The 43,743-nt window shown below is 68.3% G+C and carries 42 protein-coding genes, 1 tRNA gene and 1 pseudogene; 22 read left to right on the top strand and 22 right to left on the bottom strand.

Annotated elements, in window-relative coordinates:
* The first annotated feature begins 107 nt into the window (after positions 1 to 107).
* Positions 108 to 1,595: a sensor histidine kinase gene (locus HUU99_RS13050; RefSeq protein ID WP_174287011.1), complete on the top strand. Its 1,488-nt coding sequence runs from the start codon at positions 108 to 110 to the stop codon at positions 1,593 to 1,595.
* A 25-nt stretch (positions 1,596 to 1,620) separates the two neighbouring features.
* On the opposite strand, the gene HUU99_RS13045 is transcribed toward HUU99_RS13050, so the two are convergent.
* From HUU99_RS13045 to metX, 3 genes are read right to left on the bottom strand one after another with little or no spacing between them, the layout of a single operon-like run.
* A complete protein-coding gene (locus tag HUU99_RS13045; protein ID WP_174287010.1) occupies positions 1,621 to 2,016 on the bottom strand; it encodes a response regulator in 396 nt (131 codons plus the stop codon).
* A gap of 42 nt (positions 2,017 to 2,058) precedes the next feature.
* Positions 2,059 to 2,646, bottom strand: a complete 588-nt coding sequence (metW, locus tag HUU99_RS13040) for a methionine biosynthesis protein MetW (protein ID WP_174287009.1) — start codon at positions 2,644 to 2,646, stop codon at positions 2,059 to 2,061.
* Positions 2,643 to 3,761: a homoserine O-acetyltransferase MetX gene (gene metX / locus HUU99_RS13035; RefSeq protein ID WP_174287008.1), complete on the bottom strand. Its 1,119-nt coding sequence runs from the start codon at positions 3,759 to 3,761 to the stop codon at positions 2,643 to 2,645. Before metX ends, metW begins: the two co-directional genes overlap by 4 nt.
* 188 nt (positions 3,762 to 3,949) lie before the next feature.
* Here metX and hisC point away from each other — a divergent pair, with 188 nt between their 5' ends.
* Together hisC and HUU99_RS13025 are read left to right on the top strand one after the other, a co-directional pair.
* Positions 3,950 to 5,047: a histidinol-phosphate transaminase gene (gene hisC, locus HUU99_RS13030; RefSeq protein WP_174287007.1), complete on the top strand. Its 1,098-nt coding sequence runs from the start codon at positions 3,950 to 3,952 to the stop codon at positions 5,045 to 5,047.
* Positions 5,047 to 5,955, top strand: coding sequence for a prephenate/arogenate dehydrogenase family protein (locus HUU99_RS13025; protein ID WP_174287006.1), 909 nt, complete (start codon positions 5,047 to 5,049; stop codon positions 5,953 to 5,955). The genes hisC and HUU99_RS13025 overlap by 1 nt, the downstream gene beginning before the upstream one ends.
* Positions 5,956 to 6,111: 156 nt before the next feature.
* On the opposite strand, the gene HUU99_RS13020 is transcribed toward HUU99_RS13025, so the two are convergent.
* From HUU99_RS13020 to ftsE, 4 genes are read right to left on the bottom strand one after another with little or no spacing between them, the layout of a single operon-like run.
* Positions 6,112 to 6,792 (bottom strand): lysophospholipid acyltransferase family protein, encoded by a 681-nt coding sequence (locus HUU99_RS13020; RefSeq protein WP_174287018.1) that lies wholly within the window; start codon positions 6,790 to 6,792, stop codon positions 6,112 to 6,114.
* The gene (locus HUU99_RS13015) at positions 6,792 to 7,328 is read right to left on the bottom strand and encodes a YdcF family protein (protein WP_174287005.1); all 537 of its coding nucleotides are present in this window, start codon (positions 7,326 to 7,328) and stop codon (positions 6,792 to 6,794) included. The genes HUU99_RS13020 and HUU99_RS13015 overlap by 1 nt, the downstream gene beginning before the upstream one ends.
* Positions 7,325 to 8,212, bottom strand: coding sequence for a cell division protein FtsX (locus HUU99_RS13010; protein ID WP_174287004.1), 888 nt, complete (start codon positions 8,210 to 8,212; stop codon positions 7,325 to 7,327). The genes HUU99_RS13015 and HUU99_RS13010 overlap by 4 nt, the downstream gene beginning before the upstream one ends.
* 5 nt (positions 8,213 to 8,217) lie before the next feature.
* Positions 8,218 to 8,925 carry a cell division ATP-binding protein FtsE gene (gene ftsE / locus HUU99_RS13005; RefSeq protein ID WP_174287003.1) on the bottom strand — a complete coding sequence of 236 codons (708 nt, stop codon included), beginning with the start codon at positions 8,923 to 8,925 and terminating at the stop codon, positions 8,218 to 8,220.
* A gap of 169 nt (positions 8,926 to 9,094) precedes the next feature.
* On the opposite strand from ftsE, the gene HUU99_RS13000 reads away from it, so the two are divergent.
* Positions 9,095 to 9,817, top strand: coding sequence for an MJ0042-type zinc finger domain-containing protein (locus HUU99_RS13000; protein WP_174287002.1), 723 nt, complete (start codon positions 9,095 to 9,097; stop codon positions 9,815 to 9,817).
* Here HUU99_RS13000 and HUU99_RS12995 read toward each other — a convergent pair.
* A complete protein-coding gene (locus HUU99_RS12995) occupies positions 9,741 to 11,150 on the bottom strand; it encodes an MATE family efflux transporter (RefSeq protein ID WP_174287001.1) in 1,410 nt (469 codons plus the stop codon). The genes HUU99_RS13000 and HUU99_RS12995 overlap by 77 nt on opposite strands.
* 141 nt (positions 11,151 to 11,291) lie before the next feature.
* Between HUU99_RS12995 and HUU99_RS12990 the strand changes: the two genes are divergently transcribed.
* The 3 genes and pseudogenes from HUU99_RS12990 to HUU99_RS12980 all read left to right on the top strand — a co-directional run bounded on the left by HUU99_RS12990 (position 11,292) and on the right by HUU99_RS12980 (position 14,174).
* Positions 11,292 to 11,378 (top strand) — tRNA-Leu (locus HUU99_RS12990).
* Between the two features lie 281 nt (positions 11,379 to 11,659).
* Positions 11,660 to 12,561, top strand: a pseudogene (locus HUU99_RS12985) (SDR family oxidoreductase).
* 176 nt (positions 12,562 to 12,737) lie between these two features.
* Positions 12,738 to 14,174: an ArnT family glycosyltransferase gene (locus HUU99_RS12980; RefSeq protein WP_174287000.1), complete on the top strand. Its 1,437-nt coding sequence runs from the start codon at positions 12,738 to 12,740 to the stop codon at positions 14,172 to 14,174.
* Here HUU99_RS12980 and HUU99_RS12975 read toward each other — a convergent pair.
* The gene (locus tag HUU99_RS12975; protein WP_174286999.1) at positions 14,062 to 15,225 is read right to left on the bottom strand and encodes a glycosyltransferase; all 1,164 of its coding nucleotides are present in this window, start codon (positions 15,223 to 15,225) and stop codon (positions 14,062 to 14,064) included. The two genes, HUU99_RS12980 and HUU99_RS12975, sit on opposite strands and share 113 nt — an antisense overlap.
* A gap of 148 nt (positions 15,226 to 15,373) precedes the next feature.
* Here HUU99_RS12975 and HUU99_RS12970 point away from each other — a divergent pair, with 148 nt between their 5' ends.
* The gene (locus HUU99_RS12970; protein ID WP_217430827.1) at positions 15,374 to 16,495 is read left to right on the top strand and encodes an NADP-dependent oxidoreductase; all 1,122 of its coding nucleotides are present in this window, start codon (positions 15,374 to 15,376) and stop codon (positions 16,493 to 16,495) included.
* Positions 16,496 to 16,603: 108 nt separating this feature from the next.
* Here HUU99_RS12970 and HUU99_RS12965 read toward each other — a convergent pair whose 3' ends face one another.
* Positions 16,604 to 17,596, bottom strand: coding sequence for an SDR family NAD(P)-dependent oxidoreductase (locus tag HUU99_RS12965; protein WP_174286998.1), 993 nt, complete (start codon positions 17,594 to 17,596; stop codon positions 16,604 to 16,606).
* Between the two features lie 171 nt (positions 17,597 to 17,767).
* Here HUU99_RS12965 and HUU99_RS12960 point away from each other — a divergent pair, with 171 nt between their 5' ends.
* Positions 17,768 to 18,277 (top strand): DUF3833 family protein, encoded by a 510-nt coding sequence (locus tag HUU99_RS12960; protein ID WP_174286997.1) that lies wholly within the window; start codon positions 17,768 to 17,770, stop codon positions 18,275 to 18,277.
* Between the two features lie 18 nt (positions 18,278 to 18,295).
* Here HUU99_RS12960 and HUU99_RS12955 read toward each other — a convergent pair whose 3' ends face one another.
* Together HUU99_RS12955 and HUU99_RS12950 are read right to left on the bottom strand one after the other, a co-directional pair.
* A complete protein-coding gene (locus HUU99_RS12955) occupies positions 18,296 to 20,785 on the bottom strand; it encodes an ABC transporter permease (RefSeq protein WP_174286996.1) in 2,490 nt (829 codons plus the stop codon).
* Positions 20,782 to 21,501: an ABC transporter ATP-binding protein gene (locus HUU99_RS12950; RefSeq protein WP_174286995.1), complete on the bottom strand. Its 720-nt coding sequence runs from the start codon at positions 21,499 to 21,501 to the stop codon at positions 20,782 to 20,784. Before HUU99_RS12950 ends, HUU99_RS12955 begins: the two co-directional genes overlap by 4 nt.
* Here HUU99_RS12950 and HUU99_RS12945 point away from each other — a divergent pair.
* Positions 21,495 to 22,163 (top strand): arylesterase, encoded by a 669-nt coding sequence (locus tag HUU99_RS12945; protein WP_174287016.1) that lies wholly within the window; start codon positions 21,495 to 21,497, stop codon positions 22,161 to 22,163. The genes HUU99_RS12950 and HUU99_RS12945 overlap by 7 nt on opposite strands.
* Positions 22,160 to 23,353, top strand: a complete 1,194-nt coding sequence (gene kynU, locus HUU99_RS12940) for a kynureninase (protein WP_174286994.1) — start codon at positions 22,160 to 22,162, stop codon at positions 23,351 to 23,353. The genes HUU99_RS12945 and kynU overlap by 4 nt, the downstream gene beginning before the upstream one ends.
* A gap of 208 nt (positions 23,354 to 23,561) precedes the next feature.
* On the opposite strand, the gene HUU99_RS12935 is transcribed toward kynU, so the two are convergent.
* Complete coding sequence (locus tag HUU99_RS12935; protein ID WP_174286993.1) at positions 23,562 to 24,887, bottom strand: cystathionine gamma-synthase family protein; 1,326 nt, start codon at positions 24,885 to 24,887, stop codon at positions 23,562 to 23,564.
* Between the two features lie 84 nt (positions 24,888 to 24,971).
* On the opposite strand from HUU99_RS12935, the gene HUU99_RS12930 reads away from it, so the two are divergent.
* Positions 24,972 to 25,352: a VOC family protein gene (locus HUU99_RS12930; RefSeq protein ID WP_174286992.1), complete on the top strand. Its 381-nt coding sequence runs from the start codon at positions 24,972 to 24,974 to the stop codon at positions 25,350 to 25,352.
* A gap of 202 nt (positions 25,353 to 25,554) precedes the next feature.
* Here HUU99_RS12930 and pgeF read toward each other — a convergent pair whose 3' ends face one another.
* From pgeF to lgt, 4 genes are all read right to left on the bottom strand, one after another.
* Entirely contained in the window at positions 25,555 to 26,313 is a 759-nt protein-coding gene (gene pgeF / locus HUU99_RS12925; RefSeq protein WP_174286991.1) for a peptidoglycan editing factor PgeF, read from the bottom strand.
* Positions 26,310 to 26,816: a GNAT family N-acetyltransferase gene (locus HUU99_RS12920; RefSeq protein ID WP_174286990.1), complete on the bottom strand. Its 507-nt coding sequence runs from the start codon at positions 26,814 to 26,816 to the stop codon at positions 26,310 to 26,312. Before HUU99_RS12920 ends, pgeF begins: the two co-directional genes overlap by 4 nt.
* Positions 26,813 to 27,856: a class I SAM-dependent methyltransferase gene (locus HUU99_RS12915; protein ID WP_254603190.1), complete on the bottom strand. Its 1,044-nt coding sequence runs from the start codon at positions 27,854 to 27,856 to the stop codon at positions 26,813 to 26,815. The genes HUU99_RS12920 and HUU99_RS12915 overlap by 4 nt, the downstream gene beginning before the upstream one ends.
* A gap of 76 nt (positions 27,857 to 27,932) precedes the next feature.
* Positions 27,933 to 28,886, bottom strand: coding sequence for a prolipoprotein diacylglyceryl transferase (gene lgt / locus HUU99_RS12910; RefSeq protein ID WP_254603188.1), 954 nt, complete (start codon positions 28,884 to 28,886; stop codon positions 27,933 to 27,935).
* Positions 28,887 to 28,951: 65 nt separating this feature from the next.
* On the opposite strand from lgt, the gene HUU99_RS12905 reads away from it, so the two are divergent.
* From HUU99_RS12905 to phbB, 4 genes are all read left to right on the top strand, one after another.
* Entirely contained in the window at positions 28,952 to 30,658 is a 1,707-nt protein-coding gene (locus HUU99_RS12905) for a class I adenylate-forming enzyme family protein (RefSeq protein WP_174286989.1), read from the top strand.
* 212 nt (positions 30,659 to 30,870) lie between these two features.
* Positions 30,871 to 33,096, top strand: coding sequence for a xanthine dehydrogenase family protein molybdopterin-binding subunit (locus HUU99_RS12900; RefSeq protein WP_174286988.1), 2,226 nt, complete (start codon positions 30,871 to 30,873; stop codon positions 33,094 to 33,096).
* Positions 33,097 to 33,326: 230 nt separating this feature from the next.
* Complete coding sequence (gene hemH / locus HUU99_RS12895; protein WP_174286987.1) at positions 33,327 to 34,334, top strand: ferrochelatase; 1,008 nt, start codon at positions 33,327 to 33,329, stop codon at positions 34,332 to 34,334.
* A gap of 25 nt (positions 34,335 to 34,359) precedes the next feature.
* Entirely contained in the window at positions 34,360 to 35,082 is a 723-nt protein-coding gene (phbB, locus tag HUU99_RS12890; protein WP_174286986.1) for an acetoacetyl-CoA reductase, read from the top strand.
* Between the two features lie 169 nt (positions 35,083 to 35,251).
* Here the strand turns inward: phbB and HUU99_RS15645 are convergent, their stop codons facing one another.
* Together HUU99_RS15645 and rpmB are read right to left on the bottom strand one after the other, a co-directional pair.
* Positions 35,252 to 35,398 (bottom strand): glycine zipper 2TM domain-containing protein, encoded by a 147-nt coding sequence (locus HUU99_RS15645; protein WP_438827181.1) that lies wholly within the window; start codon positions 35,396 to 35,398, stop codon positions 35,252 to 35,254.
* A 422-nt stretch (positions 35,399 to 35,820) separates the two neighbouring features.
* Positions 35,821 to 36,120 carry a 50S ribosomal protein L28 gene (gene rpmB, locus HUU99_RS12880; RefSeq protein ID WP_174286985.1) on the bottom strand — a complete coding sequence of 100 codons (300 nt, stop codon included), beginning with the start codon at positions 36,118 to 36,120 and terminating at the stop codon, positions 35,821 to 35,823.
* Positions 36,121 to 36,315: 195 nt separating this feature from the next.
* Between rpmB and HUU99_RS12875 the strand changes: the two genes are divergently transcribed.
* The 4 genes from HUU99_RS12875 to HUU99_RS12860 all read left to right on the top strand — a co-directional run bounded on the left by HUU99_RS12875 (position 36,316) and on the right by HUU99_RS12860 (position 39,232).
* Entirely contained in the window at positions 36,316 to 36,537 is a 222-nt protein-coding gene (locus tag HUU99_RS12875) for a hypothetical protein (RefSeq protein ID WP_174286984.1), read from the top strand.
* An 87-nt stretch (positions 36,538 to 36,624) separates the two neighbouring features.
* The gene (locus HUU99_RS12870; RefSeq protein ID WP_174287012.1) at positions 36,625 to 37,053 is read left to right on the top strand and encodes a nucleoside deaminase; all 429 of its coding nucleotides are present in this window, start codon (positions 36,625 to 36,627) and stop codon (positions 37,051 to 37,053) included.
* Positions 37,054 to 37,124: 71 nt separating this feature from the next.
* Positions 37,125 to 37,808: an O-methyltransferase gene (locus HUU99_RS12865; RefSeq protein ID WP_174286983.1), complete on the top strand. Its 684-nt coding sequence runs from the start codon at positions 37,125 to 37,127 to the stop codon at positions 37,806 to 37,808.
* A 122-nt stretch (positions 37,809 to 37,930) separates the two neighbouring features.
* Positions 37,931 to 39,232, top strand: a complete 1,302-nt coding sequence (locus HUU99_RS12860) for a hemolysin family protein (protein WP_174286982.1) — start codon at positions 37,931 to 37,933, stop codon at positions 39,230 to 39,232.
* A 44-nt stretch (positions 39,233 to 39,276) separates the two neighbouring features.
* On the opposite strand, the gene HUU99_RS12855 is transcribed toward HUU99_RS12860, so the two are convergent.
* The gene (locus HUU99_RS12855; protein ID WP_174286981.1) at positions 39,277 to 39,648 is read right to left on the bottom strand and encodes a hypothetical protein; all 372 of its coding nucleotides are present in this window, start codon (positions 39,646 to 39,648) and stop codon (positions 39,277 to 39,279) included.
* 167 nt (positions 39,649 to 39,815) lie between these two features.
* On the opposite strand from HUU99_RS12855, the gene HUU99_RS12850 reads away from it, so the two are divergent.
* A complete protein-coding gene (locus tag HUU99_RS12850) occupies positions 39,816 to 40,529 on the top strand; it encodes a hypothetical protein (RefSeq protein ID WP_174286980.1) in 714 nt (237 codons plus the stop codon).
* Between the two features lie 107 nt (positions 40,530 to 40,636).
* On the opposite strand, the gene HUU99_RS12845 is transcribed toward HUU99_RS12850, so the two are convergent.
* Together HUU99_RS12845 and purD are read right to left on the bottom strand one after the other, a co-directional pair.
* Entirely contained in the window at positions 40,637 to 41,314 is a 678-nt protein-coding gene (locus tag HUU99_RS12845) for a hypothetical protein (protein ID WP_174286979.1), read from the bottom strand.
* Positions 41,315 to 41,360: 46 nt separating this feature from the next.
* Positions 41,361 to 42,650 carry a phosphoribosylamine--glycine ligase gene (gene purD / locus HUU99_RS12840; RefSeq protein WP_174286978.1) on the bottom strand — a complete coding sequence of 430 codons (1,290 nt, stop codon included), beginning with the start codon at positions 42,648 to 42,650 and terminating at the stop codon, positions 41,361 to 41,363.
* Here purD and xseA point away from each other — a divergent pair.
* The coding region (gene xseA, locus HUU99_RS12835) for an exodeoxyribonuclease VII large subunit (RefSeq protein WP_174286977.1) at positions 42,649 to 43,743 on the top strand (1,095 nt) is incomplete at its 3' end. The genes purD and xseA overlap by 2 nt on opposite strands.

Below are 43,743 nucleotides of genomic sequence, written 5' to 3'. Positions count from 1 at the left end.
GCGGGTTCGGTCAAGGTGGTGGTTTCGCGGACGATCTCGACGACGACGTTCCTTTCTGACGATCGCGCTGCGCCCGGGTGCCGGCGAACGTTCCGCAGACTGACGATATGACGGTCGACGCGCTGCTACGCGATCCCGACGAGCGGTCGCAGGTGGTGGGGTCCTATGACGCGTTGTCGCTTCGCGACGCCGGGGCATTCGACGATCTCGCCGCGTTCGCGGCGGAATTGTGCGATACGCCCGTCGCGCTGGTCAGTCTGGTGGAGGACGAGCGCCAGTCCTTCCTCGGCCGGGTCGGGACCGAGCTGCTGGAAACGCCGCGATCCTTGTCCTTTTGCGCGCATGCGATGACGGCGGGCGCAATCATGGAAGTGGCGGACGCGACGCGCGACGCGCGCTTCGCCGACAATGCGCTCGTCACCGGCGAACCGCATCTGCGGTTCTACGCCGGCGCGCCGCTCGTCGACCGCGGCGGCGTGCCGCTGGGGGCGGTCTGCGTCCTCGATGTCCGGCCCCGGACCGGCCTCACCGCATTTCAGCGACGCGGTCTGGAGGTGCTGGCCGCTGCGACGATGGCGCGGCTGGAGCAGCACCGCACTGCCCGCGCGGCGGAAGAAAGCGAGCTGCGCTTCCGCACGTTGGCGGACACGATGCCGCAGATGGTATGGTCGACGCTGCCCGACGGCTTCCACGATTACTACAATGCGCGCTGGTACGAATTCACCGGCGTCCCCGCAGGCTCCACCGATGGCGAAGGCTGGAACGGCATGTTCCACGCCGAAGATCAGGACCGCGCGTGGGCGGTATGGCGTCATTCGCTGGCGACCGGCGACCCCTATCAGATCGAATACCGGTTGCGGCATTTCGACGGCACCTATCGCTGGGTGCTGGGCCGGGCCCTGCCCGTCCGCGACGAACGCGGTGCGATCACGCGGTGGTTCGGGACGTGCACCGATATCCATGCGCAGAAACTGGCGCTGGAGGAGCGCGAGATCATCAGCCAGGAATTGTCGCACCGGATCAAGAATATCTTCGCCGTCATCGCCGGGCTGATCGGCTTCGCCGCGCGCGCCCGGCCGGAATTCGCGCCGGCTGCGGTCGATCTGCGCCAGCGGATCACCGCGCTCGGCCGGGCGCACGATTTCGTCCGGCCGCACAGCGCGCAGTCGCGGCCCGATGTGCCGCAGGACAGCCTGAAGGCGCTGCTGGGCGAATTGTTCGAACCGTATCAGCAGGGTTCGATACCGCGGATCGCGGTCGAGGGGCAGGACGTGGCGGTGGACGATCGTTCCGCCACACCGCTCGCGCTGCTGTTCCACGAACTGGCGACCAATGCGACCAAATATGGCGCGCTGTCCGACCAGAATGGCCGGGTGCTGGTCGCGATCGAGACGATCGACGACCGCGTAGCCATCCGCTGGCAGGAGACGGGTGGTCCGATGATCGATCGCATCCCGGACAAGGCGGGGTTCGGCAGCCGGTTGATCGAGATGAGCGCGGTGCGCCAAATGGGCGGGCAGGTGACGCGCGCGTGGAAAGCCCAGGGCCTGTGTCTGACGATCGAGACGCCGATTTCCTCGTTCCGACGCGCATAACCGGCCGATCGGAACCGGCGTATCGTCAGCCCCTAGCGGGCAGCGGCAGGACGACGTCGCGGTGCGGAGTCGGTACACCGTCGGCCGCCAATTGCGCGGCCGCCAGGATCGCGGCATCGCTGAAGGGTTTGCGGATATATCCGAGCGCTTCGGGCGCGTCGCCGATCTGCGCCGGATTTGCGGTCACGAACACGACCTTGATGCCGTAATCCCGCGCGATCCTTTGCGCGATGGCGGGGCCGGTCGGACCATCGCGCAGGTTAACGTCGACGAACGCGAATTCGCAGCCCGGCGCGACCTTTATCGCGCTGTCGTGATCTGCCGCGATTCCGGCGACGCTATAGCCGGCATCGGTCAGGATCCGTTCCAGATCCATGGCGACGAAAATCTCGTCCTCGACGATGAGCGCAGTTCTGGTCATAGTGTTTCCGATATTAACCCATAGCAACCTTTCGTCCGGGATTTAGTTCCGAAGCAGGAATACCGCATGTTCCGCCAGGACATTGGCGGCGGCCGATGTGGTTTGCTTGCCACGCGACAGGAACCAGGCGCGCTCCACGCCGATGCCGCGTTCGGCGACGAAGGCGCGGAAATCGTCGATCGTGACGTGATGGATATTGGGCGTATCGTACCAGCGTTCGGGCAGCAGCGGCGTGACCGGCATGCGCCCGCCCCACAACAGCGACAGCCGTACCCGCCAATGCGCGAAATTGGGAAAGGACACAAACGCGCGGGTGCCGATGCGGAGCAGTTCGTCGAGCACCTTGTCCGGCCCGCGCGCGGTCTGCAGCGTCTGGCTGAGGATCGCATAGTCGAAGCTGCGATTGGGATAGCCCGCCAGATCGATATCGGCATCGCCCTGCACGACCGACAATCCGCGCGCGACCGCGGCGGCGACGTTGCCCGCATCGATCTCCAGCCCGCGCGCATCGACCCCCGCCCGATCCCGAAGCGCGGCCATCAGCGCGCCGTCGCCGCATCCGACATCCAGCACGCGCGTGCCGGGTATCACGTGGTCTGCGATGACGGCGAGGTCGGGGCGAAGATTCATGCCGCCGCCCGCAGGAAACCGCCCACCACCCGGTCGAGTTCGGGGGAATCGAGCAGGAAGGCGTCGTGCCCGAACGGGCTCGACAGTTCGACGAAGCTCGCGCGCGCGCCCGCCGCGTTCAGCGCCTGGACGATGATCCGCGATTCGGTCGTGGGGTAGAGCCAGTCGGTGTCGAAGCTGACGAGGCAGAATCGCGTGGCCGTTCCCCGGAACGCGTTGGCCAGCATGCCGCCATGCTCTTCGGCGAGATCGAAATAGTCCATGGCTCGCGTAATGTAGAGATAGCTGTTGGCGTCGAACCGATCGACGAACGCGATCCCCTGGTGGCGCAGATAGCTTTCGACCTGGAAATCGGCGTCGAACCCGAAGGATTTCTGATCGCGCGCCTGCAGCCGGCGACCGAATTTCTCGGTCAGCCCGGCTTCGGACAGATAGGTGATGTGCGCCGCCATCCGCGCGACCGACAGCCCGGCGGCGGGTGCGTCGCCGGTTTCATGATATGCGCCGCCTGCCCATCTGGGGTCCGCCATGATGGCCTGGCGGCCGACCTCGTGGAACGCGATGTTCTGCGCGGTGTGGCGCGCGGTGGCGGCGATCACGACGGCGGCGCGGACCCGGTCCGGATAGGTCGCGGCCCAAACCAGCACCTGCATCCCGCCCATCGATCCGCCGACGACCGCCGCCAGACGATCGATGCCGAGATGATCCATCAGCATCGCCTGCGTGCGGACCATGTCGCGGATCGTGATGACGGGGAAGGCCATGGCGTAAGCCCGGCCTGTCGCCGGATCGATCGAGGCGGGGCCCGACGAGCCCATGCAGCTGCCGAGCACGTTCGCGCACACCACCAGATGGCGGTCGGTATCGATCGGCTTGCCCGGCCCGACCATCCGTGCCCACCAGCCGGACTTGCCGGTGCGCGGATGGACGCTCGCCAGATGCTGGTCGCCGGTCAGCGCGTGACAGACCAGGATGGCGTTCGACGCATCGGCGTCGAGCGCGCCATAGGTCTCGTACGCGATCGCGACCGGTGCCAGCAGGCCGCCGCCGTCGAGCGCCAGCGGCCCGGGCAGCGTCACCTGGCGCGACAGGCCGAAACGGGGGTCGTCTTGCATGGCGTTCGTCTAGTGCGAGAAGTCCCCCGTTGGAACTGCTTCCTGCTGCCCTCACCCTTCGCCGCTTCGGCGTCTCTCCCCTCCCGTTGGGAGCGGGAAGGGGCCCGCGGCCGTAGGCCGTGGGAAGGGTGAGGACAGCCCAAGACCTCCGCTTGTCAACGCAAGCGCCGACCGCGTACAGCCCGCGCATGAACGCCCCCGCCCCGAAACCCTGGATCATGGGCATCGCGCCCTATGTTCCCGGTCGATCGACCACCGACGACGGCCGCACGATCGTCAAATTGTCGTCGAACGAGAACCCGCTCGGCACAGCCCCCACAGCACGCGAGGCCTACCGGTCGGCGGCGGACGATCTGGAGCGCTATCCCGATGCCGGTGCGGTCGACCTGCGCGCGAAGCTCGCCGCGCATTACGGGATCGAGGCGGACCGGATCGTCTACGGCACCGGATCGGACGAGGTGCTCCACCTCGCCGCGGGCGCGTTCGCGGGGGCGGGGGACGAGATCATCCATGTCCGCTACGGTTTTTCGGTCTACGAGATCGCGACGCGGCGGGTCGGCGCGACGCCGGTCATCGCGTCCGACCGCGACTATGCGACCGACGTCGATGCGATCCTGGCCGCGGTGACCGAGCGGACGCGCGTGGTGTTCGTGGCGAACCCCAACAACCCGACCGGCACCTATACCGCCAAGGCGGACATCGCGCGGCTTCATGCCGGCTTGCCCCAATCCGTGCTGCTGGTACTGGACCAGGCCTATACCGAATATCTTGGCCCCGGCGACGACGATGGCGGCCTAGACCTTGCGCGCACCGAGGCCAATGTCCTGGTGACGCGAACGTTCTCGAAGATCTTCGGGCTGGCGTCGGAACGCGTCGGCTGGGGCTACGGCGCGCCCGCGATCATCGACGCGATGCACCGGATCCGCGCGCCCTTCGCGTTCTCGATCGGGGCGCAGCGCGCGGCGATCGCGGCGCTCGACGCGGACGATTTCGTCGCCGACAGCCGCCGTCACAACGACGAATGGCGGGCGTGGTTCGGCGACCAGGTCGCCGGCCTCGGCAATGCCGGGCTGCGCGTGGTGCCGAGCAAGGCCAATTTCCTGCTCGTCCTGTTCGAGGGATCGCTGACCGCGGAGACCGCCTACCGGGCTTTGATGGCGGCGGGCTATGCGACTCGCTGGCTGCCCGGGCAGGGGTTGCCCCACGCCTTGCGGATCACGATCGGCCGCGCGGACGAGATGCGCGCCGTCGTCGACGTCCTGCGCGCGGAAGCGGCGAAGGCCTGATGCTGCCGTTCGCCCGGGTCACGATCCTCGGGCTGGGGCTGATCGGATCGTCGATCGCGCGCGGGGTGCGGGCGACCATGCCGACGGTGCGGCTGACGGGGTACGACGCCGACACCGACGTGCGTGCCACCGTCGCCCGGATGGCGCTGGTCGACGATGTCGCCGACAGTGCGGGGACGGCGGTGATCGACGCCGATCTGGTGATCCTGTGCGTGCCGGTGGGCGCGATGGGGGCGGTCGCGGGCGAATTCGCGGCCGACTTGCCGGCGGACGCGATCGTCAGCGATGTCGGCAGCTGCAAGGCGGAGGTCGCGCGCGCGCTCGCCGCCGCGCTGCCGGGCGCGACGATCGTCCCGGCGCACCCGGTCGCCGGGACCGAGCGCAGCGGACCCGAGGCGGGGTTCGCCACGCTGTTCAAGGGGCGCTGGTGCATCCTGACCCCGGCCACGCAGACGCCCGAGGCGGCGACCGAGCGGGTCCGTGCATTCTGGACGCGGCTGGGGGCCGAGGTCGAAATCATGGCGGCCGAGCATCACGACCGGGTGCTCGCGATCACCAGCCATTTGCCGCACCTCATCGCCTATACGATCGTCGGCACCGCGAGCGATCTGGAGGAGGTGACGCAGGGCGAGGTCATCAAATATTCCGCGGGCGGCTTTCGCGACTTCACCCGCATCGCCGCATCCGACCCGACGATGTGGCGCGACGTGTTCCTGACCAATCGCGAGGCGGTGCTGGAGATGCTGCAGCGCTTCAGCGAGGACCTGTCGCAGCTGCAGCGCGCGATCCGCTGGGGCAAGGGCGACGAACTGTTCGACCTGTTCACCCGCACCCGCGCGGTACGGCGGTCGATCGTCGAACAGGGTCAGGACGATGCCGCGCCCGATTTCGGGCGGACGCACGACTGAACGGGGCCGCGTTCGATCGGAAGACGAAGAAGATTGGTTCGCACGAAGACGCAAAGACACGAAGAGGTGGCGTGATCTTCAACCGATGCCTGGTGGGGCAATGAGGACTGCTTCCTTCCTTTGCGCCTTCGCGTCTTCGTGCGAGCCCATACTGCCTCAATCCAGAATATTGATCGCCGCATGCACCCGCGCCTCGATTTCCGCGCGCGGCAACCCCGGCGGGATGACGTCGCCGAAGCGGAACGTCACCACCCCCGCCCGCTTCGCGCCGTGCCGCGGCCAGACCCGGGCGCTGTCGCAGGCGATCGGCACCGTCGGCATGCCGAGCATCCGGTACAATCCCGCGAATCCGGCCTTTAGCGGCGGTCGATCGCCCGGCGCGACGCGCGTTCCCTCGGGAAAGATCAGGATCGATCGTCCGGCTTCCCGCGCCACCGTCGCCTCGCGCATCATCGACCGCAGCGCGGCGGCGTTGGCGTCGCGGTCCGCGACGATCGCGCCGTAGCGTTTAGCCGCCCAGCCCCAGATGGGGACCTTCGTCAATTCGCGCTTCAGCACGATCGCCGGGCCGTGAAGGATGATCTGCAGCTCGACCGTCTCGAACATCGCCTGGTGCTTGCAGACGTAGAAGGCGGGTTCGACCGGTCGTTCTCCCTCGATCCGGATATGGATGCCGAGCAGGGTTCGCGTCGCCCAGCGGTGGAACCCGGTCCAGACCGCGGCATGCGCGATGATCGCGCGCTGGCCGAACAAGGCGGTGATCGGCACGGTGCCGACGATCGGCACCGAACCGCCGTAGAACACGACCCGGAACAGGATCGTGCGCACCCATGCGATCACGACCTCATCCCCAGCCACAGGGCGACGCGGCGCAGCAGCAGCTTGTCATATTCGCTGACCAACGTCGTGAGGCGCGGATTGCCGGGCACCCCGTCGCCCAGGATCACCACGTCCTTGCCGAGCGCCGCCGCCAGTTCCATGCGCGCGCGCGGCAAATGCCAGTCCGACGTCACCAGCCGGACCGAGGCATAACGATGGCTTCGCACCCAGCCGACCGTCTCCTCCGCGTTCGATCGGGTGTCGACCGCTTCGTCGCCGAGATCGATGCAGCATCGGAACAGCGACGGCGGCGCACGATATTCCTTCGCCAGCACCGCCGCATCGACCCCCGGCGCGACGCCCGTCACCAGCATCCGCTTCGCCTGGCGGTGCCGCAGCAGGTCGATCCCGCGGTCGATCCGGCCCGCCGCGCCGGTCGGCACGACGATCGCATCGGTGGTCGATCCCCCGAGCGGTCCGGGCATCGTCAGCATGAAGACGACGAAGCCGAACGCCCAGGCGATGGCGAGGATCGCGAGGAGGCGGGTGATCACAGAACCCGCCTCAGCGTGCCGAGGACCGCAGTGCGCGCCGCCAGCATCGCCAGCAGGACGAAGAACGGCGGCAGCAGCGCGAGCAATATCCAGTCGCCGGCACCGAGCGTCACCCCGCCGAGCAATTCCGACCCGAGCGCCTGCAGCCGTAAGCCCAGGAACAGGACGACGGCAAAGGCGGCGACCGCGCCGATCGCGCCGCCGATCGCAGCATCCAGCGCGATCCGCCGCTGGAACAGCCGCGCGACCTGGACATCGGTCGATCCGAGCATGTGCATGACGGAGATCGTCTCGCGGTGCGTCTCCAGCCCCGCACGCGCCGCGAGCAGCACCACCGCCCCCGTCGCCACCGCCATCAACACGACGAGCGCCGCGGCGAGGAACGTCATCGTCGTCATGAACCCGCTGACCGGGGACATCCACGCTTCGTGCCGGTCGACCCGTATCGCCGGATCGACCGCCGCCATCGCGGCGGCGACGCGCGCGGCATCGCCGTCGCCCGCCAGATCGACATCGATCATCGCCGGCACCGGCAGCGCGGGATCGGCCGCATCGCCCCCGAGCCAGGGGGCCAGCAGCCGTTCCAGTTCGGCGCGTGGAACGGGGACGGCGTGTACGACACCGGGCACGCGGCGAAGCGTCGCCAGCGCTCGTGCCGCCAGCGCGTCGCGCCGCACCGGATCGCCGACCACGATCTGCACGGTCAGCCGTCCGCTCAGCTGTCGGTCGAGCGACCGCGTCGCATGTCCCGTCCCGAGCCCGAGCGCGGCGGACAGGATGGTCAGGAACAGCATGATCGCCATGACCCAAGTCATCGCCCCGAAGCCGCCCGCCTCGTCGAGCACGCGGCGCGCGCGGGCACCGTCATGGCGGGGGCGGGCCATTCCCGTCAGGCCTGGCGCGGTGCCGGCGGATAGCGCAGCGAACCGGTCGGATCGAGCAGACGCCCATGATCGAGCCGCATCATCTGCGCCCCGGGGATCCGGCTGAGCAGATGCAGGTCGTGAGTCGCGACGACGATCGTCGTGCCAAGCTTGTTCAGCGAATCGAACAGATGCAGCAGCCGCTCCGCCATGTCGGGGTCGACATTGCCGGTTGGCTCGTCCGCGACCAGGATTTCGGGTCGGCCGATCACCGCGCGCGCGATCGCCACGCGTTGCTGCTCGCCGCCCGACAGCGTGGCGGGGCGGGCGTTCGCGCGTTCGGCCAGGCCCACCCAGGCGAGCATCTCGCGCACCGGCTGCCGGATTTCCGCTTCGGAGACCCCGGCGACGTGCAGCGGCAGCGCGATATTGTCGTGCGCGGACAGATGCGGGACCAGCCGGAAATCCTGGAACACGACGCCGATGCGCCGGCGAAACCCCGGCAGCCGCGCGCGCGACAACATGACGGCATCCTCGCCGAACAGGCGGATGATCCCGCGGCTCGGCCGCTGCGCGAGGTACAGCAGCTTCAGCAGCGACGTCTTGCCGGCACCGCTGGCCCCCGTCAGGAAATAGAATGCGCCGCTGCCGAGGCTGAAGCTGACGTCCGACAGCGTCTCGGCCCCCGTGCCGTAGCGAAGGCCCACATTCTCGAACTGCACGATGTTCGTCATGTGATCGGATTCGTCATGCGAAGGGTGTCTGCGGCCTCTCTGGCCCGGGAGGGACCATGATGCTTTCGCACGGATCGTCGCGCCGCTTCAAGCTTGCCACGACATGCGGCGACGTGCTTAGATTCGTCGGTAAAGGACGCGTTCCGGCGACCTGAAGTGAAGCGTCCGCATGATCCTCGAATGCCCCGAATGCACGACCCGCTATCTCGTCCCCGACAGCGCGATCGGGCCGTCGGGGCGGACGGTGCGCTGCGCCAATTGCCGGCATAGCTGGTTCCAGGATCCGCCCACCCCCGATCCCGCGCCGCCGCCGCCGCCATTGCGAACGCCGCCGGTCGCCACCGCCGGCGATGCGATCGTCGCAGCGGTCGCCGATCCCGTAGCGCCGCCCGTCTTCGTCGAACCCTATGTCGAACCGGCAAGCTATGACGCCTTCGCGCCGCAACCGCCCTTTCGCCCGCGGCGCAACATGGCGCGCCGCTGGACCTATATCGCCGCCGCCGCCGGGCTGGCGATGCTGGTCGCGGTGGCAGCGATCGTCTGGCTCGGCGCGCCGGGGATCGCGGGGCGGCTCGGGTTGTCGATCGCGTCCGACGAATCGCCGCTGAAGCTGAAGGACAACCCGATCGAGCGGCGGCAACTGGAAAACGGGTCCGAACTGTTCGCGGTCAGCGGCCAGGTGGTGAACCCGTCGGGGGCGATGCAGCGCGTTCCCGACATCCGCGCCGAACTGCGCGATGCGCAAGGCAAGCTCGTCTATAGCTGGACGATCACGCCGCAGCAGCGATCGCTGTCGGCGGGGGCGACGATCGATTTCAATTCGGCGAAACTGGATGTGCCGGCGAATTCGAAGCGGCTGGAACTGAGTTTTGCCGGCGAAGCCGCGCGCTGACCACGACGAAGCGACCGGTGTGAAGCATCGCCGCCGCGACCATCCCCGCCGCGGATGCCCATACCAATGCCATCGACGCCGCGCCGTGCATGACCAGCAGCCAGCCGAGCCCGCCCGTCACGACGAAATAGGCGATAATGCTGTTGATCCCCGCTGCAACCTGATCGCCGAGCGAGCGAAGCGCATAGACCAGCACGACCTGCGCGCCGTCGAACAGGATGAACGGTGCCCATAAAGACAGCATCGACCCCGCGATGGCATGAACCGCATCCGCCGCCGGAAAACCCCGGACGATCGTCCGCGCCCCGAACCCGAGCAGCAGCGCCGCACCGCCGAGCAGCCCAACCGCCAGCGCCAGTGCGATCCGCGTCCGCGCGATCGCCGCGACCGGCTGTCCCTCGCCGATCGCGTTGCCGACGCGCACGCCGGCCGCCGACCCGAGCCCGATCGCGATGCCGTAGGTGACGTTATGGACCGCGAACACGATCTGGAACGCGTGCGCGGTATCGTCCCCGAACCGCGTCGACAGTGCGATCAGGATCGAAAAGCCGCCGAGTTCGAGCCCCGATGCGAGGGCCGGTACGATTCCGAACCGTCCAAGCGCCACTGCCCCGGCGATCGTCACGCGCCACGTCCGCAAGCCGCGCGCATGGGGATCGGGCAGCAGCAACGCGCTCGCGACCATGACGACCGCGCCGATGATCGAGGCCACGACGGTCGCGCTCGCGGCACCCACCGCGCCATGTCCCGCAAATCCGAGATGCCCGCCCGACCACGCCCAGGCAAGGAGCGCGTTGAGCGGCAGGATCGCCATGTTCACCGCCGCCACGCGCCGCGGCCGCGACACGCCTTCCAGGAAAAAACTCGCGGCGACGATCAGCAGCTGGAACGGATAGGCGACCGCCATCACGCGCACGACCGCAGCGGCGGGATCGATCAGCGCCGCTGCGACGCCCAACCCCCGAAGCATCGGTGCCGCTTCGAACCACAGCAGCAGCGCGGCCGCGATCCCGAGCCCCAGGCCGAGCGCCAAGCCGTCGCGCAGCGCTGCGCCGGTGGCGACGCGGTCGCCGGCACCATCCGCGCGTGCCGCCGTCACCAGCACGCCCGACAGCCAGGCAAGCCCCGTGACGATGCCGACGAAGGTCAGCGACCGACTGGCACCGAGCGCTGCGACCTGGTGCGCCCCGACCAGTCCCACGACCACGACATCGGTCACGTGCAGGATCGTCCAGTTCAGGCTGGTCAGGATCACCGGCCAGGCCAAGCTCGCGATCCGCCGCACTTCGCCGGGCGCGGGACCGGTCGTGTCGCATGGATCGGTCGTCGGCATCGCGGGGGCGCTAGCCTGCATGGGCGGTGGCGGATAGCCCTGCCGGTTGCGGGACCGATTGGCGTTGCAGCCGCCGATGCGCTTTGCTACGGGCGCTCGCCTACCTGCCGCGGGGCGTTCGCGCCGGCGGTTGTATCACGTGCGGCCGTGGCGGAATTGGTAGACGCGCAACGTTGAGGTCGTTGTGTCCGAAAGGACGTGGAAGTTCGAGTCTTCTCGGCCGCACCACTCCCGAGCAGGAGAGGCACCGTTGCGTTTGATAGTCGGGATCCCCGCTGGCGGCGATCCTGCGCGGCTTGATCGATCTGCTGATCGTAACGATGTCCGGCGCGAGCATTAATTTGTCCATGAACGAGCCGGGTGCGGCGATCACGCGAATAGGCACCGAGCTGATTGGGCGCTCCGCTGGCCATGATCGATCCTGTTGAATATCATACCGTGATAGCGTCGCTACTTTAAAATATACGAACGCGTCGCGAAATGCGGCCTCGGCGAGTAGGAGATTTTTCATGCGCGTGTTCCTGACCGGCGCGACCGGCTTCGTCGGCTCGGACGTCATTCCCGAGCTACTGGGTCGCGGCCATCAGGTGCTCGGCCTGACCCGCTCCGACGCCGGTGCCCGGCAGCTCGAGGCGGCGGGTGTGGAAGTCTACCGCGGCGATCTGGAACAACCCGAGACGCTCGCCAGCGGCGCAGCGGCGGCGGATGCGGTGATCCACTGCGCGTTCGATCATAATTTCGAGACCTTCTTCGAGAACACGAAAAAGGACGAACGCAACATCGCCGCAATGGGCGACGCGCTCGCGGGGACGCAGAAGCCGATCCTCATCACCTCGGGCGTCGGCATCGGCACGCCGCTGAACGGTGGCCCCGCGACCGAGGACGTGCTCAACCCGCGCCACGCCAATCCGCGCATCGCGACCGAGCTCGCCGGCGCGGCGCTGATCGCGCGTCGCATCGACGTGCGCACGATCCGGTTGCCGCAGGTTCACGATACCGCCAGGGCCGGGCTGATCACGCCGCTGGTCGCCGAGGCGCGCCGTGCCGGGGCGGTGGCGTATCTCGGCGAGGGCGGATGCGCTGGTCCGCGGCGCACATCGGCGACGTCGCGAAGCTCTACGTCCTGGCACTGGAGAAGGGCGAGCCGGGCGCGCGATACCATGCGTCGGTCGAGGAGGGCGTTACCGCACGCGCCATCGCCGAGGCGATCGGAAAGGGCACGGGGCTGCCGGTCCGCTCGGTCGCGGCCGACGAGGTCGAGCGCTATTTCGGCTGGATGGCACCGTTCGCGGCGCTCGACATGACCGCGTCGAACGCCTGGACCCGAGCGCGGCTGGGGTGGGAGCCGGCCGGCCCCGATCTGCTCGCCGACCTCGCCGCGATGGACTATTCGGCGCTCGCCCACGCCTGATGCTTCTGAGGGGAGGTCGTCGCCGATGCCGGCCGACATGAAACGAGCGTCCGAACGGGAAATGCGGATAGGAAACGCCGGGCGCTTCTGGTCGAAGCTGTTCAATCAGGTGTCATCCTCGGGTCGGTATGAATCATGATCCCTAATTTCTGCTCAACCGGCGCGAATGCCAATTCATGAAAAAGCGCGTCGTTGCGTCGAAAAATGCATCCGAATTTTTGATCGTCTTCGGTCTGTTGCTGCTGGCGGTGCTGGTGCGCGGGCAAACCTTCGGCAATCCGGTGATCGGCTTCGATGAACAATTCTATCTGCTGGTCGGTGACGGGATGTGGCACGGTATGGTGCCCTATGTCGACATTTTCGATCGTAAGCCAATTGGACTATTTCTGATCTATGCGGTCGCGGATGGAATCGGTGGCGATGGGTTTTTCCAATATAAGCTCGTTGCTTTGGGATTCGTCGTCGCAACGGCCTATCTCGTTTATTGCGGGGCACTTCGGATCAGTACGCCGTTCTCGGCCATTGTCGTAGCGTGCTTGTATATTTTCTGGCTCAACTTCATGGAGGGCGAGGGCGGGCAATCGGAGGTGTTTTTCAACCTGCCGATGATCGCTGCAGGACTGATCGCATGGCGCGCATTCGAAACACGACGGCATGTCCTGCGACGGGGCGTCGAGACGATGCTGCTGGTCGGCGTCGCGCTGCAGATCAAATATACCGTGGTGTTCGAAGGAATCTTTTTCGGATGTGCCCTGCTTTGGACGCATTGGCTCGTACACAAGCGCGTGGGCGTACTGATGCTCGCCGCCTTGCTATGGATAGGCTGTGCCCTGTTACCGACGATTTTGGCGGCGGCATGGTATTGGCACATCGGCGCGCTGCAGCAATTCGTCTTCGCTAATTTTTTTTCGATGTTCGGCAAGCACGTCGGGAACCAAATCTATGGTTCCGGCGAGATAATATTGATCCTGCTGCCGCTGCTGTTGCTAAGCTGGCCGTGCTGGCGGCGAGATGCTTCCACGCGCTTTGTCTGCGTGTGGATCTTCGCATCGATCTTGGGCGTCATGGTCATGGGCTCCTACGGAACCTCCCATTACGGGATGCCCATTCTGGTACCCGCGACACTTGCCGCCGCACCGTTTTTCGCAGCGGCAAAGCGCGCGAAGCTTTATGCCCTGATTATCATGGGCCTGCTGTTCATCGCGGCCCAAGTCGTGCTGGCGCGGGTCGAATTTCTCAAGGGCGGTAATGCGGCGGCGCGCGCCATCGCGTCGGCAGCGCGCCCCACGCATGGCTGTATCTATGTCTATGATGGTTACCCCGCCCTCTATATGCTCACCCACTCCTGTTTGCCGACGCGCTGGGCTTTCCCCGGCCACCTCAATACGCAAGACGAGGCCTTTCCGGCGGCGCTCGGGATTGATCCGGTGGCAGAAGAGACGCGGATATTGGCCACACACCCCGAAGTGATCGTCACCGACACACCGGCCTATGCCGGTGTCAACCTTGCCACCCACGCGCTGGTTCAGGCGGCGCTGGCGAAGGATTATCGGCTCGCGTTGCGCTATCGCACCGGTGCGGTGCGCGATCGGCTTGTCTATCGGCTGAAATAGCGCGCTGCGTTACGATCGCGTCGAACCAGTCGAGATAAGCCCGTGCGCAGGCACGCGGCTCCAGATGCGCGACCAACGCGGCAAGCGTGGCGGGAGGCGGGCGGCCGCGCTGTATCGTTACGTACAACGCGCGCGCCAGATCATCCGGATTGCGTGATTCCACGATTTCCCCAGCGTACGGCCGGGTCAGGATATCGTGCAGGAATGACGAGCAATCGGTACTCACCACCGGTACGCCGAGCGCCAACGCCTCGGCCGCCACCGCCGGCCCCCCTTCATAATGCGAGGTGATGAGTAGCGCATCCGCCTCCGCCATGAATGGCTCGATCCGGGCGACATGACCGGTGCGCGTGACATGTGCCTCGAGACCGAGACGCGCAATGTGGTTCGTGGTGTCCGAATGGAGCGTGCCGTCTCCCAGCAATGTGAGGTGGGCAGGGGTATGCCGGAGAAGGGCCTTCAGGGTTTCGAGCGCCAGCGGCACATCCTTTTGCGGCTCAAGCCGCCCCGCCCATAAGATGCTGTGCGGCACCCCGCGGGCACGCGCGCGACGCTGCGGAACGTTCGCGTTGACGAATATCGGATCATTTAGGGCTGTTATTATCTTGTCGGGCAGCAGTTCGCGAAGCACCGTCGTCAGCCCAGCGTTCATCGGTGCCAGCGCATCCACCCCGCGCGCAAACCGTCGGAAGATCGTGCGGGCGACCGGCGCGCCGAAACCACGCGGTAAAGGCGGATTGGACACTTTGAGCACGATGGCCGGATAAGGATCGGCTTTCCGCAGATTATTCGCGAGAAACAGGTGGAAGTTCCCCGGCAGAAAGATGACATCCGGCGCGAGGGCGGCAAGCATCTTCCCCATCTCGTGCCCCAGCCTGAACCGCGAGAGCGGACTGCGCATGATCGGCGGATCGAGCTGCACCACCTTTATGCGACCATCCACGGACGCGCGCTGTGGCCCTGCCTCGGTGCCGCAAATGATCGTCACATCACGCCCCGCCTCGACCCATGCCTTAGCGAGCCCGATCGCGATCCGCTCCGTACCGCCCATGGGGAAATCATGAAAGCAGATCAGGATACGCTGAGCAGGAGCCCGAGACATAACGTCGCCTATGTGAGCGCAGCGATCGCGGGCTGCTTGGTATCAGGAGTGGCCGCGGCAGGATTGTCTTCCGCAAAGACGCGCTATGTCGAAGGCCTTGAGCCTGCGCAATTGGCGTAAGATGAAAGCGGCTGTTTCGTTTCGTCTTCGGCGTACAATAATCGTCGGTGAAGCGCTATTGATCGAAGCGCGCCAGCTGATAACGGTTGGGCCGCAAACGGTTAGCGCGACCGCCACGACGCGTTTCATAGCGCCTCGACACATTCGCGCGCAGATATCGCGCGCCGAGGACAATCGGAGGAATGGAATGAGAGCGGTTCGGATTCATCAGTACGGCGGCCCCGAGACCCTGCGGTACGAGGATGATGTGCCTGACCCCGCAATCGGTCCCGACACGGTGCTCATCGGATCGGTCGCGACCAGCGTGAATCCGATCGACTGGAAACTTCGCTCCGGCACCCGACAGAAGGATTTCCCGCTGAGGCTGCCGGCCATTCTCGGAAGGGACGTGAGCGGCACCGTGCTGACGGTCGGAAGCGAGGTCCGAACCTTCAAGCCCGGCGATCGGGTGATCGCGATGGCCGACGCGACCTACGCTCAGCTCGTGGCGGTACCCGAGGCCGTGGTGGCTCACCTCCCCGACGGGGTCGATCCGGTCGACGCCGCCGCAATCCCGCTGGTTTCGTTGACAGGCGATCAGCTCGTCCGGATCGCAACGCGAGCGGCGGCAGGTCAGACCATTCTCGTAAGCGGCGCGCTCGGCAGCGTGGGCCGCGCCGCGGTGCACACCGCAAAGAAGCTCGGTGCGACCGTGATCGTCGGGGTCCGAGCACGACAGCTGGCGGACGCCGAGAGCCTGGGCGCTCATTCCACCGTGGCTCTCGACGACGACGACGCCCTTGCGCGGCTCGACGCCGTCGACGGCGTCGCAGATACGGTCGGCGGAGACATCGCGGCGAAGCTGATCGGCAAGGTCAGGGTTGGTGGCCGGTTCGGCTATGCATCGGTGGTTCCGGAAGACGCCGCGAGAGGCGCGTCGGTAGAGATGAGCCGCGTGTTCGCGCAGCCCGATCCGTCCAAGCTTCGCGCGTTTGCCGACGACGTCCGCGACGGCAGCTTCGTCCTGCCGATCAGCAGATACATGCCCCTGCGGGATGCGGGCCTTGCTCATGAACTGCTCGAGAAAGGCGGGGGCGGGAAGATCGTTCTCACCATGTGAATTCCGCGCACGGTCGCGTTCGATGGGCGGGTAGACGCCCAGACCGGTGCCGGCGGCTTGGCGCGAAGCCGGGCGGGTCCGCCCGGATATCAACGCGACCGGGCCCGGTCACACGTCCTGCGCGCTGTCGCCCCCGGTCACCTCGAAGTTCGCCCCGGAGCACATCGCGCTCGCGTCCGATGCAAGGAACACCGCCATCGGCGAGATGTCCTCCGCCTTCAGCCACGCCACCCGCAGCGGCACGCGCGGCGCGCGATTGTTCCACGTTTCCGCCTCGGTCGGGTTCTTCGGCGGGTTCTCCTGCGTTTCGCCGATCACGTGACTCCAGCGCGCCGGATACCGTGTCAGGGCGGTGTCGACGAGCCCGGGCAGGATGCAGTTCACCGTGACGCCGTATTTGCCGAACTCCTCGGCGGCGGATTTCATCAGGCCGATGATGGCGTGCTTCGACGCCGAATAGGACGACGCCCCCGAAGTGCCATGCTTGCCCTGCATCGATGAAAGCAGGATGAAGCGCCCGCTGCCCTGGTCGCAGAGCGTCCTCGCAAAGGCGCGCACGGTATTGGCGGTGCCGTTCACGTTGTTGTCGATCACGTCGTACCAGTCGCTGTCCTCCATTTCGAGGAGATCCTTCCAGCGCTGGATCGCCGCATCGGCAACGACGATATCGATCCGGCCGAGTTCCTTCAGCACGCGGTCGTGCGCGTGCCGGAGTTCGGGGAGCTTGCGGATATCACCCTGGATCGCGATGCATCGACGGCCCGCTGACTCGATCTGACGCTTCGTTTCGGCCAGATCGGCCGGGGTAGCCGGTTTCGCATTCGACGCCGGGCTGACGAAGCCGGCGATGTCGAAGATCGCGACGTCCGCGCCGTTCGCGGCGAGCTCTACCGCGATCGCCCGGCCGATGCCCCGCGCCGCGCCGGTCACGAACGCGACCTTGCCTGCGAGTTTGGTGTCCCGGCCGGGCGTGATCGGCCCTGCGCTGCGCGGATCGGCGGGAACCTGCGCTGCTGCGCCGGCCGCCGAACCAAGGCCGGCAAGAGCCGCCGCGCCGATCAGGACGTCGCGTCGCCCCTGTGCCTTCACTTCGTCCGTCATGGTCACGTCCTATGCTGATCTGCGCGATGAACGATCCGCAGCGGGTACGGTTGCGAGCAGACGCAGGATGCGGTCGGGCAAGACGTGCCCAAGTAGGGGCCAAGCCACTTGTCGAAACGGTCATATCGTCACAAGGCCGAGCCCTTGGCTCGTAATGGAGACGCCCGATACATGCGCGCCTATGCGGGCTTCCTACTGACCTTGCCGATGCTATCGGCGTGCGCCGCGACGCCGTCGTACCGGCACGAGGTGGCGAACAGCCCGGTTTTTTCGCCGATCGCTTTTTTCGGTGGCGACACGGTCGGCGAGGGATCGCTCAAGATCGACCTGCTGCATGTCCGTCCGGTCCACGTCGTCGGGCATGGGCAGATCGCGGCCGACGGGACGCTGACATTGGTCCAGCATGTGCGCGAGGGCGAAAAGCCCGAACGCTTGCGCACCTGGCACATCCGGCCGATCGGCGGCGATCGCTACACCGGCACGTTGAGCGACGCTGTGGGCCCCGTGCACGTGGAGTCGCACGGCAACGCGCTGCACATCGCCTATGCCGCGAAGGGCGGCCTCCGGATCGAGCAATGGCTGTTCCTCAAGCCCGGCGGACAGGTCGCGACGAACCATCTGGTCGTCCGCAAGCTCGGCATCCGGATCGCCGCGCTCAACGAGACGATTTCCCGACGCTGATCGGCTGGCGCTCGCGATCTAGAGCGCGCGCAGAACCGTGGCGGGTCGCGCGCGCAGCGCGGTCAGGCTGCCGAGCAGGCCGATCCCCATCGTTACGATCGTCGCAGCCGCCAGCGTCAGCGCGACGACGTCCCAATCGGGGGCCCAGGCAAGCTGGAACACATGGGTGACGACATACCAGCCCGCCCCGCACCCGACCGCCAGCGCGACCGCGACGAGGATCAGCGACAGCAGGGCATATTCGATCGCCTGCGCCGCCAGCACCTGCGCGCCGCTGCCGCCGAGCAGCTTGAGGATCGTCGCGTCATAGCGTCGCGTACGTCCCGACGCGGCGACCGCGCCGACCAGCACCGCGATGCCGGCCGCGACCGTCACCGCCCCCGCCGCCCGGATCGCCAAGGCGATCTTCCCCAGCAATTCGCCGATCTGCCCGATCACGTCGCCGACGCGTACCAGGGTCACCGACGGCAGCGTGGCGGCGACCTTCCGCGCGATCGCCTCGTCGCGCGCCGGGGCGGCATAGACGCTGGCGAGGAGGCCATGCGGTGCCTCCTCGATATAGCCGGGCGAGAAGACGACCGCGAAGTTGAGCCCCAGCCCACCCCAGTCGATCTTGCGCAACGCCGCGATCCGCGCGGGGACATCGACGCCCAGGACGGATATGGTGACCTGGTCGCCGACGTGCAGGCCGAGCGCCTCCGCGGTTCGGTCCTCGATCGAAACGAGCGGCGGGCCGCGGTAATCCGCGCGCCACCACCGCCCCGCCACGACGATATTGCGCGGGGGCACGGTCGCCGACCAGGTCAGCGTCCGGTCGCCGCGAAGCACCCAGGCCCCGGGCGGCAGCGTCTTCATATCGGCGATGCGTACGCCCTTCAGCGCGACGATCGATCCGCGCAGCGACGGCACCGCCTCGATCCGCGCCCCCGGCGCGGCGGCGGCCACGACGGTACGGAAGCGCGCCGCATCGTCGGGTTGCAGGTCGATCGCGAAGAAGCGCGGCGCGGTGGCGGGGGCGGTGTGCTGCAGTTCGGCGGAGACGCTGGTGTCGATCGTCGCGAGCCCGACGAACAGCGAAAAGCCGAGCCCCAGCGCCACCACCAGCCGGTCAGTCTGCGCGCCGGGCCGGTGCAGATTGGCGATGGCGAGCCGCAACAGCGGCCGCCGCGGCCGAGGGAGCCGCGCGGCAACGGCGCGGATCGCCAGTCCGGCCAGCCACAAAGCGAGGATCGTCGCCGCGGTCCCAGCGACGAACCCGAGCGCCAGCGGTCGATCCGACGCGGTCAGCACCGACAGCGCGACGAGCAAGACCAGCAACCCGGCGATGCCCGCGAGCACGCGTATCGAAGGCAGCGTGCGCGGTGCCAGCGTATCGCGCAGCAGCGTCGCGGCGGGTACCTGCCGGGCGCGGGCGAGCGCCGGCAGGGCGGACAGCAGCGCGACGATCAGCGACAGCGCGACCGCGACGCCGAGCGGTACCGGGTAGAGCGCGATCCGCGGCGGCACCGGCAGGGCATCCCCCGCCGATCGCGCGACGATCCACGGCACCGCCGCACCGACCGCGACCCCGGCACCGATCCCGACCATGGCGACCAGCGCCAGCTGCGTGAGGAACATCGTCACGATCGTCCGGCTGTCCGCGCCGAGCACTTTCAGCGCCGCGATGATCCGCGTCTTGGCGCCCAGATACGCCGCCACCCCGCTCGCCACCCCGACGCCTGCGATGGCCAGCGCGGCCAGGCCGACGAGCAGCAGGAACTGTCCCAGCTGGGCGATCCCGCGTTTCAGTCCCCCCGCCGCCTGCGCGCTGGTCCGTCCGTTCCATCCGGCACCCGGGAACCGCGCGATCAGCCGGTCGCGAACCGAATCCGGATCGCCGTGCGCTGGCAGCAGGAGATGGTAGCGGGTCTCGTACAGGCTGCCGGGCTGGACCAATTGCGTCGCCTGCAGGCCGTCCATGTCGAGAATGACCGAGGGCCCGAGCGTGAATCCGGCACCGAGCCGGTCGGGTTCGTCCGCAATCACCCCCGATACCGTGAAGCGTGCCGCACCGATGCGCACCGGGCTGCCGATACGAAGCGCCAGCCGGTCGGCCAGCGCCTGCGCGACCGCGATCTCCGGACCGCGGGGCCGGTGTCCGCCGGGCGCGAGTTGCAATCGCCCCACCAGCGGCCAGGCCGAATCCACGCCGCGCAGGTTGACCAGCGTCGGTGCCAGGCCACCGCCCGGGTCCGCCATCGCCCGCATGCCGATCGTCTCGGACAGTCGTCCCGCGTCGGCGAACGCGGCGGCCTCCGCGACGGTGGCGCTGCGCTGCGATACGGTCAGCTCGACGTCGCCGCCCAGAATCGTCCGCCCCTGCGCGTCGAGCGCGGCGAGCATGCTCGCGGACAGGCTGCCGATCCCGGCCAGCGCGGCGGTGCCGAGGAACAGGCACAAGGCGAGCAGCAACAACCCGCGCCCGCCGCGCCCGAGGTCGCGCACCGCCAGCCGAAGCGCGATCGTCATGCTGGGCGGTCGGAGACGATTCGGCCGTCCGCCAGCTCGACGACCCGCGCGCACCGCGCCGCCAATACCGGGTCGTGGGTGATGACGAACAAGGTCGTTCCCGCCGCGGCATGGCGCGCGAACAGCAGATCCATGATCGATGCACCGGTGACGGTGTCGAGATTGCCCGTCGGTTCGTCCGCGAACAGCAAAGCGGGGCGGCCGACGAGTGCGCGTGCGATCGCCACGCGCTGCTGCTCGCCACCCGACAATTGCGCGGGGTAATGCCCCGTCCGGTGGCCGAGCCCGACCGCGGCGAGTTCGTCCGCCGCGCCCGCGAACGCATCGCGCTCGCCCGCCAGTTCCAGCGGCACCGCGACGTTTTCCAGCGCGGTCATCGTCGGCAACAAGTGAAAGGCCTGCAGCACGATCCCGATCCGCCCCCGCCGGGCGATCGCCAGTGCATCCTCGCCGAGCGTGCCGATGTTCAGCCCGGCGACACGCACATCGCCCCCGCTCGGTCGCTCGAGCCCGGCCAGCACCGCCATCAGCGACGATTTGCCCGACCCCGACGGCCCGAGCAGCGCGACACTTTCGCCGCCGGCGACGCGAAGGTCGATCCCGCGCAGGATGTCGACGCGTGCCGGAACCCGGCCAAGCGACAGCGACAGATTGCGCACGTCGATCAGATCGGCCACGGGCGGTTCGATCGTCGGAGAAGCCGGTGCGGATGCCATATAGCCTGCGATACGGATGCCGGGGCCGGTCTGTCCACCGCGCGTTGCTGACGCTGCTGATCTTCGCCACGTCGCCGGCCGTCGCTTCGCCGACGCGGCCCGTCGTCTGGGCGTTCGGCGACAGTCTGGTGGCGGGTTACGGCCTGCCGCCCAACCAGGGTTTTCCGACGCAGTTGCAGGCCGCGTTGCGCCGGGCGGGGGTGGCGGCGACCGTTCGCAACGGCGGGGTGGCGGGGGATACCGTCGCGCAAGGGCAGGCGCGGCTCGCCTGGGGGCTGCGCGGCCTCGGCACGCCGCCCGATCTCGTCATCGTCGAGCTGGGCGCGAACGACATGCTGCGCGGGCTGCCGGTGGCGCAGGCGCGCGCGAAGCTGGATGCGGTGCTGACCGAATTGCAGCGCCGCCATATCCGCGTGCTGATCGCCGGGATGCGCGCCGCACCCAATATGGGGGCGGACTATGCGCGCGGCTTCGATGCGATGTACCCCGCGCTCGCCAGGGCGCATCGCCTGCCGCTCTATCGCTTCTATCTCGACGGGGTCGCCGCGAACCGCGCCTTGATCCAGGCGGACGGACTGCATCCCAACGCGCGCGGCGTCGCGATCATCGTCGCGCGGATGCTGCCCGCGGTGCGCGCCGCGCTGAAGGTCCCTGCGCGATGACCGACTTCGCCGCCACCCGCGCGCGCTTCGATCTGCCCGGAGACGTGATCTATCTCGACGGCAATTCGCTCGGGCCGTTGCCGCGCGGCGTCGCGGCGCGGGTGCAGGCGGTGCTAGCGGACGAGTGGGGCGGGCTGCTGATCCGCGCCTGGAACGATGCCGACTGGATCGCGATGCCCGGCCGCGTCGGCGACCGGGTCGGTCGGCTGATCGGCGCACCGTCGGGCAGCGTCGTGATGGGCGATACGCTGTCGGTAAAGGTTTATCAGGCGCTCGCCGCGGCGCTCGACCTCGTGCCCGACCGGCGCGTGATCCTGTCGGACAGCGGCAATTTCCCGACCGACCTGTACATGGCGCAAGGGCTGATCGCCTCGCTCGACCGCGGGCACGCATTGCGGATCGTCGCGCCCGAAGCGGTGATGGCGGCGATCGACGACAGCGTCGCGGCCGTGATGCTGACCGAGGTCGATTATCGTACCGGGCGACGGCACGACATGCGGGCGATCACCGCGCGCGCGCGCGCTGTCGGTGCGGTCGTGATCTGGGATCTCGCGCATTCCGCGGGCGCGCTGCCCGTCGACGTCGTGGTGGCCGACGTCGATTTCGCGGTCGGCTGCACGTATAAATATCTGAACGGCGGACCCGGATCGCCCGCCTTCATATATGTCGCCCCCCGCCTCGCCGACCATGTCCGCCCCGCGCTGTCGGGGTGGATGGGGCACGAAGCACCCTTCGCATTCGATTCCGATTACCGGCCCGCGCGCGGGATCGAGCGGATGCGGGTCGGCACGCCGCCGATCCTGGCGCTCGCCGCCCTGGATGCCGCGCTCGATATATGGGACTCGGTCGACATGGCCGATGTCCGCGCCGCGTCGCTGGCGCTGTCGGCCCGCTTCATCGCCGGGATCGAGGCGCGCTGCCCCGACCTCGCCCTCGCCTCCCCGCGCGACGGCGCGATACGGGGCAGCCAGGTTTCGCTGCGCCACGCGGAGGGCTACGCGATCATGCAGGCGCTGATCGCGCGCGGGCTGATCGGCGATTTTCGCGCCCCCGACATCCTGCGCTTCGGCATCACCCCGCTCTATATCGGCGCGGCGGAGATTGACGCCGCGATCGATATCATCGCGTCGGTGACGGACGGCCGGTCGTGGGACGACCCCGCCAGTCGCCGGCGCGGCGCGGTCACCTGATCTGCGCGAATACGCAGCGCGGCCCTGCCCGTTACGCCAACGGCTTCGCGACGAAGCGACCGGCAGCGGGATAGCGGTCTGCGCGCGGCACCTGGCTGGATCATCGCGGCGATCACCGCTTGTAGCATGGCGGCGAGCGCGATCCTTATTCGGGGTGCCCGATCATCCAGATACCGCGGAACGATTCGCCTTCGGTACCGTCCAGCCGTCAAATCGCCGCCAGCGCCTGGTCGAAATCGGCGATCAGGTCGTCCGCATCCTCGACGCCGATCGAGATGCGCACCAGATTGTCGGTGATCCCCAATGCCTGCTTGCGGGCGTCGGGAACGGACAGATGCGTCATCGCCGCCGGGTGGCTGGCGAGCGTCTCGGTGCCGCCCAGCGACACTGCGAGCTTGGCGATCTTCAGCGCGTCGAGGAACGCGAACGCTTCCTTCTCGCCGCCGTTCACCAGCAGCGAGAAGGTCGAACCCGCGCCCGTGCAATGCCGGCGGTAGATGTCCGCCTGCCGCTCCATGCCGGGACTGTCCTCCAGAAAGCCGAGATAGCCGACGCGTTCGATCTTGGGATGCCGGCGCAGGAATGCGCAGACCTTCGCCGCATTCTCGCCCGCGCGGCTCATCCGCAGTTCCAGCGTTTCCAGCGACCGGAGCAGCATCCAGGCGGTGTTCGGGTCGCAGATCGTGCCGATCGTGTTGCGCATCGACCGGATGGTATCGATATGCGCCTTCGACCCGAGCACCCCGCCCGCGACGAGATCGCTGTGCCCGCCCGCATATTTGGTCAGCGAATAGACGACGATGTCCGCGCCGTGCTTGAGCGGTTGCAGCCATAGCGGTCCGAGGAACGTATTGTCGATCGCGATCGGCGGCTTGGTCTCGCCGGTGAAGATCGCGTCGCGACTCGCCGCGACCGCCTGGATGTCGACCAGCGCGTTGGTGGGATTGGCGGGACTTTCGAGGTAGATCATCGCGACGTTGCCGCTCGCCGCGCGGCGCAGCACCGCGTCGATCTCCTCGCGCGTCGCGCCTGCGGGGAAATCGAGCCAATGCACCCCGAACCGGCCGAGGATGCGCGCGATCAGCGTCTCGGTCGCGGCGTAGAGCGGCCCCGAATGGACGATCGTGTCGCCCGGTTTCACCATCGACAGGAACAGGGTCGCGATCGCGGACATCCCCGACGAGAAAGCGAGCGCGTCCTCCGCCTCTTCCCAGATGCCGAGGCGATCCTCGAGGATTTCCTGGTTCGGCCCGTTGAACCGCGAATAGACCAGGCCATCCGCGCCGCCCGGCCGCTTGCCGGTCACGCCCTCGAAATGACGCTTGCCCGCCGCCGCGTTGGGGAAGACGAAGGTGGAGGTGAGGAAGATCGGCGGTTTCAGCGCACCTTCGGACAGCGACGGGTCGTAGCCATGCCCCATCATCATCGTCGATGCCTTCAGCTTGCGATCGCCGATCGCCTCGACCGACGGCTTCGCGGCGGCGGGCGCAGGGACGCCGGTCATGTCGGCTTCGGTCTCGGTCAGGTCGGGCATCATGCTCTCCATGCGTTTTGTCGCGCGGTAGCGGAACGCGTCGCATCGTGATACGGTAGCGATCCACGTCGCGAAGGATTGCCCATGCCGGTCGCCGTCGTTTCGATCCCCGTCAGCGATCCGGAAGCGTCGCTCGCCTATTACCGCGACGTGCTCGCGCTGTCGGTGGTCAACGACACGCCGATGGGACCGGCGATGCGCTGGCTCCAGATGCAGCCGGCGGACGGCGGATCGACCGTTGCTTTGGTCACCTGGTTCGACCAGATGAAGCCGGGATCGATGCAGGGGCTGATGTTCCACGTCGCCGATATCGACGCCGAACATGCACGGATCGCGGCGGCGGGCGGCACGCCTTCGCCGATCGACGAACAGCCCTGGGGACGCTTCACGATGCTGAGCGATCCGGACGGCAACGGGCTGATCGTCGCGCAACTGACCGCGCCGGAGGACGTGAAGACGCGGTAGGCTTGCGTCATGCCGGGCGCGTCCCGGCATCCGGGGCGGTGAAGGCTTCGGTCGAATTATTCCGTCACCCCGGACTTGATCCGGGGTCGATCGCGCCGCGAAACCAGAAGCGTGAGAATGCGCGGCACGATGGATGCCGGGACGAGCCCGGCATGACGGAGTAATCAACGGACCGGTACGACATCCTCGCGGGCGCGGCGGATCACCCAACACCGACGATCGCGATCTGCCGCCCGTAGCCGGGCTCGCCGCGATGCGTCGCGCGGCGGTAGCTGTAGAAGCGGTCCGCGTCGGCATAGGTGTCGAGCCCCATCGCCTCGACCCGGCCGACCCCCGACACCGCCAGCCGATGCGCGACATAGGCCTCCAGATCGAACCGGTGATGCCCGGCGCGACCATCGGCGAAGAAGCGCTCGTTTGCCGGGTCCGCGGCGGCGAAGCGGCGCAGGAACGCGTCGTCCACCTCGTAGCTGGCGCGCGCGATCGCGGGGCCGATCGCGGCGACGATGCGCGCCGGCTCCGCCCCCAGCGCGGTCATCGCGATGACGGTCGCGTCGGTCACCCCCGCCAGCGCGCCCTTCCACCCCGCATGCGCCGCGCCGACGACACCCGCCTGCACGTCCGCCAGCAGCACCGGCGCGCAGTCCGCGGTCAGGATGCCGAGCGCGAGCCCGGGGCGGTCGGTCACCAGCGCATCGGCGTGCGGGCGATCGGCCAGCGGCATGCGCACCGTCACCGCCTCCGCGCCGTGCACCTGATAGACGGTCGTGAGATGCGCGCCGGGCAGCACCGCGCGCGTCGCCAGCACGCGGTTTTCCGCGACCGCCACCGGGTCGTCGTCCGATCCGATCCCGACGTTCAGCCCGGCATGGACGCCCGTCGACACACCCCCGTGCCGCCCGAGAAAGCCGTGCGGCACACCGTCGAGCGCGGCGGCGCGGATGACCTCGACCCCGCTCACAGCGTCAGCCGCATCAGCCGGTCGTCGTCCTCGTGATCGCCGACCCGGAAGACGTAGCGGCCGACCTCCACGAACCCGCGCCGTTCGTAGAAGGCCCGCGCACGATCGTTTTCGACCCAGACGCTCAATACCATGTCGCTCGATCCTCGTTCGCGGGCGGCGTCCGTCGCCCAATCCATCAGCGTCGGCCCGACCCCGGTGCCCTGATGGCCCGACAGGACATAAAGCTGATGCAGTTCGATCGCCCGCTCGGGCCAATCGCCGGGAAAGGCGACGGGGCCGATCTTCGCGAAGCCGGCGATCGCCGCGCCCTCCACCGCCAGGCGGATGCGATAGGCGGGGTCACCGATCTGCGCCGGTAATCCGCCGGGCCCGAAAGTGCGATCGAGGAACGTCGCCAGGTCGCGCGCGGTGTAGAGATGCCCGAACGTCTCCGTGAACGACACGCAAGCCATCGCCGCGAGCGCGGGGCCGTCGGCGAGCGCGACATCGCGGTAGATCATGCGAACGCCGCCGGTGCGGGCCAGCCCGGCGCGGTCACGGCCAGCGCACGGAACAGCGTGCCCATGTCGTCCATCAGCCGCGCGCGGTCCGCGATCAGCGCATCGGCGCGGTCGGGGGCGGCGCGCGCAAGCGCGGCGGTGCGCTGATCGATGCCGAGCGCGCCGAGCAGCTCGCGCTGGTTGATCGGCCCCCAGGCGACCGCTCCCGCCGCCTGCGCCGCGGCGGCGAGCGTCGTGAAATCGACATGCGCGGTCAGGTCCTGTTCGCCCGGCGCGTCGAACGGATTGGCGGGGGCGTGATCGCGCACCGCCTGCAGCGTCTCGCCGACAAGCGGGCCGTCATAGCCATAGTCGATCGCCAGCAGCGCGCCGCCCTGCGTGGCGATCCGCCCGGCGAGCGCGTGCATGGTCGCGACCGCATCCGGACACGCCTCGATGATCGCGCCGGGCGGGGCGACCCGCAATGGTTCCGGGATGACCGCGTCGGGAACGGGCTTGCCCGCGACGGGGAGGAACAGCGTGTCCTGGCAGGCGACGAGCCGCTCGTGCCACCGGTCGCGTTTCACCAGCTGGCGGATCGGCAGCGCGTCGAAGAACTCGTTCGCGACGACGATGAGCGGGCGATCGGCGGGGAGCGTGTCGACGCTGTCGTGCCAGGTCGCGTCGGGGATGCGCTGGGCCTGCGCCGCGCGCAGCACCGGGCTGGTCTCGACGAAATGCATGGGCGGCGTCAGCCCCGCCTTGGCCATCGCGCGCGCCGCGTCGGGGGCCAGTGTCCCGCGGCCCGGCCCCAGTTCGACCCAGGCGATAGCGGGTCGCCCCGCCCGGTCCCACAGGTCCGTGCACCACGCGCCCGTCAGTTCGCCGAACATCTGGCTGATCTCGGGCGCGGTCGTGAAATCGCCGCCTGCGCCCAGCGGATCGCGAGTCGCGTAATAATGCGCGTTCGCCGCAGCCATGAACTGCGCGACCGACATCGGTCCAGCCAGCGTGATCGCGCGGGCGAGGCGGTCGGCGAGGGGGGAGGGGGGAGGGGTCATCGTCGCGGCGCAATGCCCGCGGATAGTGTCGCGGACAAGGGATCGAAAATCCTCCCCGCGCGCGGGGAGGATTTTACTACGCCACGCTCTCGGTCCCCGCGATCGGTTCCACCCTTCGCCGCCGGCCCGCTGCCGTCGCGATCAGATACACGCCCCCCAGGATCATCGGCAGGCACAGGAACTGGCCCATATGGAAGCCCCATTCGCCGAACAGCGTCCCCGCGAACTGGCTATCGGGTTCGCGGACGAATTCGACCGCGAAGCGCGCGAGGCCGTAGCCGAGGATGAACAGTCCGACGAGCTTGCCCGGATCGTAGCGCGCCTTGGTGCGCCAGAACGCGAACCACAGGACCGCGAACAAGAGCGCACCTTCGAGCACCGCCTCGTAGAGCTGGCTCGGGTGCCGCGCGACATCGCCGCCGGTGGGGAAGACGATCGCCCAGGCGACGTTCGTCGGCCGGCCCCACAATTCGCCGTTCACGAAATTGGCGAGCCGCCCGAAGCCGAGCCCGAACGGCACGCAGCAGGCGATGTAATCATGGACGCGCAGCCAGTTGAGCGCATTCGCGCGTGCGAACAGGATCAGCCCCAGCGAAACGCCGATCACCCCGCCGTGGAACGACATTCCCCCGTCCCACAGCCGGAGGATTCGCACCGGATGCAGGAACATGTCCGGCGCATAGAAGATGACATAGCCAAGCCGCCCGCCGAGGATGATGCCGAGCGTCGCATAAAACACCAGATCGTCGGCATGCCGCCGCGCCATCGGCGCGCCGGGCTGGTCGAGCAGTTTCAGCAGATACCACCAGCCCGCCAGAATGCCCGCGATATAGGCAATCGAATACCAGCGCAGCGTGAAGATTCCGACCGAGAAGATGTCCGGGTGCAATCCCAGATTCTCGAATCGGATATGATCGGCGGGATCGCCGATGCTAGTAAGGTGACCGGCGAGATCGCCGGTGCCGATAAGGTGACCGGCGAGATCGCCGGCTGGCGCGGCGATGGCCGCGGCGAGCATTGCCAGGATCAAGACTTTCCCCTCTGCGTTCACCCCTGCATAAGGGGGTCAGGCGACAAGACCAAGCGGAGAGAATGATGCCCAGCGTGCTGGACCAGCGGATGGATGCGGCAATGGCCGCGGTCGTTGCCGACGAGGGGGTGCTCCCGCTCACCAGCATCGCGCGATATGGCCGCGCGCTGCCGGTGATCGCCGCCGCGCCGCCGACGCTCGGCGCGTATTTCGCGCATTTCGCGGGCCAACATGCGGAGGCGACATTCCTCGTTGCCGGCGACGAGCGGCTGACCTTTGCCGAAGTCCATGCCGCGGCGACCGACGTCGCGCATGTGCTGGTCGCGCGCGGTGTCGTAAAGGGCGACCGTGTCGGCATCGCGATGCGCAATTCGCCGTCCTGGATCGCGCTCTACATGGGGATCGTCATGGTCGGCGGCATCGCGACTCTGCTCAACGGCTGGTGGCAGACCGAAGAGCTGTCGGCGGCGCTGAACGAGGTGGCGTGCGACATGGTCTTCGCCGATCCGCCCCGGGCGAAGCGTCTGGCGAGCCTCGAGGATGCGCATTGCGTCGTGATCGAGATCGACGATGCCCGGCCGCTGGCGGCCGCACTGCGACCGCTCGGCGGGGGCGACGCCGCGATCGCCCTGCCGGCCGTCATGCCCGACGATCCCGCGACGATCCTCTTCACGTCGGGCTCGACCGGCCTGTCGAAGGGCGCGCTGTCGGATCACCGCGGCGTGGTGCAGGCGATCTTCAATTACCTGGCGCAAGTGATGACGATGGTCGGCATCGCGACCCAGGACGGCAATCCGCCTGTGGGCCAGCCGTCGACATTGCTCAACGTGCCGCTGTTCCACGTCACCGCGGAAATTGCGGTGATGCTGCAAAGCTTCGCGATGGGGCGCAAGCTGGTGCTGATGGCCAAATGGGATGCGGAAGAAGCGATGCGGCTGATCGAGAAGGAAGGCATCACCTATTTCGTCGGCGTGCCGCTGATGAGTTTCGAGCTGCTGACCCACCCGAACCGCGCGAAATACGACCTGTCGACCGTCGCCGATTTCGCCGCGGGCGGCGCGCCCCGACCGGCCGAGCACGTCCGCCGGATCGCGGAGGAGATGGCCGGCCCGGATGGAAAGGGCGGCGCGCCGCTGATCGGCTATGGCCTGACCGAGACGAATGCGATCGGCACCAGCAATTGGCGGTCCAACTATATCGCCAAACCCAATTCGGCGGGGCGGCCGTCGCTGCCGCTGGTGGATCTGGCGATCCTCGACGATGCCGGACGGCCCGTCGCGCAAGGACAGCGCGGAGAGATCGCGATCCGGTCGATCTGCAACTTCCGCGAATATTGGGGGCGTCCCGATGCGACCGCCGCGGCGATGACCGCGGACGGGTATTTCCTGACCGGCGATATCGGGTATCTCGACGAGGACGGCTATGTCTTCATCGTCGACCGCAAGAAGGACATCATCATCCGCGGTGGCGAGAACATCTCCTGCCAGGAGGTCGAGGCGGCGCTCTACGAACATCCCGACGTCGCCGAAGCCGCGGTGTTCGGGCTGACAGACGAGCGCTTCGGCGAAGTGCCTGGCGCGGTCGTCGTCCCGCGCGACGGGACGGTGCTGACCGCGGAGGGCCTGACCGGGTTCCTGCATGCGCATATCGCCGCGTTCAAGGTGCCGCGGACGATCTGGATCACCCACGCCCCGCTGCCGCGGCTGGGAACGGAGAAGATCGACAAGGTCCGGGTCTGCAAGACCTATCGCGCGCTGGCGGTGGCGGCCTGAGGTCAGTATTGGCGGTGGCACTTTCACTGCCAACTCCCACCGCCTCCCGAATTCCCGCCGCCTCCCCGGTGAAGGCCAGGGCCCAGCTGCCACGGTTCTCGTGATCGCGCGGTGCGCGCTGCAACAATCGTCTCGCAACTGGGCCCCGGCCTTCGCCGGGGAGGCGAGGAAGGTTGCTTGCACCCAACGCTACCGAGGCTAGAGCATCCCGCATGGCGCAGGCGATCGACAGGCGGACCTTGCTGGTCGGGGGCGGGGTCGGTGTCGGGCTGGTCGTCGCCTGGGCGGCGTGGCCGCGCGCCTATCCGGTCAACCTGGTCGCCAACGCCGACGAACGCGTGTTCGGCGCGTGGCTCAAGATCGGCCTGGACGGCCACGTCACGGTTGCCGTGCCGCAGGCGGAACATGGCCAGGGGGTCTATACCGTCCTGCCGCAGATCGTCGCGGATGCGCTTGGCGCGGATTGGCGGACCGTCGGAGTCGAGGCGGCACCGGTCAATCCGCTCTACGCCAACCCGCTCGGGCTCCGCTCGTTGCTGGAGGGCATCGACGACGCGCTGCCCGTGGGCATGATCGACGAAGCGGCGCGGCGGGCACCGGTGATGCTGACGGGCGGATCGTCGTCGGTACGGATGTTCGAGGACGCATGCCGGCAGGCGGGTGCGGCGGCGCGGACATTGCTGTGCAAGGCGGCGGCGAAGCGCTGGGATGTCGGCTGGGCCGATTGCGGGGTCGACGCGGGGTTCGTCGTCCACCAGGGCAAGCGGCTGCGCTTCGCCGAACTCGCCGAGGCGGCGGCGAAGGAGACGCTACCCGATCCGCTGCCCACCGACGCGCCGGGAACAGGCAAGCTGGTCGGCCGATCGGTGCCACGGATCGACGTGCCGGCGAAGGTCGACGGCTCGGCGAATTTCGCCGGCGACATCCGCTTGCCCGACATGGTCCATGCCGCGATCCGCCAGGCACCGCGCGGGGACAGCCGGCTGGTGACGATGGACCGCGCCGCCGCCGATCGAATCCGCGGGGTGGTCGCGATCGTCGACCGGCCGGGCTGGGTCGCGGTGGCTGCGACGACGTGGTGGGCGGCGGAGCGCGGGCTTGCCGCATTGAACCCGAGGTTCGAGACGACAGGCCCCGTCGCGACGACCGGGTCGATCGACGCCGCGCTCACCGCCGCGTTCGACGGGCCGGGTACGCGCATGGCCAGGGCGGGCGACGTCGCTGGCGTGTTCCGGGGTGCGCGTATCGTGACCGCGGACTACCGCGTCGCGCCCGGGCTCCACGCCGCGATCGAGACGACCAGCGCGACCGCGCACTGGCATGGCGGTCGGCTGGAGCTATGGCTTCCGACGCAGGCCCCCGCCAATGCCCGCCGCGCGGCGGCGCAGGCGCTCGGCATCGACGAGGCGGCGGTCGTCGTCCACCCGATGCTGGTCGGCGGCGGGTTCGGCGACCGGATCGAGACCGGTGCGGCGGCACAGGCGGCGGTGATCGCGCGGGCGATCGAACGCCCCGTCGCGCTGGTCTGGTCGCGCGGCGAGGAGGGCGCGAACGACCTGTATCGTCCGCCCGCCACCGCGCGGATGGCGGCGCGGCTCGCCCCCGGCGGCGCGATCCTGGGCTGGTCGGCGAAGATCGCCGCACCCGCGACCGGCAAGGCGCTGGCGAAACGGCTGTTGTCCGGCATCGCGACCGATGCCGCGCTGGCGCTCGGGTCGGCGGGGGACGCCTATGCCGTCGCCGGCGCGCTGCCGCCGTATCGCATTCCGAACCATGCGATCGATCATCACCCGGCCGAGATCGGAATCGAAACCGGCCATCTTCGCGGTGGTGCGCATGGCTATACCGCGTTCTTCACCGAATGTTTCCTCGACGAACTGGCGCATGTCGCGGGCACCGAAGCGCTGTCCTACCGGATCGGCATGCTCGGCGGCGACGCGCGGCTGGCGCGGTGCCTGTCGACCGCGGCGTCGCTCGGCGGGTGGGACGGCGGCGTCGCCGGCAGCGGACAGGGGATCGCCTGCCACGCCTTTCGCGGCAGCTATATCGCGGTGCTGGCGGAGGCGCATAGCGGAGAGGGCGGGCGGGCGGTGGTCGATCGGCTCGTCGCCGCGGTCGATTGCGGGCGCGTGATCCACCCCGACATCGTCCGGCAGCAGATCGAGGGCGGGCTGATCTTCGGCACCGCGATGGCGCTCGGGGCATCGACGGGCTTTGTCGGCGGCTCGGCAAGCGTGCACGGGTTCGAAGGGATGGCGCTGCCGATCCTCGACGACGCCCCCGACGTGACGGTGGAGATCATCCGCAGCGACGAGGCACCCGGCGGGGTCGGCGAGCTGGGCGTGCCCGCAGTGGCCCCTGCGATCGCCAACGCGCTCCAGTCTGCAACGGGTGTCCGCATCCGATCGCTGCCGTTGGCGGCTGGTCGCCGTCTATAGGCCGTGCGGTCATGGTCGCGCGAAGGCACCAAAGAAATGGCTCGCACGAAGACACGAAGGCGCGAGGAAGGGGTTCCCCCATCGACAAAGCGGCTGCGCCGTCATGCCGGTCCCTCGCCGCCATCGTCTTATTCTTGGTGTCTTCGTGTCTTCGTGCGAAATCGAAACCTAACGCGGTAAACGCGACGACGGTCATTGGCGGGATGGGGTTTGACCCCTAGGCAGAATGGATGCTCCTCCCGCCCGATCATCCGCCGATCCCGAAGCCCCGCATCGGCGTGCTGCTGATGAACCTCGGCACGCCCGACGGCCCCGACGCCAAATCGGTGAAGCGCTATCTCGGCGAATTCCTGTCCGATCGGCGAGTCGTCGAACTGCCGGCGATCGCGTGGCAGCCGATCCTGCGGGGGATCATCCTGAATACCCGACCGAAGAAATCGGCGCATGCGTACGGCCAGGTGTGGAGCGAGGAGGGCTCCCCGCTCGCGGCGTTCACGAAGCGACAGGCGGCGGCGCTGGCGGACGCATTCGGACCGGGCGTTACCGTCGACTGGGCGATGCGCTACGGCAATCCGTCGATCCCCGACCGGCTGGCGGCGATGAAGGCGGCAGGGTGCGAACGCATCCTGCTCGCCCCGCTCTATCCGCAATATTGCGCGGCGACGACCGCGACCGCGAACGACAAGGCGTTCGCGGTGCTGGCCAGCATGCGCTGGCAGCCCGCGATCCGCACGCTGCCGCCCTATCATGACGAGGCGGCCTATATCGACGCGCTGAAGGCGTCGATCGAGACGGGGCTTGCAGCGCTCGATTTCGCGCCCGATGCGCTCGTCGCCAGCTTCCACGGGATGCCGCGGCGGACGCTGGCGCTCGGCGATCCCTATCATTGCCATTGCCAGAAGACCGCGCGGTTGCTCGGCGAGGCGATGCACCGCGACCTGATCGTGGCGTTCCAGTCGCGGTTCGGGCCTGCGAAATGGCTCGGGCCGGCGACCGACGAGACGCTCGCCGCGCTGCCGGGCAAGGGGCTGAAGACGGTCGCGATCTTCGCGCCGGGCTTCTCATCGGATTGTCTCGAGACGCTGGAGGAACTCGCGATCCGCGGGCGCGGGAGCTTCGAGGCGGCGGGCGGCGAGCGTTTCGCCTATCTGCCCTGCCTCAACGACACCGAACCCGGTATCGCGATGCTTCGCCGCATCCTGTCGCGCGAGCTTGAAGGCTGGGTCGCGCCCCTCTAGCATCGCGGCAAAAGAGGAGAGGTGAATGGCACGGATTGCGATCGTGACGGGCGGTACGCGCGGCATCGGCGAGGCGATCAGCCTGACGCTGAAGACCATGGGCATCACCGTCGCCGCCACCTATGCGGGCAATGACGGACGGGCCTCGGCCTTTACCGACCGGACCGGGATCGCCGCGTATAAATGGGACGTGGCGGACTATGACGCGTGCCAAGCGGGCTGCGCGCAGGTCGCCGCGGACCTGGGGCCGGTCGATATCGTCGTCAACAATGCGGGCATCACCCGCGACGGCACGATCCTGAAGCTGACCTACGACGCGTGGAAAGAGGTGATCGACACCAATCTCGGCGGCTGCTTCAACATGGCGAAGGCGGTGTTCGGCGGCATGCGCGACCGCAAATGGGGTCGGATCGTCAATATCGGATCGATCAACGGCCAGGCCGGGCAATATGGCCAGGTCAACTATGCCGCCGCGAAATCGGGCATCCACGGCTTCACCAAGGCGCTGGCGCAGGAGGGCGCGAAGGTCGGCGTGACGGTGAATGCGATCGCGCCGGGGTATATCGATACCGACATGGTGGCGGCGGTGCCCGGCGACGTGCTGGAGAAGATCGTCGCGAAGATCCCGGTCGGACGGCTCGGCCAGGCGCACGAGATCGCGCGGGGGGTCGCTTTCCTGTGTTCCGAGGAGGGGGGGTTCGTGACCGGGTCGACGCTGAGCATCAATGGCGGGCAGCATATGTACTGACGGGCGCAGGCGCGTCGCCTCGGCAAAGCCGACGGCTTTCCACCGGTACGAAAGAAGGGTTGCGAGCCAGGCCTTCTCCCCACTCCGCCGAATAAACGAAACCGGCGTCCCCCCTTGCAGGAGGACGCCGGCCCGCCCCTCGAAACGCTACGCGAGGGTAACTGACGCGCTACCGGCGGCAGTATCCGGGATTGCCCGATCGGCCGATCGCATTGCCGGCCGGGGCACCGGCTCCCGCGCCGAGCACGGTGCCCGGGGCGCGGTCGCCATGTGTGTCGATGCTGCGGCCGAGCAGACCGCCGGCGATCGCGCCGATGATCGTCCCGCCGGTGCCGCTGTCGCAGCGCGCCGGACGGTAGCCGGGACGGTTGTAGCCAGAGCGGTTCGGATAGCCGCCGCGGTCATATCCGCGCGTCGCAAGACCGCTGCCGGTGAAACGAGAATGCTGCGCGGTCGCCGCGGACGGCGCGAGTATTGCGGCGGCCAGCAGGGGGCGGCACCGGACAGACTGTGCTTCGGCATCGAACCCTCTCCCTTTCCGACCGGCGGCGGCGCATCCGTCGTCGATGGAAAGCGGTATGGGCGTTCGGCGTTGAGCGGATACTGAATGCGTCCGTTATCGCGCGTTCAGGCGCGGCGGTCGCACGGCACGCAAATACGAACGGCCCGCGGCTCCGGACAGGGAGCCGCGGGCCGTCGGTCGGTCGATTGCAGCGTTTTCACGACGCCCGCATGGCGTCAGGCGGCGACGGTGGCGTCCGCGCGCTTCTTGACGATGGTGCGCTTCAGGCGGCGGCATCGCAGCGACAGCAGATCGTCGCTCGTCTTGACCAGCCAATTGTCGAGCCCGCCATTATGCTCGACCGAGCGCAGCCCATGGGTCGAGACCCGCAGCCGCACGCTGGTCTCCAGCGAATCGGAAATCAGCGTCACGTTCTGCAGATTGGGCAGGAACGTGCGCTTGGTCTTGTTGTTGGCGTGGGAAACGTTGTTTCCGACCAGCCGGCCCTTGCCGGTCAGTTCGCAGATGCGCGACATCGATCGATACCTTATAGCTCGGAGATTACCCGGAAAGGCCGCGCGGATAGCCGGGTGCAGCGCAGGCGTCAACCGATTCCCGGCTCCGAACGCTCTTGGATTCCCTGTGGCCAATGCCGTACGCGCCGTGCAACCGTCATACCGGCGTCGCGTTGTTACGCCACCGAACCGTTGTTCGAACCGAAGGGGAACATCATGCGCACGCTGCTCGTCCTGATCGCTCTTGTCATCATCGTCGTCGCCGGGTGCATGTATTTCGGGATCATCAACATCGACCAGACGCGCCCCGCGGTCGTCCAGGCCCCAACCTTCCAGGCCGATGTCGCACGGGTGACCTTGGGTACGAAGAACGAGACCGTCGCGGTGCCGACGATCTCGGTCCAGAAACCAGGTGCCAGCCCCACCCCCGCGCATTGACGCTTTGCGATCGTAGCGTCGGCGGACCAGCGTCTGCGCGCGGCGGATACGGGGTATCGGTGTAGGATGATCCGGCTTCCGCCACCGATGCGCGCCGCGCTCGACCACGCCCGCGCCGCCGCCGCATTGGGCGAAGTGCCCGTCGGCGCGGCGATCGTGCGGGGCGACCGGGTCGTCGCCGCCGCGGGCAATGCGCCGCGCGGCCTGTCCGATCCGACCGCGCATGCCGAGATGCTGGCGATCCGCGCGGCCGCGCTGGCGCTCGGGCAGGATCGGCTGAAGGATTGCGATCTCTGGGTCACGCTCGAACCCTGCGCGATGTGCGCCGGTGCGATCGCCCATGCCAGAATCGCACGACTCTATTACGGCGCACCCGACCCGAAGGGCGGCGCGGTCGAACACGGCCCCCGCCTGTTCGCGCAACCGACCTGCCACCACCGGCCCGAAGTCTATGCGGGCATAGGCGAAGCCGAGGCGGCGGATTTGCTGAGGATTTTTTTCGCCGCACGGCGGTGAATGCGTCCCGGTGGGTCGGCAAACCCTGGGACATGCAATATGTCGAGGCGTTCGTTCACCGGGAAATATATATGCGCCAACCCGACTATCCCTTCGCCGATGCCGAACGCTGGATGGCGGTCGATACCTATTTTGCGCGGATGTTCGCGCCGGACGACGACGCGCTGATCGGGGCGCTCGCGGCGAACGCTGCGGCGGGTCTTCCGTCGCACGACGTTTCGGCGCTGCAAGGACAGATGCTGGCGCTATTGATTCAGATCGCCGGTGCCGGACGCATCCTCGAAATCGGTACGCTCGGTGCGTATAGCACGATACGCATGGCCCGCGCCTTGCCGGACGGCGGCACGATCGTCACGATCGAGGCCGACGAGCGCCATGCCACCGTCGCCCGCGCCAATATCGAGGGTGCGAAATTATCCGACCGGATCGACCTTCGGGTCGGCAAGGCGCTGGACATCCTGCCGACGCTGACGGGTCCGTTCGACCTGATCTTTATCGATGCCGACAAGCCGAACAACCCGGAATATATCCGGTGGGCCTTGCAGCTGTCAGTGCCGGGCACCGTCATCATCGGCGATAACGTCGTTCGCGGTGGGGCCGTCGTTCACGCCGATAGCGACGATCCCAATGTTCGCGGCGTCCGAAGCTTTCTCGACGTCATCGCGGCCGAGCCGCGCTTGATCGCGACTGCCATTCAGACCGTCGGCGAGAAGGGTTGGGACGGGTTCGTGCTCGCCAGGGTCGTCGACGCATGACGCCCGCCGGTCCGCTGCGCGGCTGGGGCCGCACGCGACATACCGCGCCCGGGGATTGTTCCTGATCCGCCACAAGATACGTTGTCGCCGACCGCGATGTGCGGCTAAGCAGGAAGCCGCCGATGGCACCGCTCCCGCCCTTTCCCTGGATCGACGTCGCGATCATCGTGGCGCTGGTCGCGCTGAACGGCGTGTTCGCGATGAGCGAGCTGGCGATCGTGTCCGCGCGCAAGGCCCGGCTGGAGGCGATGGCGCGGACCGGACGGGCCGGTGCGCGTGCGGCGCTGCTGCTCGGGGCCGATCCCGGCAAGTTCCTGTCGACGGTGCAGATCGGCATCACCCTTATCAGCGTGCTGGCGGGCGCGTTCTCGGGCGAGGCGCTGGGCGAGCCGACCGCGCTTCGGCTGCAATGGCTCGGGCTGGCACCCGGCACCGCGCACAGCCTGGGTTTCGCGATCGTGATCGGGGTGACGACCTTCGTCTCGCTGATCGTCGGCGAACTCGTCCCCAAGCAGTTCGCCCTGCGCGCGCCAGAGCCGATCGCCGCGACGATGGCCCCGGCGATGTGCCGGCTGGCGATCGTCACCGCACCGATCGTGTGGCTGCTCGATTCGACCAGCGCGGCGATCTTCCGCCTGATCGGGCTCAGCCGCGAATCGGAAGAGCATGTCACCGCGGAGGAACTGCAGCTGATCGTCGCGGAGGCGTCCAAGTCAGGCGTGATCGAGGAGCATGAACGCTCGATCATCTCGGGCGTGGTGCGTCTCGCGGATCGGCCGGTGCGCGAGGTGATGACCCCGCGCAACCAGATCGACTGGGTCGATCTCTCGCTCGACGCCGACGGTATCCGCGACGCGCTGCTGGCGACGACTCACAGCCGGCTACCGGTCGGGGACGGATCGATCGATGCGGTCGTCGGCGTGGTGCAGGCGCGCGACATCGCCGCCGCTTTGTTCAGGGGTACGCCGCTCGACCTGCATGCGCTGATGCGCAAGGCCCCCGTCGTCATCGATCAGATCGATGCGATGGACGCGCTCGACGCGTTGCGGCAAGCGGACGTGCCGATGGCGCTGATCCATGACGAATACGGCCATTTCGAGGGGATCGTAACCCCAGCGGACCTGCTGGCGGCGATCGCGGGGGAGTTCGCGTCGGATTCGCACCCCGACGATGCGCCGTCGGTGGTGGAGCGCGACGACGGGTCGCTGCTGGTCGCGGGCACGATGGCGGCGGACACGCTGGCCGAGCGGCTCGGCATCGATCTGCCCGAGGACCGCGACTATGCGACCGTCGCCGGCCTTGCGCTGGCGGTGTTCCGGCATCTGCCCGCGGAGGGCGAAAGCTTCGTGCTGCAGGGGTGGCGGTTCGAGGTGATGGATCTCGACGGGCGGCGGATCGACAAGCTGCTGGTGGGCGCGGTCTAGGAGCGATCCCCGCCGGGCCGCGGGCCCGGCGGGTGCTCAGCCGGTTACCAGCCGTCGTGGCGCATCCAGCGGATCTGGCGGCTGATATTGTCGAGCCGACCCTGCACCTGGGCGCGCTGGTCGGGACTGAGGTTGCCGGCATCGCGCCAATGCATCCGCTGGATCCACTGACGGACGCCGTTCAGTTCACCATTCACCCGGTGCGCTTCGCGGCGGTCCAGGCTGCCGTTCGCCATGCCCTGATTGACCCGGTCCTGCAGGAACTGGATTCGCTGATAGGGATTTTCGGGCGCGCCGCGCCAGAACGACCCGGCGTTCCACGGGGCGGGCTGACCCGGTCGCGGTCCGTATTGTGCGACGGCGGTCCCGGCGGTCGCAAGGCTGGCGGCGGCAACGGCGATTGCGATGATCTTCATGACGTCCTCCTCTTGTATCGGCTCCGGCGAGAGGCGGGAGCTTGGGTTCCTTTTTCATTACGCCCGCTGAACTTCAGCGGAATGCGAGATGCAGCCGATATTCAGCCAGACCGATATGGCTGCGGGTCCGCCTTGGCAACCGCGCCGGCCATCGGTAATCCGCAGGCATGCTGGTTCTTGTCGCGATGACCACCGGAACGCCGGCCTTTGAAAGCAGGACGCTGTCCGACCGCACGAAAGCGGTCTCGTCTGCGCCGGCCGGATACCGCGCGACGTGGAAGGAGCAGGTCCGCGCGGCCATCTCCCAGGATGCGGCCGACGCGGACTTCGATCGGATGATGGTCGCCCATGCCGAGCAACTGGCGCACGACTATTACGGTGGCGAAGACGGAACCGGAAAAGACACGTTCGAAACCCACGATACCGCCGGGTCGCTGGACGTATACGAGACCGTGTCGGCCGCATCGCCCGACATCATTTCCGCGCATGCGGGCGCCGGATATTACGAAGCGGGCATGGCGCATCCCAACAACGACGCGTCCGATTTCCTGATCTGGTCGCGCCGAAAGCACCGGTTGCTTGTCCAGAACGACGTCTTCGCCAGAGAACCCGATGCGGCATTGCGCCGGAAAGCGTTTGCGGCGTTCGACAACAAGGAAGGCGTCGATCCGAACACCGCGAAGAACGGCCTTCCGCTGACGTGGGACCATGTCGGCATCGGCCCCGACGGCATGACATGGACGTTCGGGCCGTATGAATTGGGCGGCTATCTGTCGGGTGGAAATGCCATGATCGGCTGGGCGGATCTCAAGCCGTATCTGCGGCGCGATCTGCCTTTCGTGATCGCGACCATAAGGGCAGTGGCCCTGCCGCGGAAGTGAATTCCGCGTCGTCGGACGGCGCTGTAGCGCCGCCGGCCGGGCCGGTGTGTGCCGCGGCGCTTTGCGCGGCACCGGTCGGTAGCTTTGCTACCGACCTCACATCGGCCTCACAGCCGGCCGAACACCGCCTCGAAGCCCTTCACGTCCCCCGCCGCCAGGAACTGTGCCTGTTCGATCCACCGGTCGCGCGTCATGCGGCCCCGGAACGCGCCGAGATCGGCGTCGAGCGCCTCCGCCTGGCTCGTGTCCAGCGCGGCCAGTTGGCCGACGGTCGTGATGCCGCGGTCGGCGAGCGCGGTGGCGACCTTCGGGCCGAGGCCCTTCAGCGCGGTGACCGGGCGGTCGGCGGGGTTGGCACCGGCGGGGGAAATGCTCTCGAAATCGGCTTCGCTCGCCACGCTCGCGGTCGTCGGCGCGGCGGCGGCGATGGGTTCGTCGGCGAGCGGCGGCGGTGACGGCGCGGCCGGGACCGGGGCCGGTGCCGGTGCCGGTGCCGGGATTGGTGCCGGCTGCGGCGCGACGGGGACGGATGGCGCCTGGGATTGGGCCTGAGATTGGGACTGCGACGGCGCGTCGGCGTGCACCGGATCGGTGCCGAGTTCGGCCTGTTCGCGTACGGTCGCGTCGCGCGATTCGTCCTGATTGGTTTCGAATCGTTTCGCCGCGGCGACGCGCGCCCGCTTCATCCGCATGCCGCAGACGATCGCGACGATCGCGACGATCGCCAGAATCACGATCAGCGCCAGATGGATGTCCGTGATCGCGGTGGTTCCGTTGTCCGTCATTCGCTGCCCCTGACCCTATCCTCGCTCGGGCGGACCCTAGCCCGCTTCACGTCCGCGCGCCACGGCGCGTCCGACAGATATCGCGCGCCACGGCGCGCCAGCCGATATCGCGGCGATGAAAGCCGTCGGGGAAATCGATCGCATCGACGCCGCGATACGCCGCCGCCTGCGCCGCGGCGACGTCCGCCCCGGTCGCGGTGACCGCGAGGATCCGGCCCCCGGCGGCGACCAGCCCGTCGTCCGCCATCCGCGTCCCCGCCTGGAAGACGCGGACCCCCATCGCCTCGGCCGCCGCGATCCCGCCGATCGCGCCGCCCGCGACCGGCGTTCCGGGATAGCCCCGCGCGGCGAGCACCACGGTCAACGCCGCGTCGTCCGAGAAACGCACCGCCGGTGCCTCGCTCAGCCGCCCGTCCGCGACGCACAGCATCGTCGCCAGCAGATCGCCCTCGAACCGCGCCATCAGCACCTGGCACTCGGGATCGCCGAACCGTGCGTTGTATTCGATCAGCTTGGGACCCGTAGCGGTCAGCATCAGCCCCGCGAACAGCACGCCGGAAAAGGGCGTGCCCGCCGCCGCCAGCGCGGTGACGGTGGGGGCGACGATCTCCCGGATCGCCTGCACCTCCAGCTCGGGGGTCAGCACCGCGGCGGGGCTGTACGCGCCCATGCCGCCGGTATTGGGGCCGGTATCGCCCTCGCCGACGCGCTTGTGATCCTGCGCGGTGCCGAACGGCAGCAGCGTGCGGCCGTCGGTCAGGACGAACAGGCTGACCTCCTCGCCTTCCATATATTCCTCGATCACCGCCTCGGCATCCGGTGCGGCGAACAGGTCGGCGACCGCGGCCTCGGCCGCGGCGCGAGTCGTCGCGACCGTCACGCCCTTGCCCGCGGCGAGCCCGTCAGCCTTCACGACGACGGGCGCGCCGAACCGGTCGAGCGCGGCCCGCGCCTCTTGCAGCGTCGTGACGCGTACGTATCCCGCGGTCGGGATGCCGGCCCGCGCGCACAGATCCTTGGTGAAACCCTTCGACCCCTCCAGCCGCGCCGCCGCCTTGCCGGGTCCGAACACCGCCACGTCCGCCGCGTGCAGCGAGTCGGCGAGGCCGTCGACCAATGGCGCTTCGGGGCCGATCACGACGAGTCCGATCGCATGGCCCTGCGCGAAGGCGGTCACCGCATCATGGTCGGTCGCGTCCAGCGCGACGATGGTCGCGTGGGCGGCGATGCCGGGGTTGCCGGGCGCGGCGTAGAGCGTATCTAGGCCACGCGACTGCGCGAGCTTCCACGCCAGCGCGTGCTCGCGGCCGCCCGACCCCAGCAACAGGACGTTCATGCCCAATCCCTTTCCCGACCCCATCGATTCAGGGACGGCGCGGCTGGTAGCCGAGCCTGTCGCGGGCGACAACGCCGCGCCCTGGTCGGTCGGCGAACTGGCGTTCAAGCTGAAGCGCGTGGTGGAGGGCGAGTTCGGCCATGTCCGCCTGCGCGGCGAGATATCGGGCTACAAGCGAGTCGCGTCGGGGCATGCCTATCTGGCGCTCAAGGACGACCAGGCGGTGATCGACGGCGTGATCTGGAAAGGCCAGGCAAGCGGTCTCGCCTTCGCGCCGCAGGACGGGATCGAGGTCATCGCGACCGGCCGGCTGACGACCTATCCCGGCCGGTCGAAATACCAGATCGTCATCGACCGGATGGAACTGGCGGGCGCGGGCGCGCTGATGGCGCTGTTCGAGCGGCTAAAGGCTTCGCTCGCCGCCGAGGGGCTGTTCGACGCGCGCGCCAAGAAGCCGCTGCCCTATCTGCCGCGCAGAATCGGTATCGTCACCTCGCCCACGGGCGCGGTGATCCGCGACATCCTTCACCGGCTGGCGGATCGCTGCCCCAGCCATGTCCTGGTCTGGCCGGTGAAGGTGCAAGGGGAAGGCGCGGCGGCGGAGATCGCGGCGGCGGTGCGCGGCTTCGACGCGATGCCGGCGGAGACGCGGCCCGATCTGGTCATCGTCGCGCGTGGCGGCGGCTCGATCGAGGACCTCTGGGCGTTCAACGAGGAGGGGGTCGTGCGCGCGGTCGCGGATTGTACCATCCCGATCATCTCCGCGGTCGGGCACGAGACCGACACGACCTTGTGCGATTTCGCCGCCGACCTGCGCGCGCCGACGCCGACCGCGGCGGCGGAGATGGCGGTGCCGGTGCTCGCCGATCTGCGCCTGACGATCGAGGGGCATGCGCAGCGGACCGAACGCTGCGCGCGGCGCTATCTCGAACGCGGGCGCGAGCGGCTGGACATGGTGGCGCGGCTGCTGCCGAGGCAAGACGCGCTGCTGGGGCCGCAACGCCAGCGCGCGGACGATCTCGGCCAGCGGCTGGGGCGCGGGCTGGAGCGGCGCGTGTCGCTGGCACGCGGGACGCTCGACCGCGCGTCGGGG

This window comes from Sphingomonas bacterium (assembly GCF_903642285.1).
In the GTDB taxonomy this organism is placed as follows: domain Bacteria; phylum Pseudomonadota; class Alphaproteobacteria; order Sphingomonadales; family Sphingomonadaceae; genus Sphingomonas.
Note: the sequence above shows the minus strand (reverse complement) of the source record. Positions and strands in the feature narration are given on the sequence as shown.

Bases quoted from the DNA above. Each gene is read 5' to 3' on its own strand.
- metW (WP_174287009.1), bottom strand. From the start codon at position 2,646: ATGAATCTTCGCCCCGACCTCGCCGTCATCGCAGACCACGTGATACCC.
- metX (WP_174287008.1), bottom strand. From the start codon at position 3,761: ATGCAAGACGACCCCCGTTTCGGCCTGTCGCGCCAGGTGACGCTGCCC.
- hemH (WP_174286987.1), top strand. From the start codon at position 33,327: ATGCTCCTCCCGCCCGATCATCCGCCGATCCCGAAGCCCCGCATCGGC.
- HUU99_RS12870 (WP_174287012.1), top strand. From the start codon at position 36,625: ATGCGCGCCGCGCTCGACCACGCCCGCGCCGCCGCCGCATTGGGCGAA.
- HUU99_RS12865 (WP_174286983.1), top strand. From the start codon at position 37,125: ATGCGCCAACCCGACTATCCCTTCGCCGATGCCGAACGCTGGATGGCG.
- HUU99_RS12945 (WP_174287016.1), top strand. From the start codon at position 21,495: ATGCCATATAGCCTGCGATACGGATGCCGGGGCCGGTCTGTCCACCGC.
- HUU99_RS12860 (WP_174286982.1), top strand. From the start codon at position 37,931: ATGGCACCGCTCCCGCCCTTTCCCTGGATCGACGTCGCGATCATCGTG.
- HUU99_RS12915 (WP_254603190.1), bottom strand. From the start codon at position 27,856: ATGACCCCTCCCCCCTCCCCCCTCGCCGACCGCCTCGCCCGCGCGATC.
- HUU99_RS12875 (WP_174286984.1), top strand. From the start codon at position 36,316: ATGCGCACGCTGCTCGTCCTGATCGCTCTTGTCATCATCGTCGTCGCC.
- HUU99_RS12845 (WP_174286979.1), bottom strand. From the start codon at position 41,314: ATGACGGACAACGGAACCACCGCGATCACGGACATCCATCTGGCGCTG.
- HUU99_RS13025 (WP_174287006.1), top strand. From the start codon at position 5,047: ATGCTGCCGTTCGCCCGGGTCACGATCCTCGGGCTGGGGCTGATCGGA.
- hisC (WP_174287007.1), top strand. From the start codon at position 3,950: ATGAACGCCCCCGCCCCGAAACCCTGGATCATGGGCATCGCGCCCTAT.
- HUU99_RS12905 (WP_174286989.1), top strand. From the start codon at position 28,952: ATGCCCAGCGTGCTGGACCAGCGGATGGATGCGGCAATGGCCGCGGTC.
- HUU99_RS12930 (WP_174286992.1), top strand. From the start codon at position 24,972: ATGCCGGTCGCCGTCGTTTCGATCCCCGTCAGCGATCCGGAAGCGTCG.
- HUU99_RS12955 (WP_174286996.1), bottom strand. From the start codon at position 20,785: ATGACGATCGCGCTTCGGCTGGCGGTGCGCGACCTCGGGCGCGGCGGG.
- rpmB (WP_174286985.1), bottom strand. From the start codon at position 36,120: ATGTCGCGCATCTGCGAACTGACCGGCAAGGGCCGGCTGGTCGGAAAC.
- HUU99_RS12960 (WP_174286997.1), top strand. From the start codon at position 17,768: ATGCGCGCCTATGCGGGCTTCCTACTGACCTTGCCGATGCTATCGGCG.
- HUU99_RS13045 (WP_174287010.1), bottom strand. From the start codon at position 2,016: ATGACCAGAACTGCGCTCATCGTCGAGGACGAGATTTTCGTCGCCATG.
- purD (WP_174286978.1), bottom strand. From the start codon at position 42,650: ATGAACGTCCTGTTGCTGGGGTCGGGCGGCCGCGAGCACGCGCTGGCG.
- kynU (WP_174286994.1), top strand. From the start codon at position 22,160: ATGACCGACTTCGCCGCCACCCGCGCGCGCTTCGATCTGCCCGGAGAC.
- ftsE (WP_174287003.1), bottom strand. From the start codon at position 8,925: ATGACGAACATCGTGCAGTTCGAGAATGTGGGCCTTCGCTACGGCACG.
- HUU99_RS12950 (WP_174286995.1), bottom strand. From the start codon at position 21,501: ATGGCATCCGCACCGGCTTCTCCGACGATCGAACCGCCCGTGGCCGAT.
- HUU99_RS13000 (WP_174287002.1), top strand. From the start codon at position 9,095: ATGATCCTCGAATGCCCCGAATGCACGACCCGCTATCTCGTCCCCGAC.
- HUU99_RS12995 (WP_174287001.1), bottom strand. From the start codon at position 11,150: ATGCCGACGACCGATCCATGCGACACGACCGGTCCCGCGCCCGGCGAA.
- HUU99_RS12900 (WP_174286988.1), top strand. From the start codon at position 30,871: ATGGCGCAGGCGATCGACAGGCGGACCTTGCTGGTCGGGGGCGGGGTC.
- HUU99_RS12850 (WP_174286980.1), top strand. From the start codon at position 39,816: ATGCTGGTTCTTGTCGCGATGACCACCGGAACGCCGGCCTTTGAAAGC.
- HUU99_RS12975 (WP_174286999.1), bottom strand. From the start codon at position 15,225: ATGGGCGGTACGGAGCGGATCGCGATCGGGCTCGCTAAGGCATGGGTC.
- HUU99_RS13010 (WP_174287004.1), bottom strand. From the start codon at position 8,212: ATGGCCCGCCCCCGCCATGACGGTGCCCGCGCGCGCCGCGTGCTCGAC.
- HUU99_RS12965 (WP_174286998.1), bottom strand. From the start codon at position 17,596: ATGACGGACGAAGTGAAGGCACAGGGGCGACGCGACGTCCTGATCGGC.
- HUU99_RS13050 (WP_174287011.1), top strand. From the start codon at position 108: ATGACGGTCGACGCGCTGCTACGCGATCCCGACGAGCGGTCGCAGGTG.
- HUU99_RS12920 (WP_174286990.1), bottom strand. From the start codon at position 26,816: ATGATCTACCGCGATGTCGCGCTCGCCGACGGCCCCGCGCTCGCGGCG.
- HUU99_RS12855 (WP_174286981.1), bottom strand. From the start codon at position 39,648: ATGAAGATCATCGCAATCGCCGTTGCCGCCGCCAGCCTTGCGACCGCC.
- HUU99_RS12935 (WP_174286993.1), bottom strand. From the start codon at position 24,887: ATGCCCGACCTGACCGAGACCGAAGCCGACATGACCGGCGTCCCTGCG.
- phbB (WP_174286986.1), top strand. From the start codon at position 34,360: ATGGCACGGATTGCGATCGTGACGGGCGGTACGCGCGGCATCGGCGAG.
- HUU99_RS12980 (WP_174287000.1), top strand. From the start codon at position 12,738: ATGAAAAAGCGCGTCGTTGCGTCGAAAAATGCATCCGAATTTTTGATC.